At 60.1% G+C, this 56827-nt stretch carries 52 protein-coding genes and 1 pseudogene (2 of these 53 only partly in view); 23 read left to right on the top strand and 30 right to left on the bottom strand.

The genetic code is table 11. The features are described 5' to 3' along the window. From tssC to tssA, 3 genes are all read right to left on the bottom strand, one after another. Positions 1-756 carry the 5' portion of a type VI secretion system contractile sheath large subunit gene (gene tssC, locus E2F50_RS06195; RefSeq protein WP_133315137.1) on the bottom strand. Its footprint begins 726 nt before the window's first position, so 756 of the gene's 1482 nt are visible here — the first part of the coding sequence; the start codon lies at positions 754-756; its stop codon lies beyond the left edge, outside the window. Positions 757-878: 122 nt separating this feature from the next. After that, complete coding sequence (tssB, locus tag E2F50_RS06190; RefSeq protein ID WP_133315136.1) at positions 879-1418, bottom strand: type VI secretion system contractile sheath small subunit; 540 nt, start codon at positions 1416-1418, stop codon at positions 879-881. 89 nt (positions 1419-1507) lie between these two features. Further along, positions 1508-2524 (bottom strand): type VI secretion system protein TssA, encoded by a 1017-nt coding sequence (gene tssA, locus E2F50_RS06185; protein WP_245515304.1) that lies wholly within the window; start codon positions 2522-2524, stop codon positions 1508-1510. A gap of 288 nt (positions 2525-2812) precedes the next feature. Here tssA and tssH point away from each other — a divergent pair, with 288 nt between their 5' ends. The 5 genes from tssH (at position 2813) to E2F50_RS06160 (ending at position 8073) form a co-directional block, all read left to right on the top strand. Continuing rightward, positions 2813-5611, top strand: coding sequence for a type VI secretion system ATPase TssH (gene tssH, locus E2F50_RS06180; protein ID WP_202615407.1), 2799 nt, complete (start codon positions 2813-2815; stop codon positions 5609-5611). A 29-nt stretch (positions 5612-5640) separates the two neighbouring features. Beyond that, entirely contained in the window at positions 5641-6117 is a 477-nt protein-coding gene (locus E2F50_RS06175; RefSeq protein WP_133315134.1) for an Hcp family type VI secretion system effector, read from the top strand. An 83-nt stretch (positions 6118-6200) separates the two neighbouring features. Next, the gene (locus E2F50_RS06170; RefSeq protein WP_133315133.1) at positions 6201-6794 is read left to right on the top strand and encodes a hypothetical protein; all 594 of its coding nucleotides are present in this window, start codon (positions 6201-6203) and stop codon (positions 6792-6794) included. 55 nt (positions 6795-6849) lie between these two features. Then, on the top strand, positions 6850-7728 hold the full coding sequence (locus E2F50_RS06165) for an RNase A-like domain-containing protein (RefSeq protein ID WP_133315132.1): 879 nt from the start codon (positions 6850-6852) through the stop codon (positions 7726-7728). Between the two features lie 15 nt (positions 7729-7743). Further along, entirely contained in the window at positions 7744-8073 is a 330-nt protein-coding gene (locus tag E2F50_RS06160; RefSeq protein WP_133315131.1) for a contact-dependent growth inhibition system immunity protein, read from the top strand. 208 nt (positions 8074-8281) lie between these two features. Here E2F50_RS06160 and E2F50_RS06155 read toward each other — a convergent pair whose 3' ends face one another. Further along, complete coding sequence (locus E2F50_RS06155; RefSeq protein ID WP_133315130.1) at positions 8282-9208, bottom strand: LysR family transcriptional regulator; 927 nt, start codon at positions 9206-9208, stop codon at positions 8282-8284. A gap of 169 nt (positions 9209-9377) precedes the next feature. On the opposite strand from E2F50_RS06155, the gene E2F50_RS06150 reads away from it, so the two are divergent. The 3 genes from E2F50_RS06150 to E2F50_RS06140 all read left to right on the top strand — a co-directional run bounded on the left by E2F50_RS06150 (position 9378) and on the right by E2F50_RS06140 (position 11464). After that, the gene (locus tag E2F50_RS06150) at positions 9378-10070 is read left to right on the top strand and encodes a type 1 glutamine amidotransferase domain-containing protein (RefSeq protein ID WP_133315129.1); all 693 of its coding nucleotides are present in this window, start codon (positions 9378-9380) and stop codon (positions 10068-10070) included. A 96-nt stretch (positions 10071-10166) separates the two neighbouring features. Next, positions 10167-10922, top strand: coding sequence for an alpha/beta fold hydrolase (locus E2F50_RS06145; protein WP_425375359.1), 756 nt, complete (start codon positions 10167-10169; stop codon positions 10920-10922). A gap of 113 nt (positions 10923-11035) precedes the next feature. Further along, complete coding sequence (locus E2F50_RS06140; RefSeq protein ID WP_133315127.1) at positions 11036-11464, top strand: GlcG/HbpS family heme-binding protein; 429 nt, start codon at positions 11036-11038, stop codon at positions 11462-11464. Between the two features lie 49 nt (positions 11465-11513). On the opposite strand, the gene E2F50_RS06135 is transcribed toward E2F50_RS06140, so the two are convergent. From E2F50_RS06135 to E2F50_RS06125, 3 genes are read right to left on the bottom strand one after another with little or no spacing between them, the layout of a single operon-like run. After that, the gene (locus E2F50_RS06135; RefSeq protein WP_133315126.1) at positions 11514-12677 is read right to left on the bottom strand and encodes a DMT family transporter; all 1164 of its coding nucleotides are present in this window, start codon (positions 12675-12677) and stop codon (positions 11514-11516) included. 12 nt (positions 12678-12689) lie between these two features. Continuing rightward, positions 12690-13934: a type III PLP-dependent enzyme gene (locus E2F50_RS06130; RefSeq protein WP_133315125.1), complete on the bottom strand. Its 1245-nt coding sequence runs from the start codon at positions 13932-13934 to the stop codon at positions 12690-12692. 26 nt (positions 13935-13960) lie between these two features. Next, entirely contained in the window at positions 13961-16564 is a 2604-nt protein-coding gene (locus E2F50_RS06125) for a bifunctional diguanylate cyclase/phosphodiesterase (RefSeq protein WP_133315124.1), read from the bottom strand. Between the two features lie 405 nt (positions 16565-16969). Between E2F50_RS06125 and E2F50_RS06120 the strand changes: the two genes are divergently transcribed. Further along, positions 16970-17443: an Hsp20 family protein gene (locus E2F50_RS06120; protein ID WP_133315123.1), complete on the top strand. Its 474-nt coding sequence runs from the start codon at positions 16970-16972 to the stop codon at positions 17441-17443. Between the two features lie 258 nt (positions 17444-17701). Here the strand turns inward: E2F50_RS06120 and E2F50_RS23350 are convergent. Both E2F50_RS23350 and E2F50_RS06110 read right to left on the bottom strand, forming a co-directional pair. Then, positions 17702-17886, bottom strand: a pseudogene (locus E2F50_RS23350) (microcin ABC transporter ATP-binding protein); the annotation flags it as partial. A gap of 110 nt (positions 17887-17996) precedes the next feature. Continuing rightward, positions 17997-19385, bottom strand: a complete 1389-nt coding sequence (locus tag E2F50_RS06110) for an FAD/NAD(P)-binding protein (RefSeq protein WP_133315122.1) — start codon at positions 19383-19385, stop codon at positions 17997-17999. Positions 19386-19712: 327 nt separating this feature from the next. On the opposite strand from E2F50_RS06110, the gene osmF reads away from it, so the two are divergent. From osmF to E2F50_RS06085, 5 genes are all read left to right on the top strand, one after another. Continuing rightward, the gene (osmF, locus tag E2F50_RS06105; RefSeq protein ID WP_133315121.1) at positions 19713-20624 is read left to right on the top strand and encodes a glycine betaine ABC transporter substrate-binding protein OsmF; all 912 of its coding nucleotides are present in this window, start codon (positions 19713-19715) and stop codon (positions 20622-20624) included. 84 nt (positions 20625-20708) lie between these two features. Beyond that, the gene (locus E2F50_RS06100; protein ID WP_133315120.1) at positions 20709-21875 is read left to right on the top strand and encodes an ABC transporter permease; all 1167 of its coding nucleotides are present in this window, start codon (positions 20709-20711) and stop codon (positions 21873-21875) included. After that, positions 21872-22810 (top strand): ABC transporter ATP-binding protein, encoded by a 939-nt coding sequence (locus E2F50_RS06095; protein WP_133315119.1) that lies wholly within the window; start codon positions 21872-21874, stop codon positions 22808-22810. Before E2F50_RS06100 ends, E2F50_RS06095 begins: the two co-directional genes overlap by 4 nt. Then, entirely contained in the window at positions 22807-23550 is a 744-nt protein-coding gene (locus E2F50_RS06090; protein ID WP_133315118.1) for an ABC transporter permease, read from the top strand. The genes E2F50_RS06095 and E2F50_RS06090 overlap by 4 nt, the downstream gene beginning before the upstream one ends. A gap of 132 nt (positions 23551-23682) precedes the next feature. Continuing rightward, on the top strand, positions 23683-24609 hold the full coding sequence (locus E2F50_RS06085; RefSeq protein ID WP_133315117.1) for a dihydrodipicolinate synthase family protein: 927 nt from the start codon (positions 23683-23685) through the stop codon (positions 24607-24609). A gap of 137 nt (positions 24610-24746) precedes the next feature. On the opposite strand, the gene E2F50_RS06080 is transcribed toward E2F50_RS06085, so the two are convergent. From E2F50_RS06080 to E2F50_RS06045, 8 genes are read right to left on the bottom strand one after another with little or no spacing between them, the layout of a single operon-like run. Then, positions 24747-27101 (bottom strand): penicillin acylase family protein, encoded by a 2355-nt coding sequence (locus tag E2F50_RS06080; RefSeq protein ID WP_133315116.1) that lies wholly within the window; start codon positions 27099-27101, stop codon positions 24747-24749. A 24-nt stretch (positions 27102-27125) separates the two neighbouring features. Further along, positions 27126-28103 (bottom strand): ABC transporter ATP-binding protein, encoded by a 978-nt coding sequence (locus tag E2F50_RS06075; protein ID WP_133315115.1) that lies wholly within the window; start codon positions 28101-28103, stop codon positions 27126-27128. Then, the gene (locus E2F50_RS06070) at positions 28100-29098 is read right to left on the bottom strand and encodes an ABC transporter ATP-binding protein (protein WP_133315114.1); all 999 of its coding nucleotides are present in this window, start codon (positions 29096-29098) and stop codon (positions 28100-28102) included. The genes E2F50_RS06075 and E2F50_RS06070 overlap by 4 nt, the downstream gene beginning before the upstream one ends. A gap of 4 nt (positions 29099-29102) precedes the next feature. Continuing rightward, a complete protein-coding gene (locus E2F50_RS06065) occupies positions 29103-29873 on the bottom strand; it encodes an SDR family NAD(P)-dependent oxidoreductase (protein ID WP_133315113.1) in 771 nt (256 codons plus the stop codon). 11 nt (positions 29874-29884) lie between these two features. Next, positions 29885-30748: an ABC transporter permease gene (locus E2F50_RS06060; RefSeq protein ID WP_133315112.1), complete on the bottom strand. Its 864-nt coding sequence runs from the start codon at positions 30746-30748 to the stop codon at positions 29885-29887. A 10-nt stretch (positions 30749-30758) separates the two neighbouring features. Next, on the bottom strand, positions 30759-31679 hold the full coding sequence (locus E2F50_RS06055) for an ABC transporter permease (RefSeq protein WP_133315111.1): 921 nt from the start codon (positions 31677-31679) through the stop codon (positions 30759-30761). Positions 31680-31704: 25 nt separating this feature from the next. Next, on the bottom strand, positions 31705-33198 hold the full coding sequence (locus E2F50_RS06050) for an ABC transporter substrate-binding protein (protein ID WP_133315110.1): 1494 nt from the start codon (positions 33196-33198) through the stop codon (positions 31705-31707). 40 nt (positions 33199-33238) lie between these two features. Beyond that, positions 33239-34162 carry a polysaccharide deacetylase family protein gene (locus E2F50_RS06045; RefSeq protein ID WP_245515303.1) on the bottom strand — a complete coding sequence of 308 codons (924 nt, stop codon included), beginning with the start codon at positions 34160-34162 and terminating at the stop codon, positions 33239-33241. A gap of 117 nt (positions 34163-34279) precedes the next feature. Between E2F50_RS06045 and E2F50_RS06040 the strand changes: the two genes are divergently transcribed. Then, positions 34280-35071, top strand: coding sequence for an IclR family transcriptional regulator (locus E2F50_RS06040; RefSeq protein WP_245515302.1), 792 nt, complete (start codon positions 34280-34282; stop codon positions 35069-35071). A 364-nt stretch (positions 35072-35435) separates the two neighbouring features. Beyond that, complete coding sequence (locus E2F50_RS06035) at positions 35436-36425, top strand: substrate-binding domain-containing protein (RefSeq protein WP_133315107.1); 990 nt, start codon at positions 35436-35438, stop codon at positions 36423-36425. A gap of 57 nt (positions 36426-36482) precedes the next feature. Here the strand turns inward: E2F50_RS06035 and E2F50_RS06030 are convergent, their stop codons facing one another. Genes E2F50_RS06030 through E2F50_RS06010 form a run of 5 tightly spaced genes read right to left on the bottom strand, consistent with a single transcriptional unit; the run spans position 36483 to position 41546 of the window. Continuing rightward, a complete protein-coding gene (locus E2F50_RS06030; RefSeq protein WP_133315106.1) occupies positions 36483-37760 on the bottom strand; it encodes an ABC transporter substrate-binding protein in 1278 nt (425 codons plus the stop codon). 34 nt (positions 37761-37794) lie between these two features. Beyond that, positions 37795-38631, bottom strand: a complete 837-nt coding sequence (locus E2F50_RS06025) for a carbohydrate ABC transporter permease (RefSeq protein ID WP_133315105.1) — start codon at positions 38629-38631, stop codon at positions 37795-37797. Then, on the bottom strand, positions 38628-39551 hold the full coding sequence (locus E2F50_RS06020) for a carbohydrate ABC transporter permease (protein ID WP_245515324.1): 924 nt from the start codon (positions 39549-39551) through the stop codon (positions 38628-38630). The genes E2F50_RS06025 and E2F50_RS06020 overlap by 4 nt, the downstream gene beginning before the upstream one ends. Before the next feature lies 1 nt (position 39552). Next, positions 39553-40722: an ABC transporter ATP-binding protein gene (locus tag E2F50_RS06015; RefSeq protein WP_133315103.1), complete on the bottom strand. Its 1170-nt coding sequence runs from the start codon at positions 40720-40722 to the stop codon at positions 39553-39555. Next, positions 40719-41546: a metallophosphoesterase family protein gene (locus E2F50_RS06010; protein WP_133315102.1), complete on the bottom strand. Its 828-nt coding sequence runs from the start codon at positions 41544-41546 to the stop codon at positions 40719-40721. Before E2F50_RS06010 ends, E2F50_RS06015 begins: the two co-directional genes overlap by 4 nt. Before the next feature lie 302 nt (positions 41547-41848). Between E2F50_RS06010 and E2F50_RS06005 the strand changes: the two genes are divergently transcribed. Then, the gene (locus tag E2F50_RS06005) at positions 41849-42925 is read left to right on the top strand and encodes an AI-2E family transporter (protein WP_133315101.1); all 1077 of its coding nucleotides are present in this window, start codon (positions 41849-41851) and stop codon (positions 42923-42925) included. Positions 42926-43023: 98 nt separating this feature from the next. Further along, positions 43024-43197, top strand: coding sequence for a hypothetical protein (locus tag E2F50_RS23165; RefSeq protein WP_202615406.1), 174 nt, complete (start codon positions 43024-43026; stop codon positions 43195-43197). Between the two features lie 60 nt (positions 43198-43257). On the opposite strand, the gene E2F50_RS06000 is transcribed toward E2F50_RS23165, so the two are convergent. Next, positions 43258-43521 carry a hypothetical protein gene (locus tag E2F50_RS06000; RefSeq protein ID WP_133315100.1) on the bottom strand — a complete coding sequence of 88 codons (264 nt, stop codon included), beginning with the start codon at positions 43519-43521 and terminating at the stop codon, positions 43258-43260. Positions 43522-43765: 244 nt separating this feature from the next. Between E2F50_RS06000 and E2F50_RS05995 the strand changes: the two genes are divergently transcribed. Next, positions 43766-45397 carry an FAD-dependent oxidoreductase gene (locus E2F50_RS05995; RefSeq protein WP_133315099.1) on the top strand — a complete coding sequence of 544 codons (1632 nt, stop codon included), beginning with the start codon at positions 43766-43768 and terminating at the stop codon, positions 45395-45397. A gap of 23 nt (positions 45398-45420) precedes the next feature. Here E2F50_RS05995 and E2F50_RS05990 read toward each other — a convergent pair whose 3' ends face one another. From E2F50_RS05990 to E2F50_RS05975, 4 genes are all read right to left on the bottom strand, one after another. Then, complete coding sequence (locus tag E2F50_RS05990; RefSeq protein ID WP_133315098.1) at positions 45421-46434, bottom strand: acyltransferase family protein; 1014 nt, start codon at positions 46432-46434, stop codon at positions 45421-45423. A gap of 48 nt (positions 46435-46482) precedes the next feature. Further along, a complete protein-coding gene (locus E2F50_RS05985) occupies positions 46483-47757 on the bottom strand; it encodes an O-antigen ligase family protein (protein WP_133315097.1) in 1275 nt (424 codons plus the stop codon). A gap of 10 nt (positions 47758-47767) precedes the next feature. Beyond that, positions 47768-49024 carry a polysaccharide biosynthesis/export family protein gene (locus E2F50_RS05980; protein WP_133315096.1) on the bottom strand — a complete coding sequence of 419 codons (1257 nt, stop codon included), beginning with the start codon at positions 49022-49024 and terminating at the stop codon, positions 47768-47770. A gap of 95 nt (positions 49025-49119) precedes the next feature. Further along, positions 49120-49797: a sugar transferase gene (locus E2F50_RS05975; RefSeq protein ID WP_133315095.1), complete on the bottom strand. Its 678-nt coding sequence runs from the start codon at positions 49795-49797 to the stop codon at positions 49120-49122. 432 nt (positions 49798-50229) lie between these two features. Here E2F50_RS05975 and E2F50_RS23640 point away from each other — a divergent pair, with 432 nt between their 5' ends. Together E2F50_RS23640 and E2F50_RS05965 are read left to right on the top strand one after the other, a co-directional pair. Then, the gene (locus tag E2F50_RS23640; protein ID WP_245515301.1) at positions 50230-50814 is read left to right on the top strand and encodes an exopolysaccharide production repressor protein; all 585 of its coding nucleotides are present in this window, start codon (positions 50230-50232) and stop codon (positions 50812-50814) included. 84 nt (positions 50815-50898) lie between these two features. Further along, positions 50899-51900: a glycosyltransferase family 2 protein gene (locus tag E2F50_RS05965; protein ID WP_133315094.1), complete on the top strand. Its 1002-nt coding sequence runs from the start codon at positions 50899-50901 to the stop codon at positions 51898-51900. Here the strand turns inward: E2F50_RS05965 and E2F50_RS05960 are convergent. Together E2F50_RS05960 and E2F50_RS05955 are read right to left on the bottom strand one after the other, a co-directional pair. Continuing rightward, positions 51891-52832, bottom strand: a complete 942-nt coding sequence (locus E2F50_RS05960; protein ID WP_133315093.1) for a polysaccharide pyruvyl transferase family protein — start codon at positions 52830-52832, stop codon at positions 51891-51893. The two genes, E2F50_RS05965 and E2F50_RS05960, sit on opposite strands and share 10 nt — an antisense overlap. 46 nt (positions 52833-52878) lie before the next feature. Beyond that, on the bottom strand, positions 52879-53883 hold the full coding sequence (locus tag E2F50_RS05955) for a glycosyltransferase family 2 protein (protein ID WP_133315092.1): 1005 nt from the start codon (positions 53881-53883) through the stop codon (positions 52879-52881). A 112-nt stretch (positions 53884-53995) separates the two neighbouring features. Here E2F50_RS05955 and E2F50_RS05950 point away from each other — a divergent pair, with 112 nt between their 5' ends. Further along, positions 53996-55474 (top strand): lipopolysaccharide biosynthesis protein, encoded by a 1479-nt coding sequence (locus E2F50_RS05950; protein WP_133315091.1) that lies wholly within the window; start codon positions 53996-53998, stop codon positions 55472-55474. 90 nt (positions 55475-55564) lie between these two features. Here the strand turns inward: E2F50_RS05950 and E2F50_RS05945 are convergent, their stop codons facing one another. After that, positions 55565-55828, bottom strand: coding sequence for a hypothetical protein (locus E2F50_RS05945; protein ID WP_161974009.1), 264 nt, complete (start codon positions 55826-55828; stop codon positions 55565-55567). A 13-nt stretch (positions 55829-55841) separates the two neighbouring features. On the opposite strand from E2F50_RS05945, the gene E2F50_RS05940 reads away from it, so the two are divergent. Continuing rightward, positions 55842-56827, top strand: partial view of an acyltransferase family protein gene (locus E2F50_RS05940; protein ID WP_161974006.1) — the 5' portion only. The gene runs 163 nt beyond the window's last position; the window shows 986 of its 1149 coding nt (coding positions 1-986); the start codon lies at positions 55842-55844; its stop codon lies beyond the right edge, outside the window.

Raw genomic sequence — 56827 nt, 5'->3', positions numbered from 1 at the left:
GCTGGTCTGCGGGCCATAGGGCATGCGTGCAAGAACGCGTGGCATGGCAAGCGTTACAAAGCGGGAATCGTCACTTTCGCGCAGGCTGCGCCATTTGGCATATTCTACCGTCTCGAAGATCTTTTCGAGATCACGGGGCTTGGCTAATTCGCGGTAGTCCTCGAAGCCGAACATGCGCGGGCTGGCCGCCGAGATGAAGGGTGCAAAGGCGGCCGCTGCGATCGACGATACGCCTTGCAGTAGCTGCACGTCGTCAAAGGAATTGTCGAACTCGTAATCGCCGATCAGGGCGCCCATCGGCTCGCCGCCCGGCGTGCCGAATTCGTCTTCATACACGGATTTGAACAGCCGCGACTGGTCGAATTCCACAGCCTTCGCCAAGTCCTTGCTGACTTCGCGCTTGGAGGCGTTGAGCACGCGGATCTTCAGATTGACGCTCGTCTCCGAGTTCTTGACAAGATATTGCAGCCCGCGCCAAGTGCCTTCCAACTTCACGAATTCCGGCGCCTGCATGATCGCCGCGAGCTGCTGCGAAATCGTCTTGTCGAGTTCGGCAATCGCGTTGTTGAGGGTGATCGTCAGGTTGCGATCATAGGTGACGGTGCCCTTGAGGGCTTGGTCGGTCAGAGTTCGTAGGAGGTCCTGGGCACGGTTCGGCTCAGTCTGCCGGGTCGCTGCGACCACCTTGGACAGAAGGTCCTGATCCTGTGCAAAATCGACGTTTTCCTTCGCCTGCAATTGGGTATCAGCGCTCATGGGTCAATCCTTCTTACGGAGCTGCGGCCCTTGTGGTCAGAGACATCACGGTAGGCACTGCTTCTAGAACATATCGAGGGCAGAACTTTTTGAGCGCGCAAAGAGCCGCGCGCCGGCGGCATTCAGCTGACGGAGTCCTGCTTGCCCTCCGGGGAGTTGCCGTTCAGTGACTTTCCGCCAAGCTGGGCAACGAGCTGCGAAAGGTCGGCCTTGTTTTGCAGGATGTCCTCCAGCAGCCGCTCCAGCTCTTCAGAGCGATCCGCCTTGCTCATCAGGTCACGCAATTCGTTGCGCGCATCGAGCAGTGCTTTCAGTGCAGGAACCTGGTTAACGACGGAGCCCGGTTCGAAATCGTCCATGCTTTCGAATTTCAGCGAAACCGGAAGCTCGGTGCCATCATCTTTCAGCGTGTTCTTCACGGACAAATTGAGGCCCGGCGTCATCCGGCGCATCACGTCATCGAAATTGTCGCGGTCGATCTGGACGAACTTCCGCTCGCCGAAGGGCTTGAGCGGCTGCGTCGGATTGCCGGAAAAATCGCCGAGCACCCCGACCACGAAGGGCAGTTCCTTGACCACCATAGCGCCTTCGGTTTCCACCTCATACTTGATGTGGACGCGCGGCTTACGGACCCTTTCCAGTTTCTCGTGCACACTTGCCATCGAATTCTCCTTCGTGCCATCGGCAGATCAAGGGTTGAAATTGTTGCAAATCGCTGGCGGGCAAGGCCCCCGTGCAATATAATTTTGTGTCAGCTCCCGCGATCCTCCGTCGCGGGTTGGATGCCTGCGGCTGTCAGGACTGCGTGGCGCACCGCCTGTTCCGGCAGAAGTTCCGCCAGCAGTTCCGAGAAATCCATCCGGCCGCGCCGCACAAGCGTATCTATGGACATGGCGATCGGCGAATGGGGTTCGTTGCGGCGGAAATAACGGGCCACCGTCGTCAGGATTTCAAAGGCCTGATCGCGGGAGCGAATAGCGTCGACCGTCAGAGACCGGACCGGCGCCACCTCGTCATTGCGTTCGCCTGTCTCGGCTGGATGAGGTTCTGATCGCTCGACAGCTGCCGGAGAGGCGGGAGCGGCGGTTTCGGCCTCTATTCCAGCAAGTACGCGGATTGCAGCCGCAGCCTCCTGCAATGCATTGCGTGTGTTGGAACTGGGAGGAGCCTGGTCGCCGCAGCGTTGGTCGAGTAAATCCACCAAGCGATCGTATGCCTGCATGCACTGCGTCAGCACGGCCAGGTGATCTGCCATGGCCGCGACTCCGACCTCTGTCGCTGCCTGCTGCAGTTCCTCACGTCGCTCCGCTTGACCCGGCCGTTGACCGAGCTGAAAATCCCAGAGCGAAAACTGCGCGAATTTTCCGCCAGGGATCAATGAAGTCAAACGGATCGGCTGAATGATCGTGCCTTCGCCGCCGATACCGTTAAGCCCTGCCAGGGGGGCGAAACGCTCTTCAAAATCGTCATCGCCGATAGAGTGAATAGAATCGAAATAGTTGTCCAAAAGCGACACCGTGGCCTCGTAGACATCCCTTAGGCCTTCGAAGCCGCGCAGCCGAAGCTGGGCTTCCGCAAGCCAGGCCAATACTTCGATGTCTTTGCTTTCGGAAGAAAGTATCTGCAATCCAAGATTGTTAACATCCTGCCATGCTGGTGAAACGCCAATGGTTTCACCCGGATCTATTCCGCGCTCTGCGGTCCGGGCAGCGTTTCTGGCATCCTTAATTCTATAATATATTGCGCGAGCGGAAGTATTGGTCCGCACGTTTTCTCCGCATGGATCGTTTTGATCAAGTGGAGCGGCAATCTGGAGGACGTTCACGCGAAAAATATCTCCAAAAACCAAAGCTTAGTCACTCTGAAGGACATTTTGGGCAGGCTATATTGGCTTGTCAACCTCTGCTGGCTCACGACAGATTTGTGACATCGCTCGACTGAACTAATTTTGAAAATAGCGCATCTTGCCGGCTGGACAAGCCTGAGTGACCGCTCTAGTTGTTGCCTGGCATCTCGAAAGAACACTGAACTTCCTCAAAAAGGCAGGCCTTGATAGATGTCCAATATAGATCTCAACCGTCTGATCAGAACGCTTGAGCCCAATCTGCGTGTCGGTCTTGAGACAGGCGCATCAATAGCTGCGCGCCATCGGCATCCGGTTGTGGAAGTCGCTCACTGGCTGCGGGCGCTGCTCGACCTTCCAGATTGTAGTCGTTCCCTAGAAGAACTGAATGTGTCGGCGCAGGCCCTGCGCGCCGAGCTTGATGTAGCAATCGCTGATATGTCGAGCCAAGACGGCGGCGCACTGACGCTTTCCCAAAACCTTTTGACTCTGGCGCGCGAAGCTTGGCTGGTCGCCTCCCTGCAATGCGGTCGCGACAGCGTTGCTTTGGCCGATCTGCTTGTTGCACTCACCAGCGAAGCGAGTTTGCGCGTCGTTGCACGCGGCATTGCTCCGTCTCTGCGTGGCCTCGACAAGACTTCGCTGGATCGTATGTTGCAGGCCGCGGGCACCGCGTCGCTGGAGCCATCAAAGCCGACCTTGGGGTCGTCGGGTTCCTCGGCGGCCGACAATGAATTCCTGCGCCTCTACACGCGCGACATGACGGCGGATGCCCGTGAAGGCCGCATTGATCCGGTCATTGGAAGAGACGTCGAGCTAAGGCAGGTCGTCGACATCCTCATGCGCCGGCGGCAGAACAACCCGATCCTGGTCGGCGAGGCCGGTGTCGGCAAGACGGCCGTGGCCGAGGCTTTTGCGCTTGAGATCGTCGCCGGTAATGTGCCGGACCGCCTCAAGGATGTAAGGCTGCTGCTGCTTGACCTTAGCCTGCTGCAGGCGGGAGCGGGTGTGAAGGGCGAGTTCGAGCGACGGCTGCATGGCGTGGTCGATGCGGTCAAAGGCTCGCCCGATCCGGTGATCCTATTTATCGACGAGGCGCATGGCCTGATCGGTGCCGGGGGCCAGGCGGGGCAGGGCGATGCGGCCAATATCCTGAAGCCTGCCCTGGCGCGCGGCGAACTGCGCACCATCGCTGCGACGACCTGGAGCGAATACAAGCGCTTCATTGAGAAAGACGCCGCCCTGACACGCCGGTTTCAAACGGTGCTGGTGGGCGAACCCGACGAGGCGACCGCCATCCGCATGCTGCGCGGCGTCGCGGAAAACCTCAAAAAACATCACCAGGTGCGAATCCGCGACGAAGCCATTGTTGCCGCGGTGCGACTGTCGGCACGCTATATGCCGGCGCGACAATTGCCCGACAAGGCGATCAGCTTGATCGATACGGCTGCCGCTGCGGTTGCACTTTCGCGCCAGACAGTACCGGAAGCGCTGAAGCAGTTGACGACCGAGAAGGACCTGCTCGAGCAGGAGGCTGCTTGGTTGAAGAACGAGCCTGAAACAGCGCAAACGCTGGAACGGCTTGCTGTAATCGCGGATGAGCAGGCGGCCATCGCGGTCGAGATTGAGGCGGTGCAGTCGAAGCTCGACGAAGAGATGCGGCTGGCGCGCGAGGCCGATCGGCTTGAGGCGGTGTTCAGCCAGGACGGCCATGTGACGTCCCTCGATGTCAGCGGCGGCGAGGCTGACGGCGGCGAGGTCAGTGCCAATGTTGCGCCTTTCCCGGCGCACGCCATGACACCGGAAAGTGCCAGGGCCGCACTTTCGGCAACCGAGCTGAGCCTCTCGGCGGTGGCGGGCGAAAAGCCGCTGGTACCGCGGGTCGTGGACAAGGACGTGGTTGCCGCCGTGGTGGCGCGCTGGACTGGCATCCCGGTTGGCAAATTGTTGTCCGATCAGGTCGAGACGGTAAAGTCGCTCGACGCGCGGCTGAAGGAAAAGGTGCTTGGGCAGGATGCTGCAATCGCGCGTATTGCGTCCGCGATGCGCGCCGCTCGTGCCGGGCTTTCGGACCCGCGCCGGCCGCCGGCGGTCTTCCTGCTGGTCGGTATGTCCGGTACCGGCAAGACCGAAACAGCGCTTTCCCTGGCCGACATGCTCTACGGCGGCCCCCAACATCTGACAACGATCAACATGTCGGAGTTCAAGGAAGAGCATAAGATTTCCATGCTTCTCGGTTCGCCGCCCGGCTATGTCGGCTATGGTGAAGGCGGCGTCTTGACCGAGGCCGTGCGCCGCCGGCCCTATGGGGTTCTGCTGCTTGACGAGGTCGACAAGGCTCATCCCGGTGTTCAGGAGATATTCTACCAGGTCTTCGACAAGGGCGTGTTGCGCGACGGCGAAGGCCGCGACATCGATTTCAAGAACACCACGATTTTCATGACCGCCAATACGGGGTCCGAGCTTCTTGCAAGCCTTGCTGCCGATCCTGACACCATGCCGGAGGGCGAGGCGCTGGAAGCTTTGCTGCTGCCCGAACTGCAGAAACATTTCAAACCGGCATTTCTCGGACGCACCACCATCCTGCCTTTCATGCCGCTTGGAACCGAAAGCCTTGCCGGCATCGTCGACATCCAGATCGACCGCATACGGCAGCGGATCCTTGCCGCTTACGGAACTGCGCTCTCGCTCTCGTCGCAGGCGCGCGAAGCCCTGGTCGGGCGTGCCAAGACGAGCGAATTGGGCGCCCGGGCGATCGAGATCATGATCGGCCGCGACCTTCTTCCTGTTCTATCGACCTTCTTCCTCGACGCAGTCGCGGAAGGCTGCAAGGTCGCAAACATAGTGATAGAGTTCGAGGATCACGCCTTTGGTATTCGTGCCGAAGATGCCGGGGTCCCACCGCAATTCGTTTCGCCGGAGGATAACCGGGAGGCGGATGAAAATCCCCGAGACGCAAGCGCCTTCGGGGAGACGGAAGACGAAAGGCAAATTGGCCTTAGACGCAACTAGGCAAAACCCGATCACAGGAGAGCTTACGCATGCCGATTTATCTGCAGATCGATGGTATCCAGGGTGACGCGACGCATGAGCAGCATCGCAAGTGGATGGATATCGAAGCCATTCATTGGAATGTTTCCCGCAACATGAACACGTCCGCTGGTTCCGCAGCGAACCGTGAAGCTTCCGAGCCGACGATTTCGGAAGTCATCCTCACCAAGGTCAGCGATTCGTCGTCGACCAAGCTTTTCCAGGAAGCGTGCTCCGGCCGCACCGGCAAACGCACCGTCATCCATCTGGTGACGACTGGCAATCCGGGCGAGACCTACATCGAATACACCCTCACGAATACGCTGATTGCCAGCTATTCGATCGATTCTAACGGCGATCGCCCGATCGAGACGATCAAGCTCAACTTCACCAAGCTGGAAGTGAAGTACACACCGTTCGACGAAAATCAGTCGCCGCAGTCGCCGATGATTGCGTCCTACGACCTTGCCACGACCAAGGCGGCGTAAGCGACCTCTTCATAGGAGGCGCCGGATTCGTCCGGCGCCTCCTCCCATGCGTGAGGTGGTTCTGGCTTTGGAGGAGATTGTCGATGAGCAATCCAGACATCGGTAAGATAGCACTGACAGATTATAATTTGATCATCGAGGAGGTTTTCGACGAAAGCATTTTCGGCATGGTCGCCCCGAGCCAGAAGATTGGTGGCGTCAAGGTGATCGGTACCAGTCACCTGCAGGTCATCCGGCGAGTTTATACGCTGACCACCGGTGAGGACGTCTATTTCAAGGGCCGTAAGATACAGGGCATGCCCGGTGCAAGGGAATTTCTGTCAGAGTTCCTGGAGCCCGGCAAGCAGATCACCACCAAGCCGAACGGCAAGGTCGGCGTGCTCAACCGTTATGTCGGTAAGAAGAACATTTTCTCCGCGAAGGCATTGGAGCACTACAAGAAATCCGTGACGCTGCCGTTTCTGCGCATTTATGGCGAGGATCCGGCGCCCACCCGCCTCCTTCACGGCAATCCAGCGGTCACCTTCCTGCAAAAGACCGGCGAACGTCCGATCGCCGCAGCCTATTTCAACAGCCGCACGAACCGGTTGGATTTCCTCCACTACTTCGACCGTCGCACGCTGCTCGACAATTTCGCCAAACGGTTTTCGCAGGCTTCCTTGGCCGCAACAGGCTGAGGATCGCCGGCAGGAAAGGCAACCGCCATCCCCAAGGATCTGGGGTGAAACGAAGATGGTAGCAACGGCAGCAGGTCTTTCCCCCCGCGGCGAAGGCGACGAGCATCAGGAAGGTCTGCGGATCGCTCTTTCGGCAACGCAATTGGCGGCCGTCCTGGAGAACGAGACGCTTGAGCCGGGAGCGACGCTCGGCAACCGGTTGATCGGCGGACTGAGGCTGCTCGGCTGCGGTGCGGAACTCCTCGGTGCGGGCGCCTTGCTTGCGGCGCCGGAGCCGACCATGGTGACCAAGGCCGGCGGTGTGGCGCTCGGCGCCCATGGGGTGGATCAATGCATTGCCGGAGGCCGTCAGGTCTGGACCGGCCGCGACGTGCGCTCTTTCACCGATCGTGGCGCCAGTGCGCTTGCCCAGAGTCTGGGTGCGTCGCCGGGCACGGCCCGGAATGTCGGGCTGGCGGCAGAGATCCTCGTGCCGGTCGGCGGCGCGGTGCTCGCCAATGCCGTCAGGACCGGAGCGATCCGCGGCGGCCGTATTGTTCTCATGCGTCATGAGGCGGTGGATCAGGCGTCGCGCGCCGGCGGCCATACGATTGCCAGGCATGTGGGGCGAACCGAGGCGGAACTGCGTGCCCGTATCGCCGCAACCGCGGCTTCCCGCCGGCCGCCGTCGATGATTTCCACCTTCGACGACCTTGCCGCGGCCGAGCGTGCCATCACCCGCGGGCTGCAGATCCACAAGGCGGCGATTCAATCCTGGGCGCGGTCCGGCGCAAGCAACAATCTGGTGCTCGATTATGCGGTCGGGCGGGAGGTTGGGTTCGGTATCGCCCGTGCTTCGGGCCAGGCGTCGCGGTTGAGCAAGATCAAGATCGTGTTGAAGAAAGAGACCTATAACGGCATGCCGCATTACATCCTGACCTCCTATCCGATCTAAGGCGACCAGTCTGACATGAACCAGGACTTCTATTTCCTCGGACAGATGATCGGCGGCTACCTGCACCAGGACATGGATCTCGAGGCGGACAGCGTTCCCGAGGCGATTTCCATCTTTGCCGGCAAGGCCGATGCGGCGACGCTCGAAGGCGTGCAGGTCGACATGAAGACCTTCCTGGAGCGCTACCACAATCAGGCGGAAGAGGAATTCGCCAAGCGCTTCGGACATGATTTCGTGCCGGGCGAAATCGGGCAATCGGTCGGTCAATTCTTCGCCATGGTGACCACGATCCTCGACAACCCGGCCAGCTATTCAAGCTATCTGGACGAGAGCAATACAGTTTGAGCGAACGATGATGAAGACAGGCGTCAGACCTCGAATTTGAAGCCATGAACGATATGTCGACCGCTGCCGATTTCATCCGGGCAGCCGCATCCAAATGCGACCGGTTCCTTTGAACCAACTAACGACAATCAACCGGCCATTGCTTCACCGCCAGCGATTAGTGCAGCCGATAGAAGTAACCGCGCCCGGTCGACGTTGGCGAAAAATGTTATCGCGGGTTCGTGTTGTTCTTTTCTTCCAGCAGATCTTTAGCCACTTCGACGATCAGGGCGCGTAGCCATCGATGGGCGGGGTCATGGCGATAGCGCACATGCCATGCCATCTCGACCGGGAAGGTCCCAAGGTCGACCGGTGCCGACAGGACCTTCAGCCGCGGGTCTTCCGCCAGCCGCCTGCAGATCAGCCTCGGCAGGGTGGCGCAGTAATCGGTGACGGATATCATTTCCGGTACCGCCAGAAAATGCGTCACCGAAACAGCGACCTCGCGCTTCAGCCCCCGCTGCCCCAGCGCCTGGAAGAGGCCGGCCCGCATGCGACCGGGCGGCAGGACATTGACATGCTTCAGCCGCTCGTACTGCTCCGTTGAAAAACTGTCCTGAACGTCGGGATGATCCCGGCGCACGACGCAGGCGAGCCCGTCGTCCATCAGATGCTGCACCACCAGATTGTCCGGCGGATCGACCATGCGGCCGATCACCATGTCGGTTGCGCCGGACATGGCGCCGGTTTCTACAAGATCGTTGCCGAAGGGGGTAAGACGAAGCTTGATGCCATCGGCCCGTTCGCGCAGGCGGGCCACCACGGCCGGCATCAGTACGAATTCCACATAGCTGTTCGGCGCGATGGTAAAGAGCCGTGTCGTGCTTGCCGGATCGAATTCCTGCTGGCCGCGGATCACGTCGTCAATGCCGGCCAGTGCGGTGCTAATGGCCGGTGCCAATTCCTCCGCCATCTGGGTCGGCTTCATGCCGTAGCGCTCGCGGATGAAGAGCGGATCCTTCAACGTGTCGCGCAGCCTGGCCAACGCGTTGGAAAGCGCAGGCTGTGTCATCCCGAGGCGCTCGGCAGCCCGGGTGACGTTGCGCTCCTCCATCAGCGTGACAAAGACCGGCAGCAGGTTCAGATCATATTTCATCGAGATATATTGCAGGTCGTATATCTTAAATCAAAGAAATAAATTTCCGAAATGTTGCGAGGCGGGGCATGATCAGGGTGTCGAAAGGGCAGCGGTCACACGGATCGCCCGGACGGCGGAAACAGCGGCAGCCAAGGGCTCGCCGCAGAAGCTTGAAAGGCTCAAGACAATGAAGATCCTCATGGTACTCACCTCGCATGATGAATTGGGCAATACGGGCCGCAAGACCGGCTTTTGGCTCGAAGAATTCGCCGCTCCTTATTATGCTTTTCTGGAGGCTGGTGCCGATATCACCGTCGCATCGCCGAAGGGCGGCCAGCCGCCGCTCGATCCGAAGAGCGACGAGCCGAGCTTCCAGACCGATCAGACCCGCCGCTTCCACACAGATCCAGCCGCTCAGCAGGTCTTGGGCGCGACCGTCCGTCTCGACTCCGTCTCGGCCGAAGACTTCGATGCTGTCTTCTATCCGGGTGGCCATGGCCCGCTCTGGGATCTCGCAGAAGACAAGAACTCGATCACCCTGATCGAAAGTCTTTACCAGGCTGGCAAGCCGGTCGCCTTCGTCTGCCACGCGCCGGGGGTCCTGCGTCATGTGAAAGACGCCGACGGCAAGCCGCTGGTTCAGGGAAGACAAGTGACAGGATTCAAGAACACGGAAGAAGACGGCGTAGGCTTGACCAATGTCGTGCCTTTCCTGGTCGAGGACATGCTGAAGCAGAACGGAGGTGTCTATTCCAGCGGCGATGACTGGACCTCCTATGCCGTGCAGGACGGACGGCTTATCACCGGCCAGAACCCTGGTTCATCGGTCGAGACGGCTGGTATCCTACTGGCCACTCTGCAGGCAGCCAAGGCCGCCTGACCGCAGCCTTGAGTTTATTCGCAAAATACGGAGGCGGCAGCGATGCTCGCTGCGCCTTCGAGGGTCCGCCAACATATCAATTCGAGGGTTATTCCCGTGTCGTCAATCTTGAAATCATTTGCAGTCGCCGTTGTTTTAGCCTTCGCAGCATTACCGGCGGCGGCCGTCGCCGGTAAGGTCAACAACGTGGTCCTGGTCCACGGCGCCTTTGCCGACGGTTCGGGCTGGAATGCCGTCGCGGGCCTGCTGACCGAGAAGGGGTACAAGGTCAGCATCGTGCAGGAACCGGAGACCAGTCTTGAGGACGATGTCCAGGCGACGCAGCGTGTCCTCGACCAGCAGGATGGTCCCGTCGTCCTGGTCGGCCATAGCTACGGCGGCCAGATCATCACCGTTGCCGGCAGCGATCCCAAGGTGAAGTCATTGGTTTATGTCGCAGCCCTGGTGCCGGACATCGGCGACAGCCTTTTGTCGCTGGTAAAGACGATGCCGCTGCCGAACGAGGACATAAAGTCCACCAAAGACGGCTATCTCTACCTGGACCCGGCCAGGTTCGCGATCGATTTCGCCGCGGATCTGCCGAAGCAGACTGCGGCCTTCATGGCGAGCTCGCAGGTCTTCGTGTCGGAAAAGGCCTTTTCCGCCCCGGCCAGCAAGGCTGCCTGGCATGACAAGCCGTCGTTTGCGATCGTCGCCACCCAAGACAAGGCGCTCAACCCGGATCTCGAACGATGGATGTACAAGCGCGTCGGCGTCGACGTGACCGAGATCGCCGCCAGCCACGCGGTCTACATGTCGAAGCCGCAGGCGGTTGTCGACGTCATTGAAAAGGCGGCACAGGCTGTCCGTTAACGGCAACCCAAAGGTCCGGCGGATCGCTCTGCCGGACCTCGGTTGATGCCGAACCTTAACACCCTCTTGCCTCTCTGCCGCAAGAGGTCGTCACCAGCACGATGGACTGAAACATGCCCTATTCATTCACAAGTCTCAGCCTTGCAGATGCGCGGTCAGCTCTCGATGCCGGTCTCGCCGTAGCTGAGGCGCTCGGCGTTCCCTGTTCCATCGCCATCGTCGAAGCCAGCGGGCAGCTGATCGGCTTCGCCAGGCCGGACAAGGCCATGCTAGGTTCGGCCGAACTTGCGATCAACAAGGCGTTCACCGCCGCGATCTTCCAGAATTCGACAGAGGCAATCGGAAGGTTGGCCACTCCTGGAGCCGAGCTTTACGGCATACAGAACAGTCATGCAGGGAGGGTGGTGATATTCGGCGGCGGCATTCCAATCCTCATCGGCGGGAAAGTGGTCGGTGCGATTGGTGTCAGCGGCGGCACGGTGGCGCAGGACATCGAGATCGCCAATGCTGCGCAGGCCAACTTGCCGTCGGTCAGACTTTAGCGCGATTCGAGGAATGATCAGCCGCCAAATCCTTGGCTGCTATCGGCCGCTAGGTGGAAAGCAGCAGATCCTGGATCTTTGACGGCAGAAGCACTGGCTCGTGCAACTCGTCGGCTATCTGCAGAACCAGCCGGAAGGCCTGGAGAAGTTCCGGCATTTCCCGGTCATGTTTGCCCGGCTCATAGTCGCCGCCGACTTCGACAAGCCTTTCAACGATCCTGTTGGTGACTTCGCTGAGGTCCGTCTCGGTTTGGATGGAGCTTACCTGCGCCAGCCAGCCATCCCCACCGCTACCGGCTGGGAAAGCGACTAAGGAGGGTGGCTGGCTCTTCTTCCAAAGGCTCGCGCTGGCGATGATTGCGCCGGTGATCACAAGCAACCCGCACCAGAGAAGCGAGAGGGTAAGGGCTGCGCCTGTGAAGACGGCGACGATCACCGCGCCGATGAAGGGTTCCACGTAGGAGAAGGCGCCAAGCGCCTGTATGTCTCCCTTTTTGAGGCCGAAATCCCAGAAATAGATGGCAAGGCCCATCGGGAAGAAACCTAGTCCGGCAATGGCGAGCCATTCTGACGTTTGCGGCGCCACCCAGGTTTCCAGAAGGAGGTGCGCCGCAAAGGCGGTGAAGGCCGAGACACCGTAGAACATGCCCAGTGCGCTGGAGGGCACGTCGGGCAACAAGCGCGTCACGACGGAATAAAGACCCCAAAGCCCTGCGGCGACGCCGATCAATGCGAGATAGTAGAATGAGGAGCCGCCATTGCCGCCTTCGCTGCCGGTGTCGATCAGCAGCATGACGCCGAAGAAGCCGAGCAGGGCGCCTACAACATGCCACCATCGAAGCCGTTCACCCGGCAGAAAGGCCGAACCGAGCACGATCATCAAGGGCGTTGTCGATTGCAGCAACGCGGCGGCGGCGGGCGGCGCTTGCTGCGTCGCGTAGTAGATGCAGCTGTGATAGCCGACGAGAGATACAACTGTCAGGACCCAGACCCGGAGCGGCTGCCGAAAGGCTTCCAGCGGGTGGGCGCCGGTGAAAAGCCAGACCGCAGGCGACATGGACGCAGCAAACAGAAAAGCCAGCGCCACCGTTTGAAGCGGCGGGATCGATGTCGTCAGAGTGACGAGCATGGTTTCCGTCGCCCACAGGACCACGCCGGCCGCGCCGATCAAAGAGGCAAAGAGTCTGCCGGCTGGTCTTAAATGTCTCGACATGGAGCGGCTCGTCTATTCGCCGAGACACACGATCTTGTCGGTAAAGAAGCCGTTGAACTGCGTGCGCATGGAAAGGCTGTAAGCACCCATCATGCCGATCTCGATCCAGTCGCCTTCCTTCACATCGTCTGGGAGGGTAATTGGCGCGCCAAGCACGTCATTAGAATCGCAGGTGGGGCCATAGACCTTGAAGCTTGCCAAGGGCGCGGCAGGCCGCGAATGGCTACGGACCAGCCTGATCGGACGTGTTTCCTTTGGATGCGTCAGTTCCTGCAGCGTGCCGAATACGCCGTCATTGATGTAGAGCGTTCTATCCTTGCGGACCACGACCTGAACGATCGTCGTGCCTGCTTCCGCCACCAGGGCGCGGCCCGGCTCGCAGAGAATGATGCAGCCTGGCGGCAGGTCGAGACTGCGTTTGGCATGGACAATCTGTCCGAAATAATGCTCCACGCCCTGAACCCGGTCGCCGGGATAGGGAGCAGGGAAACCACCGCCGACGTTCAGAACGCTGAGCTGGACGCCCGCAGTGCGTGCGACCTTTCCTGCCAGGGTTACGGCAGCCGAGAAGGCCTCCGGCGCAAGGCATTGGGAGCCGACATGGAAGGAAATGCCCGCCTTTGCGCCGCGCTGATGAATCATCTTGAGCATCCTGGCCGCATCGGCCGGCTGGGCACCGAATTTCGTAGACAGGACATATCGAGCGTCTGCCGGCTTGGTTGCCAGTCTGACCGCAACGATGAGATCGCTGTCGAAATTGGCCTCCTGGAAGATCTTCTCGATCTCTTCTTCGCAATCGGCTGTGTAGAAGCGGATGCCGTGATCGAAGGACGCGGTGCGGATTGCCGGGCGCGACTTGGCAGGATTGTTGAAGAACTGGCCTGCTGCCATACCGAAGACATTGTGAATGAGGCGCACCTCTTCCAGCGAGGCAACATCAAAATCTGTGATTCCGGCCTTGAACAACGTCTCCAGAACCAGCGGATGCGGATTGCATTTCACCGCATAGAGGGGGCGGCCCGGAAATGTGCTGAAGCGCTTGGCTGCTTCACGGATCTTGGCCGGCGCCAGGCAGAAGACCGGTTCTGTCGGGCGCAGCTGAGAGATGACCGAATCGACGCTTTCATATACCGGCAGCCCCGGGTTTAAAGGCCGGCTGCGATCTAGCTGCGGCAATGCCCATTCCAGCTGCTGCCTGAGTTTCTGCGGCTCGTTGGCCGCATCAAGATCAATGCGAAGTGCACTTTGAGCGCTCATGTTTCTTCCCTGCATTTTATGATTTCTTAGGCCGCGACATCCGCGGTCATCTCGTATCCACGATCATTCCAGTCGCAGATGAACCTGGTCAGTTCCTCGGCGGCGACGGGCCGGCTAAAGAAATAGCCTTGCAATTGGTCGCAGCCTTCGGCCTTTAGGAAAGTGGCTTGCTCAGCTGTTTCGACACCCTCGGCTGTCGTTACCATGTTGAGGCTCTGGCCGAGGCTGATGACGGATTTGACGATTGCGCCTGACTTGTCCTTGTCGCTCATGCCGCCGATGAACGACTTGTCGATCTTGATCTTGTCGAACGGGAACGAATTAAGGTAGCCGAGGGAGGAATAGCCGGTTCCAAAATCGTCCATGGCGATCTTCACGCCGAGTTCCTTGAGCGCCGTCAAGGTTGCAAGCGCGGAGCTGACATCGTTGATCAGCACGCTCTCGGTGATTTCCAGCTCCAGGCGCTCAGGCTGCAGGCCGGTGCGACGCAGCACGTCCTTGACCACTTCGACAAGCTCGCGGTTTCGAAACTGGATCGGCGACAGATTGACGGCCACGCGCAGGTCCGGCCATTCGAGCGCCTGGCGGCATGCGGTCTCCAGAACCCATTCACCGATTGCAACAATAAGGTTCGTTTCCTCCGCCAGCGGAATGAAGTCTATGGGGGACACGATACCGCGCGTCGGATGGCGCCAGCGGATCAGCGCTTCCACGGCCGCGACCTTCTTGGTGCTGATATCGATAAGGGGCTGGTAATGCAGCTCCAGCTGGTTCTTGAGCATGGCCTGGCGCAGGTCGTGCTCTAACGATTTGCGTTCCTGGAGCTCCAGATCCATCTGGGCCTCAAAAATGCGGTAGGTGGCGCGGCCGGCCTGCTTGGCGCGGTAGAGCGCGATATCTGCATTCTTCAGTAGCCGCTCCGGATCGTTGTCGCTTCCTTCGCAAACGGCGATGCCGAGGCTCACGCCGACATGAAGCTCCTGCTCTTCGATCTCGAACGGAGCTCTGACGACGTCGATCAGCCTGCGGCAAAGCTGCTCCGATTCCAGCGGCTGATTGATGCCCACCTGGATAATCGCGAACTCGTCACCACCTAGGCGCGCCACGGTGTCAGTGGATCGGACGCATCCGAGCAGGCGCTGCGACAGCTGCCTGAGCAGGACGTCGCCTGCGCCATGCCCGAGCGTGTCGTTAACTTCCTTGAAATGATCGAGGTCAAGGCAGATCACCGATACCCGTGACAGGTTGCCGTCATTGCTGGTCAGCGCAGCGTTCAGCCGCTCGCGAAACAGCACGCGATTGGGGAGGCCGGTCAGGGCATCATGAAGGGCCAGATGGCTCGCCCGCGCCTGCGCTTCGACTTCCTCGGTAATATCCGTGGCCGTTCCACGGAAGCCGACAAACACGCCGCTTGCATTATAGCTCGGCCGCCCAGCCAAGCGGCAGACACGCGTCGCGCCAGATGCGTCCTTGTAGAGGCATCGCAGATCGCGGAACGCATGCCGTTCTGCGGTCTCCTGTAGCAGCCTCGTCCAGCCGTCATTACCGCTATCGCTCTGGAAAAATTGTGAAAGTGCTTTGCCAAGCACATTGGCGGCCGCTATCCCGGTCACCTCCGAAAAACGTGTCGACAGGAACATCATCTGCAGGCGCGGATCGCATTCCCAGATCCAGTCGGAGGAAGCCTCGGCGACATCTTTGAACCGCGCTTCGCTTTCTTGAAGGGTCTGGGCATAGGCCTCAACGGTTTTGGCAGACGCTTCGAGCGCCTGCGTCGACCGCTGGATGTTGCGAACCACAAGCACGGAAAATGCGCCAAGAATGATGACCGCGATGGCCAGCGGCGGCGCAAGCAACGGGAGAAGTTTATAGCCCGGCGTGGCTGGGGTCCAGGTAATGGCGCCCAGAGGTCTGCCATCGGAAGAGGTAAGATGAACGGAGGCTGCCGCGCCGGCGGGCTCAACCGTATCGAATCTCAAATTGGAAAGAAGATACTCCTCGCCCATCCTGCCGAGGAAGGACTGATTGAGCCTCTTGGCGAAAACGAGAGTGGAAAGCGAGTCTCCTGCGACGCTCGTCCGGTCGACGGATGGCGGAAGAATAGCCGTTGCGGCGACGATAAGGACGTTGTCGCCGGACTTCAGCATTCCGGTTACTGGTTCCGTTTGGTTGCGGGACTTTGCAAGTAACTCTTTCAGGCCGGATGGAATTTCGGAAAATGCATCCATGTCCTGCGGAGCGCCCTCGATGACGGCGTAAACGGTTTTGCCCGAAGGATTGATGGCAAATGCCATCTCGTAGCCCAGACCCTCAAATATATTCGCGCCGATATTGCCGTCAGTGGCTGCCCAATCCGTATCCACCTTGAGGTGGAGATTGTTGTAAGCATCCTCCCAGACGGCGTAGTCCTTCAGGTTGCGCGCGACCTCGCGGGTTTTGACGGTGAGGGCGGTCTGCGCAAGCTTGGTCGAAGCTTCTACTTCGAGCTTGTTCTGCCTGTCAGCGCTGACAAAAAGGAAGCCTAAGACGACAACGATCGCGACGATGAGGATACCGGCCATCGGCACGACGATACGCCTTGTGAACCTCTCGCCCGAAATCGGACGACTGAAGACCTGCGGGGAAAACATTCAATTGCCTTTCAACAGGATTGTGGAAGGCAAGATGATCACTACTCCGAAATATTGGGTTAACTTGATATAGGCCAAGTATTTACACTTAAGAAATTGTTCAGCTCCAGTAGAGTCATCTAAATAAGCATCGGGGCTTCTTCCAATGCGACGTGCGCTGCTGATGGTTGCAGTCGCTACTTTCCGTCTAGACCTCGCTGAAAGAAATGACTGCTGGGCTGGCAAATTGCGCATGCCAAACCCGCAAGCCAGAACACGCACAAAAAAATCTTTTGCGGCAGTCTTGAAGCCGAAAAACGCACAACCCAAATCGATTGCACCGGCAGCCTTGAGGAGGTGCCGGTTGTCGGGGGCGCCGGTTTCCGAGGCGTCCTCATCCCATGTTGCTTTACGGAGGATATGGCTATGAGAACTGAATTCGACTTTGCCCCGCTTTACCGGTCCAGCATCGGCTTTGACCGTGTCTTCAATCTTCTCAACAACGCGCAGCGCCTGCACGCGATCGATAATTGGCCGCCCTATGACATCGTTAAGACGGGCGAAGACGACTATCGCATCACCATGGCAGTCGCGGGCTTCGCCGAAGGCGAACTCGACGTGACGCAGGAGCGGAACGTGCTTGTGGTAAAGGGCGGCCGCGCCGACAAGCAGGAAGGCGAATACCTGCACCGCGGCATCGGGTCGCAATCGTTTGAACGGCGCTTCGAGTTGGCGGACCATGTGAAGGTCGAGACGGCAAAGCTGGCGAACGGCCTGCTGTCGATCGCCTTGCGGCGAGAAATCCCCGAAGCGATGAAGCCGCGTCAGATCGCCATCAGCAGCGGTTTGTCTGACCAAACCGCTCCGCTTCAGATCGAAGCGGAAAAGCAGGTCGCCTGATTCTTCGGTCAGTGGAGACAGCGATGAAGATGCGTACGAAGCCTTTCGTCGTTGAGATCAGACGAAGCCGAAAGGTCAGACGCAATGGCCAGAAGCTGGCGTCCTGGTTGAATGCCTCGAGGCGGCGTTTTAACCTGTCGGCAAAAGCCGGCACATTGCGACTGCCCATCGAGGGCTTGGGTTGAAAAGCAAAGGCGCGGCATTGCCGCGCCTTTCAAATTTTTGGAGCTCTACAGCCCCAAAGTCGCTGCTACCGTCAACGTTGATGGCAGCGCCGATCAGAGCCTTGATATAGGCAGCGCGCGGCGTGTCAAAAAAATCGTTTCGGTCTCGCCTTCTTCAACGATGCGGCCATTCTTCATGACGATCACATAGTCGGACATCGCCCGGACCACGGAAAATTCCGGGCTGATGAAGATGTAGGACAGCGTGTGATGATCGCGTCGCTTTGGATGAGCAGCAGAAGCTCGCGGGGATTTGAGCCGACAGGAACTCGCTCCCGCTGCCGGCCAGTCCGCATGAGGTGCATCTAAATGCGCGCCAATAGGGTTGATTAACGCTGATCGCTTAATGACGCGGCTTTATTTTCCAGGTTCAGAGCAACAAGCTCCGCCACTTGTTTGGCTTGGTTGCGGATGTCCGGCACTGCGGTGATTTCCCAGAATTGCCCAGCTGTCAGCGCACCGACGGCGTGAAGTCCGGGTTGTATCTGGCCCTGTGGGCCGACAACGCGTGAAAAGGGGTCGACAGAGATACCCAGCCCCAGTTCGTCCATGGCGATCATCGATTGTCGCTGCATCTCCTGCAACAGGGGAGAATGCGAGATGCCTGCTCGCTCCATGCCCGTACAGTTGACGATCCAGTCGACGTTCATATGCGCCTGCGCCTGGGTTCCGCGTGGCCGGTAGGCGACTTGGAACCGATCCTCTTTCTGCTCGATGCCACCAATGAAGCCGGCGTGAACGGCGACTGTGCCGTTTTCCAGAAGATGCTGGAACTGCGAAAACACTTGGGGCGATATCCGGTGCCGATGGACATTCCACCACGCCAGTGCATGGCGCAGGAAGCGCGACCTCTGCTCCTGGTTGAGTTCCTTCCAAAGCGCCTGGGTACGGGGTCGCAAGCCATCCATGAGAGCCCGCCAAGGCGCGCCTGCACGCACCTGAGCCCTGAAGGCCCCCAGTAGGGTACTGAGCTGGCGTGTCCCTTCCGGCAGTATCGGTTCAACTGCAGTGGCGTGATGGGACAGGTGGGAATGCGGCACCAGCCCCCGCCGCGACAGGACATGGATGCGTCCCCTGTGGCCTCGGGCGCGCAGAGAAAGAACCTGGTCGATCATCGTCAAGCCAGATCCGAAGATGCAGATCTCGTCGCTTGGCCGAACCTTTGACAGCCAGCCGAGCCGCCAGGGATTCTGCACGACATGGTCTTGCAGGGACGTGTCGAGATTTCTGGGCTTGATGGGCATTTCGGCACTGCCGAGGCCAAGGCAGAGGACGACATTTCTTGCCTGCAGCTCCTGGCCGCTATCCAGTTCGAACTGCAGGCCGTCTCTGTTGCGGTGGATGCAGGTGGTGGCCTTGGCCCTGATAAAGTCCACATTGGCGCGCCGCTCGCGCTGGCGAAGCAGACCCGCAAGCGTGTCACGCAGATAAAGCCCGTAATCCCCTCGCGAAGCGAAGTTATCCGCCGAGCCGCCTTTGCCTTTACTGCGCAGCCATTCCACGAAATCGTCCGGCTGATCGGCAAATACACTCATGCGCGCGGCCGGTACATTCAGGCGGTGGAGGTGAAATTCGGTTCGATATGCAGTTCCTCTCCCAAAGCTTGGATCATCGCCGATAACGGCGATCGAGGTGGATGGCGGCAAGAGGCGCAGCAGGTTCACGGTCAGCGCAATTGCTGAAAAACCCGAACCTACGACAGCAACGTCATGAACCAAATGGATGCTCCTTTGCGATCGACGGAAAGATTGCGCTTTGCGTGCCGAGGTCAAGGTCAGCTTACGATAGTCCATCCATCAGCGGCAACGAGACATTCGGTTCTAAGATCGCCAGCGGCAGTAGATTAAGATGCTGTTGAAGGTGATGGCAATATCCACCTCCTCCCGGCACGAATGGCAGCTGAAACATTTCCGACTTAGGTTACTTTGCAAAGATTTCAGCCTCGCCTGCCGAAGGTGCTGCTCTACATAATATAGCCTGTCGTCCGAACGAACGGGCGGACATTGGTCGAGCGAGTGCCTGTTGGCGATCCGGAGGAAGTTCACATGTCATTGAAGAAGAAGCTTTTGGCCGTCGCCGTGGCGCTCGGTGTGTCTGCCGGCATGGCTCATGCGCAGGTGGTGGTGTCTTCCAAGATCGACACCGAAGGCGGCGTGCTTGGAAACATCATCCTGTCGGTCCTGAAGGCCAACAAGATCGACGCCACCGACCGTCTCCAGCTCGGGGCGACACCGGTGGTGCGCAAAGCGCTTGCAGCAGGCGAGATCGACATCTATCCCGAATATACCGGCAACGGCGCCTTCTTCTTTGAAAAGGGCGATGATCCGGCCTGGAAGGATCCGTCCAAAGCCTATGAGGCGGTCAAGAAACTCGATTACGATGCCAACAAGATCGTATGGCTGACGCCGTCGCCGGCCAACAATACCTGGGCCATTGCTGTGCGCAAGGACATTGCTGATGCGAACAAGCTGACGACGTTGACGGATTTCGGTAAATTTGTTTCCGGTGGTGGCAAGATCGTTCTTGCGGCTTCGTCCGAATTCGTCAATTCGGCAGCCGCATTGCCAGCCTTCCAGACCACCTACGGCTTCAAGCTGAAGCCCGACCAGCTCATCACCCTGTCCGGCGGCGACACTGCCGCAACCATCGCAGCCGCTGCCAACCAGACCAATGGCGCGAACACGGCCATGGTCTACGGCACGGACGGTGGAATTGCGCCCTCCGGACTTGTGGTTCTTGAAGACGACAAGGGTGTACAGCCGGTTTACCAGCCGGCACCGATCATCCGCGAAGAGGTTCTGAAGAAGGATCCGACGATCGAAAGCCTGCTGAAGCCCGTCTTCGAAAAGCTCGACCTCGTGACGCTGCAGGATTTGAACGGACGTGTTCAGGTCGGCGGCGAGCCGGCCAAGGCGGTTGCCGAGGATTTCCTCAAGAAGAACGGCTTCTTGAAGTAAACCGGGAAACAGGCAGTTCATGTCAGTATCGGCCGGGCGCATGGCCGCCCGGCTTTTCTATTGCTTCTGGTGCAGGGAGGCGGCGTGCGGATCCGGTTTGACAAGCTTGGCGTGGCCATTACGCTGATTGCTGCCTATGGCACGCTTGGCTCTGGCTTTGCCGTGCTGAAGCCGAACCGCATCGTTCAGGGACAAGTAAAGTCGATCTTGGAGTGCTTCCCGGCCTGGGCGGGAGCGGCCCTGATAGTGCTCATGCTCCTTACTGTGTTCGTCGCTCTTTTCCGAACGCCGCCCTGGCTAAAGCTGGGCGCCGCCGCGAGCGCCCTGGCGACGCTCGCCGTCGCCATTGGACTTGCCGCAGATTTCCTGACGCCGGCGGGCAATAGCTACGCGCGCGTTTCGCCGGCGTCGGGTTTCTGGATCCTGCTTTTTGCCTTTGCGTTGCTGGCTGCAGATGCAATCACGCGGTTGAAGCCTGCGCCGTGGATGCGGGTGCTGTTCCTGTTTATCGCCGCCGCCGGCATCGCCCTGATTTTTCTATCGGGCATCTGGAGCGGCCTTTCGATCATGAAGGAATATGCCGGCCGCGCCGATGTCTTCTGGGCTGAAGCGGGCAAGCATGTGATGCTGGCCTTAGGATCGCTCGTGGCCGCCACAGTTGTCGGCCTGCCGCTCGGCGTTCTTTGCCATCGGGTCGCACCCTTGCGCGCCAGCGTTCTCAATATCCTCAACCTGATCCAGACGATCCCGTCGATCGCCTTGTTCGGCATCCTCATCGCGCCACTTGCCTGGATCGCGGCGACCGTGCCGGGCGCTGCGGCGATCGGCATCCGCGGCATCGGTGTAGCGCCCGCTTTCGTAGCGCTCTTCCTTTATTCACTGCTGCCGATCGTCGCCAATACCGTGGTCGGCCTCGCCGGCGTGCCGCGTGAGGCCAATGAGGCGGCTCGCGGTACCGGCATGACCGACATGCAGCGCCTATTCCAGATCGAGTTCCCGCTGGCCCTGCCGGTCATCCTCACCGGCATTCGCATCGTGCTGGTCCAGAATATCGGGCTTGCCACCATTGCGGCGCTGATCGGTGGCGGCGGGTTCGGGGTCTTCGTTTTTCAGGGGATCGGCCAGACGGCCATGGATCTCGTGCTTCTGGGCGCAGTCCCGACGGTGGCGTTGGCATTTGCCGCTGCGGTGCTTCTCGACGCGCTGATCCAGGCGAATTCACGCATATCCAACGGAGCCGGATCGGCATGATCGAGATCGAGGGCATCACCAAGCGCTATGACGACACGACGGTTGTGGACGGCGTTTCCATGGTGATCGAACCGCGGACCGTGACGGTGGTAGTCGGCACCTCCGGATCCGGCAAGACGACGCTGATGAGAATGATCAACCGGCTGGTCGAGCCGACCTTCGGGACGATCCGCATCGACGGAGAAGACAACCGCTCGATGCCCGCTCATGAACTGCGCCGCCGGATCGGCTACGCCATTCAGGGACATGGTCTCTTTCCCCATCGCACCGTGGCACAGAATATTGCCACCGTCCCGGGCCTGCTCGGCTGGGGCAAATCCCGGACAGCGGCCAAGGTGGAGGAATTGCTGGCGCTCTTCCAGCTGGACCCTGCGACATTCGCCGATCGATATCCGCATGAGCTTTCCGGCGGTCAGCAACAACGGGTCGGCGTGGCGCGGGCCCTGGCCGCCGAGCCGAATATATTGTTGATGGACGAGCCGTTCGGGGCACTGGATCCGATTATTCGTGCAAAGGCGCAGGACGATCTTTTGGCGATCCAGAAGCACTTCAACACGACCATCGTTCTCGTGACCCATGACATGAACGAGGCCTTCCATCTGGCGAACAAGATTGCCGTCATGGACAAGGGTAGTGTGCTGCAATACGGGCCGCCCGCCGAACTCGTGCGGGCGCCGGCCAATACCTTCGTCGAAACCCTGATCGGCGAAACCGAGCGACCGTTCCGCTTGCTGTCGACCGGCACCGCGTGCGCCGCGGCAGAACCAGGAGAGGCGGAAGGTGAACCAATCCGGGAAGACCTGAGCCAGCAGGAGGTGCTTGCGGAGCTTCTTTGGAGTGGACGAAGGGCGGCTCCGGTTGTTTCGGCCGGTGGTGCGCCGATGGGACGCGTGACGCTTGAGGCGCTGGTGAAGCGCGCTTCGAGGCTGCAATGAAAGCATGGCTCCCGACATTCCTGCGCGCGCTCCTGTGCCTCGTGCTGATCGCCTTCCTCCTGGCGCCTCAGGTTTTCGAGCCGCTGCTCAAGCCCCTCGTGCAGCCGAATGCACCGGCGATCTACAATCAGGGCAGCCTGATCGATCTGACGCTGCTGCATTTGAGGACCGTGTTCATCGCCACCGTTCTTGCAACACTGGTCGCGATACTGCTGGCCATCATGGTCACACGGCCGTTCGGCGCGGAATTCCTTCCTCTGTCCCGCAGCCTGGTCAATATCGGCCAGACCTTCCCGCCGGTTGCCGTTCTGGCACTGGCAGTTCCGGCGGTCGGCTTCGGTGAAAAGCCGACGCTGATCGCGCTTTTTCTTTACGGCCTGCTGCCGATCTTCGAAAACACGCTGACCGCCCTGACCAACCTGCCGCGGTCGGTGATGGAGGCTGCACGCGGCACCGGCATGACCGATTTCCAGCGTCTCCTGCAAGTCGAACTGCCGCTCTCCCTGCCGGTCATCGTCGGCGGCATTCGGCTGTCCGTCGTCATCAGCCTGGCCACTGCCACCATAGGTTCGACGGTTGCCGCAAAGACGCTCGGGGAAGTCATCATTGCCGGGCTGCAGTCGAACAATCTGGCATTCATCCTGCAGGGCGGGCTGATCGTCGGCGCTCTCGCCGTACTGATCTATGATGCGCTCACGGCGGTGGAAGCCCTGCTCAGCCGCCGGACAGGACGGGCGTGAGCGACTGTGGGTGGCTTGTGGGAGAGAACTGCAGATTTCAGATCTTGACCTCGATCCCCTGCTGCAAAAGGCGACGAGATCGGTTAATGACGCATGGCGCGCGCGCATAAGCCAATGTTCAGGGGATAGAGAATGACGTTCGGGGTTCAGTCCAAAGGTGTTTACGCCATCGCAACGACGCCTTTTTTCGAAAACGGATCGATAGACTTCGACTCGGTTGATCGCCTGACGGATTTTTATCAGGACAGCGGCTGCACGGGCATTACCATTCTCGGCATCATGGGAGAGGCTCCCAAGCTCGAGCCGGAAGAAAGCCGGGCGATCATCAAGCGGGTCGTATCACGCGCCAAGGTGCCGGTGATCGTCGGTGTCTCTGCTCCCGGCTTCGCAGCAATGAAATCGCTTGCGCGTTCGTCCATGGAGATTGGCGCGGCCGGCGTGATGATCGCGCCGACGCCGGCATTGAGGACGGACGACCAGATCGTCAACTATTTTGCCCAGGCGGTGGAAGCAGTGGGCGAAGACGTGCCTTGGGTCCTGCAGGATTATCCGCTGACGCTCAATGTCGTGATGTCACCGGGCGTTGTCGCCAAGATCATCAGCAACCACCCGTCCTGCCTGATGCTGAAGCATGAGGATTGGCCGGGCCTCGAAAAGATTTCCAGGCTGCGGGCCATGCAGAAGGCCGGCGAGCTTCGGCCCTTCTCGATCCTCTGCGGCAATGGCGGCATGTTCCTTGACTTCGAACCGGAACGGGGCGCCGATGGTGCGATGACCGGTTACGGCTTCCCAGACATGCTCAGCGAATTGATCGACCTTTTCGCACAAGGCAAACGGGACGAGGCCCATGACCTTTTCGACGCTCATCTGCCTCTGATCCGATATGAGCAACAGCTGGGCATCGGCCTGGCGATCCGCAAATACGTGCTGAAGCGTCGCGGCGTCATCGCCTCGGATGCACAGCGAAAGCCGGCCCAGATGCTTTCGGCAGCAGCCAGGGCGGAGGTGGATTACCTGCTCGCCCGCCTCGCCAAGCGTGATCCACGCGCGGCCGTCTGACCGGCTCTTATGGGTGGTACCAGCGGTTTTTTCTTATCAGACCGCCGGTCCATGCATTCGCGACGCATGTTGATGTGTGGAGTAGAGGGCGAGGCTTGAAGATTGCCGCGACCCTGCTCCCGTAGTCGGGCTACCGATCAGGCCGGCAGAAGCATGATCCGGTGGAGGGCTTGCTTGTCGATCGCCGCGTCGCTGAAGAGCAAGGGAACATATTCCCCCTTCGACCAAGCTTCGGCGAGATCGGCGTAATGCCGCGAGCGCGGATCGCCGGACTGGCCTGGCGCGTTGATGCAGACGCTGTTGTCCCAGTCGCCGACATCCATGACGAGGCGCACGGAGGCGCCGGCGTTGACGCCGAAGTCGCTCATCCGGTAGCCCGCATGCATGGGGGTCGACCGGCTGCCGCCCATCGGGAGCGGTCCGACATCCCACTGACCGTCCTTGTCGGACTGCAGGCGGCTCATTGCATGCTCGAACAAGGCGCGGTGCAGCTTGCCCCACTGCCAAAGGCCGGGCTCACGGCCGAGCCGGTCCCGGCAATCCTCAAAGCCGGTCGAGAAGGTGGAAAGCAGCATCGCGTCCCGCTCTGCTGGATCCCAATGGTCGCCCGGCTCGCTCAGCAGCGCCAGCATGCGGTCGACATCGCCTGGCAGCAGCAATTGCCGCACCGTCGCGTTGGGTGCGAAGCGTGCCAGCAGGGCCGGGCGGAGATGTTTCATCCACCACACCTCGGAGAGTGCTGCCGCGGCGCTGACAGCGTCCAGGCGACAATCCCAATTTTCAAGCAGAGCCAGCCCCTGGGACTGCATGTCGTCAAGCGGATGGCGAGCTGCGACTTCTCGCAACAGGCTGCACAGCGTGGCGGCCGGGCGGGAATAGGTATCCGTCTGAAGCGCCATCGAAGCCTGCAGCGTATGGGCCGGATCCGCCGCAAGCACGGACTTGATCCTTTGGGCGCGGCTGACTTCCGCCCATTCATGGCCGATCGACGGTGATTGTTTGTCACGGTCGGCCGGCAGGTTCATTTCATTGGCGGAGGCGACGAAGCCTTCGGGCGGATTGGTGCTGCGGGGCAATTGGTCGGCCGGCAGGAAGCCGTTCCATTCATGGGAGCCGTGGCCCGGCACCGGCAGCAGGCCTTCCCAGTTGTGCCGGATCGGTGTGAAACCGGCTGTGAACCAGCCGATATCGCCGTTCACGTCTGCAGTCACGTGGTTGACCGACGGGGTCCCCCAGGCGCCAAGGGTTTCGGCAAACGCCGTCACCGAGCCGCTGCGCATATAGGAAAGGCTACCGAGATAAGCGGCCGAACCCGGCGACAGCCACACGGAGCGCATGGCGATGACCTGCCGCTTGTCGCGGTTCTCGTGCAGGACCGGGCCGTGGCGCGTGAAGCAGAGGGTCAGCCTCTGCTCGTCGAAACCCCGGACTTCAAATGCTTCTTCCAGCCGGGTGATCGCTTCCCAGCCGTCGCCGTAGCGGTAGACATTGGGATCGCCCTCTTTCGTCTCGTAGACATAGATGTCTTCCTGGTCGGCGCCGAAGATCGTCAGGCCGAAGGAGAGCCTGTCATTATGACCGAGCGAAATACCCGGCGCGGTGGGCTCGCCGGTGCCGATGGCATTGAAGCCGGGCGCCTGGAGATGCACCAGATAGCGCAGAGACGGTACAGCATGGGCGCGGTGCGGGTCGCTGGCGAGGATCGGTCGGCCGCTTTGCGTGCGTGAGCCGTGCACGGCCCAATTGTTTGATCCCTCTTCCGTGACGCGCTGGACGATGTCGCCGAGATCCGTCACCTCCGTCCATTTCCAGATGTCATCAAGGGTAGCGGCAAGGCGTTCCGTTTCGAAGGTCACGGGAGCGGTCGCAAGCTTGAAGAGACGGGTCGCGGCAAGCGGGATATCGGCCAGCGAAATGCCTTCGGCGGGCTTGGGGTCGACTGGCGGATCGAGCTCGAAGCGCAGGAGGTCCGTCTTGGCGTCGGCAAGCGTCATGATATTGGCGCGCAGGATTTCCGACAGGCCGTTGCGGGTCAGGGCATGGCTGCGGATCCGCACCACATCCGCAGCCTGCCAGCGCCCCGGGCTGGTGCCGAAGATCGCAAATTCGGGCGGCAGCCGTTCCGGCTGAGCCTCACAGAGACCGATATAGGCGTTGATCCCGGCGACGAAGGCGGTGCAGATTTCCTGCGTATCCGGCGCGTAGGAAACCCATTCTGGCGCCATGTCGCCGCGGTAGAGGAAGTGGCGCGCCGCGTGGTCCTGCGCCAGATAACCGGGACCGAAATCCGCAGCCAGCAGGCCGAGGCCGCGCTTTCGCCAAAGGTCGAGCTGCCATAGCCGATCCCGTGCGGCATTGAAGCCCTGCACAAAAAACAGATCCTTTTCGCTCTCCGCCTTGATATGCGGGATGCCCCAGCGGTCGACCCGGATCGTCGCCGCAGCATCCAGTCCGCTCAGCCTGAGAGTCTCAGTGGTCGGCGCGTCGGTCATGGCATTCTCTTCGGGTAATAGTGGCTACGCGTGATGGCAGGCGACAAGAGCGCCGTCCGGACGCGGCGTCAGCTCGGGCCGAACTTCGGAGCAGATCTCCGTCGCCAGCGGACAGCGGGTATGGAAAGGGCAGCCGGATGGCATATTGGCAGGGCTCGGCAACTCGCCGTGAAGAATGATGCGCTCCTTGGAACGCTGGATCATCGGATCCGCTTCCGGCACGGCCGACATCAGCGCACGCGTATAGGGATGTTTCGGACTGGAAAAGAACGTGTCGCGGTCGGCCATCTCGACGAACCGCCCAAGATACATGACGACGACCCGGTCGCAGATATGCCGCACGACGCCGAGATCGTGGCTGACGAAGAGATAGGATACGCCCATGCGCTTCTGCAAGGCGACCAGCAGATTGAGGACCTGGGCCCGCACCGACACGTCCAGCGCAGAAACAGGCTCGTCACAGATAACGAGATCGGGCTCTAGCGCCAGGGCGCGGGCGATCACCACGCGTTGCCGCTGCCCACCCGAAAACTGGTGCGGATAACGATCTGCGTGCTCCGGTCGCAGCCCAACCTGTTGCAGGAGCATGGCGACCCGTTCCGTCAAGGCCTTGCCCTTGGCGATGCGACGAACGATCAGCGGTTCGGCAATCGTTGCGCCGATGGTGGAGCGGGGATCTAGGGAAAGGGCGGGATCCTGAAAAATCATCTGCACCTTGCGGCGGATGTCGTTCAGTTTCCGGCGATCCGCCCCGACGACCTCCTCGCCGCCAATCCTGACGCTGCCGGAATTGGGCGGCTGCAGACCAACGATCGTGTTCGACAAGGTAGACTTGCCGCAGCCGGATTCCCCCACGAGCGCGACCGTTTCGCCACGGCCGATATCGAGGTTGACGCCGTTGACGGCCTTCACCACCGGTCCAGCCTTGCCCAGCAGGCCGCCGCGGCCACCGAAGTGTACCGTGACGTCGCGGATTTCCAGAACATTGTTGGTATCGCTCATGCCGCGACCTCGCAGATCTCGACCATACGGTCGATATGCCAACAGGCGGAGCGATGCCCCCCGCCGCAATCGAAGAGCGGCGGCTGCTCGCGCCGACACTTGTCGGTGACCAGCGGACAGCGATCGGCGAAACGACAGCCGACGCCGAACTCGTTCGGGGTCGGCACCGTCCCCTCAATGGTCGCCAGGTCCGCCTTTGGCGCGTCTTCGAGCTTTGGCACGCTGGCAAGCAGCAGTGCGGTATAGGGATGTTTCGGCGCCTGAAACAAAGCGTGCACGGGAGCGATTTCGGCAATACGTCCGGCATACATGACCGCCACGTCGTCGGCGATGTCGGCGACCACGCCCATGTCGTGGGTGATCAGCACGATCGCCGTGCCGCGATCGGCAACCAGCTTTTTCATGAGATCGAGAATCTGAGCCTGGATGGTCACGTCGAGCGCAGTGGTCGGCTCGTCGGCGACCAGCACGCGGGGGCCGCAGATCAGTGCGATCGAGATCATGATGCGCTGGCACATGCCGCCCGAAAGCTCGAAAGGATACTGATGCAGGCGCCGGTCTGGATCGGCAATGCCGACATCGACCAGCATCTGCCGCGCCTGTTCATAGGCTTGCGCTCTGGAGGCGCCGTGGTGGGCACGGTAGGCTTCCACGATCTGCGCGCCGACCGTCGTCAGCGGATCGAGCGATGCGGTCGGTTCCTGGAAGATGATCGAAATGTCTTTGCCGCGCGCCTTGCGGAACTGCCGCTCGGTCATGGCTGCTAGATCCTCGCCCTGCAGCAGGATGCGGCCGGCCGTGCGTCTTGCGGCTGGAGGAAGCAGACCGAGCATGGCATAGGAGGTCAGAGACTTGCCGCAGCCCGATTCCCCGACCAGGGCCATGACCTTGCCGGGCGCCACGGAAAAGGAAACATCGTCCACGACATTCGCGCCGCCGATATCGATGGTCAGGCTATCGACGGACAACAACGGATCGGTTACTTGCATTTCCATTCGGTCAGCCTCGTTCGGGGCGCTTGTAGTTGCCGATCGAATTGCCGCCATCGACCGAAAGAACGGCGCCGGTAACGAAGGCAGCCTTATCGGAGCAGAGATAGGCGATTGCCGCCGGTGCGTCCTCTGGCCCGCTGGAGCGGCCAAGCGGGATGTTCTTCAGCATATTGGAAACGTAGTCGTCGGAAAGTTCGCTCACTTCGCTGCCTGGCGCAAAGCCCGGCTCTACGACGTTGACGCGGATACCGTATTCGGCAAGCTCCATGGCAAAGCCCTTGGACAGCCGTTCGATCGCGGTCTTCGAGGTGCAATAGGGTACGCCGTTCTGGGTCATCTTGCGGGCCGCGCCAGAGGAAATGTTGACGATCGAGCCCTTTTTACCATCTGCAATCATCAGCTTGGCCATCTCGCGGGTCAGCACGAAGGGTGCGCGCAGGTTGACGTCGAAGACACGGTCCCAGTCCGAAAACTCCATCTCGAGCAAGCTGAAGCGAGTATAGATGCCGGCATTGTTGATCAGGATGTCCGGCGCCTGCCATTCGCGTTTCACGAGATCGACGAGTTCCAGCATGGAAGCGTCGTTCGTCAGTTCGGTCGCGTGCAGCAGCACTTTCGATGGGTCGAGGGCAAGCTCCGAGACGGCCTTTTCCAAGCCGTCCATGCGCACATCGCTCAAGCAAAGGCGGGCACCTTCGCGGGCGAAATAGGCCGCGATCCAGCGGCCGAAAATGCCGGCGGCTCCGGTTATGACGATGGTCTTGTTTTCAAATTCCATGGCTAAATACCTCAACGCGAACGGGAACGTGGGTCGAGCTGATCACGCAACCAGTCGCCAAGCACGTTGACGGAAAAGACGAGCAGGAAGAGACAGGCGCCGGGAAAGGCGACGATCCACCAGGCGCGTTCCAGATACTGGCGTCCGACGCTCATGATCGACCCCCAGCTGGCGGCCGGCGGCTGGATGCCGAGCCCGAGAAAGGACAAGCCTGCTTCCATCAGGATCATCAGGCCGAATTCGGCAGTCGTGACGATCAGCACGGGGCCTGCAATGTTCGGCAGAATGTGGTGAAACAGAATGCGCGCGGCACCGGCGCCGGCCAGTTCCGAAGCCTTGATGAAAGGCAGGTTCGCCACCTGCAGCGTTTGCGCGTAGGCAACGCGGGTATAACGCGGCCAGCGGGTGAGGCCGAGCACCAGAACGAGCTTGAGGAAGCCGGGACCAAGGACGGCGACGGTAAGCACTGCCAGCAGAATGGCTGGAATCGACATCATAATATCGACAAGCCGCATGATGATCACTTCGATCTTGCCCCGGAACCATCCGGCCACCATTCCAAGCGTCACGCCGAGCAGCGTCGATACGACGACAGAAAGGATCGCAACAGAAAGCGACACGCCGGCGCCGTAAAGCGTGCGCGACAGAAGATCACGGCCCAGATCGTCAGTGCCGAGCCAATAGGTGATGCCGCGCAATTCGAAGCCCGGCGGCTTGAGGCGGGCGAGCAGGTTCTGCTTGGCCGGATCCGCAGGTGCTATCCACGGCGCCAGGATCGCCAGGAGAACGATTACCAGCAGAAGGGTCGAGACGACGATCACCGACAAGGGCACGCGGCGGATGCGCTGACGGATGGCAAAGGTCGCTGTGTTCATCAAGACCTCCTTAGCGCGCCATGCGGATGCGTGGATCGACAATGGCGTAGACCAGATCCGCAAGCACGCTGGTCATCACGTAAACAAAGGAAATCAGCAGCACGATTACCTGGACGACCAGGAAGTCGCGCGATTGGATCGATTGGATGGCCAGCTGGCCGATGCCGGGCCAGGCAAACACGGTTTCGACGATCACCGCCCCCGCGAGCAGATTGCCGATCTCGAGGGCGGCGATCGTAATCACCGGAATGGCGGCGTTCCTCAGCACATGCCGGAAGACGACGGCGCTCAAGGAAAGGCCCCTGGCGCGACCGGCCCGGACATAGTCTTTGCCAAGCTCGTCGATTATGGAAATCCGCGTCATGCGCGCAAAGGTGGACATGGAAAGCGCACCAAGCGCGATGGAAGGCATGATCAGGGAAACGAAGTCGCCGGATCCGGACGTCGGCAGCCAGCGCAGGGTCACCCCAAAGACGAAAATCAGCACGATGCCGGAAAGAAAGGTCGGGACGCTCTGGCCGGTTACCACGATTGCCGTCAGCAACCTTTCCAGCCAGCCGCCGCGCCGGGTGGCCATGACAATGCCGGCCGGAATGCCCATGCCGATCGCGACAAGCAAAGCCCCGGAGGCCAGCATGACTGTATAGGGGACACGGGAGGCAACGATATCGGCCGCAGGCACCCGCTGAACTACGGAAATGCCGAAGTCGAAATGCGCCAGGCCCCGAAGATAGTCCAGGTATTGCACCCAGATCGGCCGGTCGAAGCCCAGCTGTTGGCGAAGCTGGGCGATCATTTCGGCCGATGCATCCTGCGGCACCAGCAGCAGGGTCGGATCGCCCGAAAGATGCATGACGACGAAGACGATGGTGAGCACGCCGAAGATCGCAATGATCGCCTGTATCAATCGTTCCGCAGCGTATCTCACCATGTCGCTTGCCTATCCTCTCGCTGGCTTACTGCTGCCAGCTCATGTCGGTGACGAACATTGCTTCATTGGCGGTCGGCTGCCATTTCAGCTTCTTGTTCGCCCCATAGACGGCGTAGGCCTGATAAAGACCGAGACCTGGAACGTCCTCACGCAGAATTTCATAGGCCTGTTCGTAGAGCTTCAGCCGCTCGTCCTGATCGAGGATAATGCGCGCCTTATCGACAAGAGCGTCGTATTTCCCGTTGGAATATTTCGCCCAGATGCTGCCGGTGCGAAAAAGCGGGAAGATGATGCCATCGGCATCCTGGCAGGCGCAGGACCAGGCGCCAAAGGCAAGGCCTCCGGCATTGGCCGGATCGCCTTGGCGGCGCTTCAGGAAGGTCGCCTGATCGCTTGACGAGATCTCGACATTCAGTCCGACGTCGTTGACCATCTGCTGAATGGCTTCGATCGTCGCACGGCTATAGGCCGGAGAGGTCAAGAATTCGACCTTGGCGCCTTCGGCTCCGGCCGCCTTGATCAGCTCCTTCGCCTTTTCTGGATCGTAGGCATAGCCCTGTACCTTTTCCGTATAGCCGAAGACCGGCTTGGCTCCCACCACGTTGACCGGCGCGCCGTAGCCTTCCAGAAGCGCCTCGACCAGGGCCTTGCTGTCGATCGCATAGGCAATTGCCTGGCGGACGCGAACGTCCTTGGTGGCGCCCGCCTGGGCGTTGAGGAAGAGGTAGCCGACGCGCTCCGTCGGCACCGACAGGATCTGCGAATTGCTGTCGCCCTTGACGCTCTCGGCCTGGTCCGGCGGAACGTCGCGAATGAGATCGGCCTTACCCGTCTTGAGGTCGGCAATGCGGGTGGATACGTCGGGGACGGAACGGAAAACCACATGCTGGAAAGGCGGCTTGACGCGCCAGTAGCCGGAATAGGCTTCGAGCTCGCTTTGCACGCCCTTTTGCCAATTGACCAGCTTATATGGTCCGGAGCCGAGCGGCTTTAGGTTGAATTCCTGGTCCCCGACCTTCTCGACATAGGCCTTGGGCACGATCGACAGCTTAACGAGCTGGGCGAGCAGCGCCGGGTAGGGCGACTTGGTCGTCATCTTGACAATTGTCGGGCTAGTCGCTTCGGCCTTGGCGATCTGGTCGAACTGCGACAGCTGCGGGCTCTTCAGCTTCGGGTCGATAATCCGGTTGATGGAAAAGGCAACGTCCTCCGCCGTCAGCTTGCTGCCATCCTGGAAGGTGACGCCTTCACGGATCTGGAACTCGATGGTCTTGTCGTCCAGGTATTTCCACGAGCTCGCGATCTGCGGCACGATCTCGCCCTTAACGTCACGCGTCAGCAGGTTGTCGAAGATGTTGCGGTAGATCGAATAGCTGTCGGTATTCCACTGCAGATGCGGATCGAGCGTTGCCGCATCGCCCGGCAGATCGATCGTCAGCGTGTCTTTCGTCTGAGCAAGCGCGGTTGATGCGTTGAGCATAACCAGCGCCGCGGCGATGGATATAAATCTGGCAGACATGATGTACCCTCCTTGTTGTTTCAGCTGCGTCAAATCTTGATCACCCGGCATTGCCGGTGCGAGAAAGCCCGGATTGCTCAACGCAATATTGCGCAAGCTCCGCATGGGTGGTGAACCAGACGTCGCCCTTCGATTGCGCCAGCCGGATGATTTCTTCCAGAACGAAGATGCGCGAACGGTGGCCGATATGGTGCGGATGCATGGTGACCTGGAAAAGCCCACCTTCCTCGTAAGCCAGCTCCAGCTCCCGTTTGAAAATATCGAGAACCATGACGGGTCCCCCATAAGGGCGAGCGCCCGTCATGCGGTCCATGGCTACATAAGGCGCGTCGTCGCGGATCCATTCCACCGGAATTTCGACGATCCCGGTCGGCAGCCCGTCCTCCAGAAGCTCATAAGGCTCGTCGTCGGCCATCAGCGACGAGTCGTAGAGTAAACCCATCTCGCGGGCGATCTTCAGCGTGAAAGGGCTGAAATCCCAGGATGCGGTTCGCATTCCGACGGGGCGGATGCCGGACAGCCGTTCCAGCGTATCAGCCGCCCGCAGCGCCAGATCGCGCTCGGTTTCCTCGTCAAGGCGCGAGTTGAATTCGTGGATCCAGCTGTGCATGCCCAGTTCATGCCCAGACGAGACGACTGCCTTGACCTCGTCTCGGTTGATCATCGCCGAAACGGCCGGCATGAAGAAGGATGCAGGGACAGCGTATTTCTCGAGAAGACGTAGAATGCGTGGCGCGCCGACGCGGGCTCCGTACTGCCCTTGGCTCATCTTGCCGAATGAAACTCCGCCATTGCGCAGTTCCATCGTCTCGTGATCCGCATCAAAAGACAAGGCAACTGCCATGCGTGCGCCGTTCTTCCAGGTGTTGGGCTTGAGGGAACGCCCTGCGCGCACCTTCTGAACCTTCTGTTCCCAGATATTATCTGGCCATGTCCAGGGTTCGGAGACATCGTTTTGCGTCATCGTCGCCTTCATGAGATCTTTTGTCCTCTTGCCACTGTGGAAAAACAGTGGCTGCTTTCTAGGCAGAAACGTTAGGAGCCGATCCGATGACCAGCAATGGGGGTTTTGTTCACATACATGAACTCTGAGATCAAAAGCGCCGGTCGAATTCTTGATCTGCTGGAATATCTGGCGGTGCAGCGGGAAGCGGTATCGCTGGCGCAGATCACTGGTGACCTGGCGCTCCCGAAAAGCAGTACTCACGGCCTAGTGCAGACACTCGTTTCCCGTGGGCATGTGGTGCGCGACAATGCCGGCCGTTACATGCTTGTTGAGGCAAGCCGGCATGGCTTTCCGTTCCGCCGGCACGAGGAGCCCTTGGTGGTCACCGCCACGCCCTTCATGGAGAAGCTGCGTGAGGAAACCGGCGAAACCATTCTCCTCGCCACGATGACCGCCCATTGCGACATCAGAAGGCTCGCAAAATGCGTCAGCCATCATGGTGTTCGCTATGACGTGAACCTGGATGCAGCCATAGCCGCCTATTGCACGGCCACGGGACGTGTTCTCTTGGCGCATGCTTCCAAGGACGCCCTGGATCATTACTTCGCGCGGGTACAGCTCTTGTCCTACACGCGCTACACGATAACGGACATCCACAAAATCCACGACCTGCTCGGGCGGGTCCGTCGCGACGGTTACGCGATCAACGACCAGGAATTTGTGACGGGATCGACCGGCGTAGCCGCTCCGGTCTTCGAGGCGAGCGGAGCCGTTGTCGCTGCGCTTAATCTCGGTGCGCCGACGACCCGTTATGTTCAGCGTCGAGAGGCTCTGCTTCTTGCGGTGCGGAGCGCAGCCGACGGTCTCAGCCGGGCGCTCGGTTATCGCCGCTCCGGAGCTTCTTCGGCTCCGGGCTCTTTTAGGTAGCTCAGGACGGTATGATCGCTGACAAGCCTGGCGGAATCTGAGTTGGCCTCGTCGTGATCGAAGGTGCTGGCGATCCGTGTTCGCGGCGCGTCGACCGCAACATGCCAGAAGGCTCTAGATGGGATGGGAGCGAACGGATTTTTCGGTGGGCCTTCCAGATCCGCAAGATCCCGCATCCTTCACCGTTGTCGATGGCGACCACCTTCATGGCAGGGCTCGCTTGGGCTGAGGTCGCAGCAGCGCTTCTTTTCGCGATGGGACTTGAGGATGCGGCCTCTCAATTGTTGACATAGATCCGCAAAGGCTTCACGCGAGAAGCTCATCTCCTGAAGCGGCTGCTCCAGCGGCGAAAAGGATCTGTCCCATGGCTACCCTGCAGCAGGTCGCATCGAGAGCCGGATGCTCATTGGCGACGGCAAGCCGCGTGCTCAACCGCAACGGCCCGGTCAGCGACATCATGGTCCGCAAGGTGCGCCGCGCGGCAGCGGAGCTCGGCTATCGTCCGGCTTCCACCGTCGCCGGCAAGGGAGGGCGACGTCCCGTAATCGGCGTCCTTATTCCGAGCATCACCAACCCCGTCTTCTCGTCCTCTTTATCCAGCATCGAAAACAGAATGCTGGTTGCAGGCCATGGGGTTCTCATCGCCCAGTCTCATTATGACCCGGCGCGCGAGGCCGATGCCGTGGCGGCTTTGTTGAACGATCGGCCGACCGGGCTTATCCTCACCCTTTGCGATGCTTCGGCCAGCCGCCTGCTTTCACCGTCGCTTCCCCCGACCGTCCTCCTCAACAATATGCCGACCTCCTCGTTTCCAGCCGCCGTGACAGTCAACAATCATCGTGCCGGGCGTGAGCTGACGGAACTGCTGCTTGGGCTCGGCCATCGTCGCATCCTCTTCGTATCGGGAACGTTTTCCGCCTCCGACCGCGCCCGGGCCCGACACGAGGGGTATCGGCTGGCAATGATCGAGTATGATTTGGACCCGCTCGACGCGGTTCAGGTGCCCTTTGTCGGCGGCTACGATCAGCTTGATCTCAGTGCGGCACTCACTGCCTTTTCACCGAGTGCGATCATTGCGTCGAACGATCTTCTGGCTTTTGGCGTCATCGGGGCGCTGAGGCGCGAGGGGCTTGCCGTGCCGCGCGATATCTCGGTTGCCGGCTTCGACGGGATCGCCATCGGCAGGTTGATGGATCCGCCGCTGACGACGATTGAAATGCCGGATGCCAGCATGGGCGCGACAGCGGCCTCGCTGCTGCTTGACATGGCCGAGAATGCGGCGCCTGTCCGGCATCTTGAGGTTGCCCATGTGCTGCGCCGGGGCGGCACGGTGCGCGACATTACCGGCACCTGATACGCCGACCGCCGCCTCCAGAGGAAGCGGCGGCATGATGGCGGGTGTTCAGCGAAATCAGCTGCGCGGCAGCAGGCGCTTCACTTCGTTTGCGGCGTCGTCCAGAGCTTCCTTCGGTGTGGCCGACTGGTCGACGACGCGCGAAGTGTTGTCGACGATGGTCTGCGTCACGCGGACGCCGTTGCCGCCCGGGAAGGCATACCAGGGGATCATGCGCGGCATCTGCTTGAGGCCGGCCTGGAACAGCGGGTTCTGCTTGTAGAAGTCGCCAAGATAGTCAGGCGACTTGGCAGCCAGTTCGTTGTTCGGCACATAGCCGGTGCCGGGAACCACGACCGAGGCGCCGTAGGGGCCGGCTGCGAATTTTGCGAACTTCCAGGCGGCATCCTGTTTGGCAGTGTCGCGCGCCAGGATGACGACCGCATTGCCACCGGTCGGCAGCTTGCCGTTGACCGGGTCTAGCAGCGGGATTTCGGCCGTGCGCAGGTCGAACTTGCCGCCGACATTCTTGATCGTGTTGCGAAGCGCGCCGGTGGTCTGGAAGGCAAAGCCGACCTTGCCCGCGACAAAGGCCTGTTCACCGGCTGCCTTGGTGAAGACCGGCATGCCGGCTTCCTTGACCATGCGATCGACAACGGCCATGGCCTTCTGGCCTTCGGGACCGTTGAAGGTGACCTTGCTTTCGTCTTCGGAAAGCATTGTGCCGCCGGCGCCGAACAGCAGCGCGGAGAACATCCAGTCGTCGCCCTGCCAGCGGAAGTCGATGGAATCGGCACCGTTGCCGAGCGCCTTGATCTTGGCGCCGAGTGCAATCACTTCGTCCCAGGTCTTTGGCGGAACGTCAGGATTGCCGCCGGCCGCCTTCACCAGGTCGGCGTTATAGTACATGATCGGGTTGGACGTTGCGAAGGCGAGGCCGACCTGCGTGCCATTGACCTGGGCCAGCTTCAGGATGTTGTCCGAAAAGCCGAGCTTGCCCATATCGCCTTCCTTGGCGATGAAAGGGGCGAGATCGACCGGGATGTCGCGCTCGTTGACCATGCGCAGGCGGTTGAGGCCGATAAAGGTCAGGTCCGGCATTTCTGCCGTACCTGCCTGGCGCATGATGGTCTGGATGCCTTCCTCATAGTTTGCGGAAGGGTTTGCAAACTGGATCTTGATGTCCGGGTTTTCTTCCATGAACTTCTTGGAGATCGTGTCCATCACGTCCTTAAAGAAGCCCGGCATCGGATAATGCACGGTCAATGTCGTTTCCGCATGGGCCGGAAGCGACACCGACATCAAGGCCGAGGTGGCGACCGCCGCGGCGGCAATAAGTTTGCTGAAATGCTTCATAAGCATGGCTCCTGGACGTGGTGGTTGATGCCGGTCAGCCTTTGAGACCGGTCATGGTGATGCCCTCGACGAAGCGTTTCTGGGCGAACAGAAAAGCGAGGACGAGGGGAAGGGTGATGATCAGGGTGGCGGCCATCAGCGCGCCGTAGTCATCTCCGGCCTCTGCGGCGCGGAAGTACAAAAGTCCGAGTGGTGGCGTCGCATAGGCCTGGTTGGAAACGACGATCAGCGGCCAGTAGAGGTCGTTCCAGTGCGCAACGACCGAGAAGATGGCGAAGGCCGTGATGGCCGGCCAGGCATTCGGAACGATGACCCGCCCGATGATGCCGATTTCCGACATGCCGTCCAGTCGGGCGGCATGGATGAGGTCGTCGGGCATGGCACGGAAGAACTGCAGGAAAAGGAAGATGCCAAAAACCGAAATGCTGAACGGTGCCACCAGTGCAAAAAAGCTGTTCAGCGCCGACATACGGTCGAAGGCGACGTAGAGCGGCAGCGCGGTAGCGTGGATCGGCACCAGCAGGCCGAGCATGACGAGCACGATCATGGCCTGCGCGCCGCGGAATTTGAGCTTGGCCATGGCATAGGCGCAAGGGATGGCGATCGTGACCTGGATTGCGAGGATGAGGCCGCAGACAACGATGCCGTTGAAAAGCAGCCGACCCATCGACACGCGCGACAGCGCCTTGGCGAAATTCTGCAGGTAGAACCATTGCTGCGGGATGAGCGACAGCGACGAGGTGAAGATGTCGCTTTGTGCCTTGCCGGCGGTCGAGATCATGAAGATGTACGGTGCCAGGAAGGCGAGTGCACCAACGCTCAGGACAGAAAGCCGGATGATACGGGCGAGGGAGATGGATTGGTTGTTCATGTGTAATGCACCTGCCGGTCCTGGAGACGGTACTGGAGGAACATCAGGACGATGAGAATGGCGAGGAAGATGACGGTCATAGCGGAGGCGTAGCCGACCCGCAGATAAACGAAGCCTTCCTTGTAGATGGTGAAGAGAAGCACCTCGGAGGCCTTGTTGGGGCCGCCTTCAGTCAGCGTCTTCACCGTCTCGAACACCTTGACCGAACTGATGATGCTGATCGTGGTGACGAAGAGCGTTGTCGGCCCGAGCATTGGCCAGGTCACCAGTCGGAAGCGGTCATAAGCGGCGCGGGCTCCGTCCACTTCAGCGGCCGCATAAAGCTCCCGGGGAATGGCTGTGAGGCCGGCCAGAAACAGGACGAGATTGAAGCCGACGGACTGCCAGATGCCGATGATCGATAGGCTATAGAGGACGGTGCCCGCCGAGCCCAGCCAATTCGGTCCGGGAATACCTGCAAGCGCGAGCATGGCGTTGATCGGTCCGATCGTCGGATGGAACAGGTACTGCCAGACGGTTGCCATGGCCACGAGCAGCGAGGCGACCGGAAGGAAGTAGGCTGTCCTAAAGAAGGAGCGGCCGATATTTTCCGCTTCGATCAGCATGGCAAGGCCAAGAGCCATGAGGATCGAGATCGGCGTGACGATCGCGGTATAGACGGCAGTGTTCCACAGAGACTGACGGAAGGTGCGATCCGTGAAAAGCTCGATGTAATTGTCGAGGCCGACGAATTTGAAGCCGGCATAGCCCAGTTCGAAATCGGTAAAGCCGAGCCCGATCACCGCCACCACCGGCAGAAGAATAAACAGGAAGACCAGTACGATGGCCGGAAGCGAGAGCAGCCAGGCGCTGCGGGCTTCCGCGGCGAGCGGTGCCGAACGCGGGGCCGGGAGGGCGATCGTCTGCGGAACTGCGGCCATGTCAGCCATGCACCGCCTCCCGGACCGCGCCTGTGGTCAGGGGAAAGGACGGCATGCGCTGTCCATCGGCGGCAAACACGAAGAGATGTTCTGCTGCAACCTGCAGCCGGACCGGCATGCCGGACACCAGTCCCGCGCCTTCAGCCGGAGAAATCTTGGCGATCATGGTGTCGCCGATCGCATCCAGCCGGGCATAGACGATGATTTCGGAGCCGAGGAATTCGAGGCGCTCGATGCGGGCCGGCAGGCCGGTATCGCCATGGCGGGTAACACCGACGAATTCCGGTCGGATGCCGACCGTTACCGGCGCACGGGGCTCGACAGTGCGATCGGACAAGCCGCAGCGGGCGTCCCCCAATGCCACCGTACCGTCCGCCTCCACCTGCGAGGCAACGAGGTTGATGCGCGGCTGGCCGATGAACCGCGCCACCTCGATATGCTGCGGGTCGTCGTAGATAACCTGCGGCGGGGCAAGCTGAAGGAGATCGCCAGCAATCATCACCGCGACCCGGTCCGCCATGGACAGCGCTTCGGCCTGGTCGTGGGTCACGTAAAGCGTCGGCACACCGGCGCGCCGATGCAGCTCGACGATCTCACCGCGAGCATGGACGCGCAGATTGGCATCGAGGTTGGAAAGTGGCTCGTCCATCAGAAAGATCGAGGGACGGCGGACCATGGCGCGACCGAGCGCGACGCGCTGCCGCTGCCCGCCCGAAATCTGGCCGGGCTTGCGGTCCATGAGGTGATCGATCTTCAACGAGACCGCCATCTCCTTGACCTCCCGCTTGATCTCGGCCACCGCTTTGCGCTGTCCCGGCATGACCGACCCGATCAAAGGCAGGCGCTGGCTGCGGGTCAGCTTGCGCATGACGAGCGGAACGGCGATGTTCTGCGCGGCCGTCAAATGCGGATAAAGCGCGTAAGACTGGAAGACCATGGCAATGTTGCGGTCTGCCGCCGGCAACTGTGCGATGTCGCGATCACCGATGCGGATTTCGCCGCTATCGGCGCTTTCAAGCCCGGCCAGGATGCGCAGCAGGGTGCTCTTGCCGCAGCCCGAGGGGCCGACGAGGGCGATGAATTCGTTGGGTGCGGCATCCAGGCTGACGCCCTTGAGGATCTGGTTGTCGCCAAAGGATTTGCGGATGTCGCGGAGGGACAGCGCGCTCATTCGGCGGCTTCCTTCTTGGCGGGCTTCGGGTAGACTTCATGGATGACGTCATCGATGTAATAGGCCGTCATACCTGGCACGGCGACGATCTCGCTTCTCACTTCATCGTCGAAGTGGTGGACCACGGCGCCGATCAGGCGCTCGCCCGGCATTTCCCGTTCCAGCTTGTCGATGATGAAGGCTGCCGAGGGCCCCCAGACAAGAGACGTGTTTTCGAGGCGTCCCTGCCAGGCCCAGTGGAGATGGCCGCTGGCGAACAAGGCGACATCATGGGAAGCGATCAGGTCGTAGAGATGCTTGCGCTGGTTTGGACGCACGCCCCAATAACCGGTGTCGCCTTCATGAGGGTCGTCGACGAAGAGGGGCTTATGCGCAAACAACGCCAGCCGGCGCCCATTGCGCGCTTCGAATGCGGTCCGCAGCCATTCGAATTGCGCCTCCTCTTCGTCGTCCTCGTGGCCGAGAAGCAGCGAATTGATGCCGACGAACCGCCAGCCGTTCGCATCTTCGACGAAGCGATCTTCGCCAGCCAGCTGCCGCCAGCGCTGCAGGCGCTCGGCATTGACCGGCTGGTCAGAACCCGGAAGATGGCCGACGTCGTGATTGCCCGGCACGATCAGCATAGGGGCCGTTGCCTGGCGCATCAGATCCATCGAGAAGGTGATGTCGTGGTCCTTGTCGGCGCCGTCGACGGTGAGGTCGCCGGTGTGGATGATGAGGTCAGCCTTCTGAGCCTCGATCCAGTTGAGCAGCGGCGCCCAATTGCCGTTGAAATGCGGCTTCTCCGGGCTGAAATGGGTATCGGTGATCTGGATGATCTTCACTGGGCCGCTCTCCGCTCTCTTGATCGGCGCCTGCTTTCACAGCGCGCCTGTCGAGCCTCCTTAGAGCCGTCCCATGTCAGGGCCATAACAGCCCTTTCCACCTTTCTTCCATTTCTGTCACATTATTGAAAAACGCCACTCAGGCGACGCGCCAAAGTACAGCCGGCAAGCCCGCCTTGGGTCCTGATGACTTCCATCCTTCACATCAATTGGCTATGGAACCAGTGTCTCTGCCGCCACTCCCCGGCAGGCGCGGTACATTCGCGAAGGCAAGCGGAGCGGCAAAGGGTAGGGAGAAGCGGATGTCTGTCCACCGGGTCGGGTTCTACGTGCTTCTGGTTCTGGTGACCGTCGCCTTCATGGCCGTCATCCTGCCGTTCTATTCCGCCATACTCTGGGCCGTCGTTCTGGCGATCATCTTCTTTCGGCTCCACGCGCGGCTGGAAACCTGGCTTGGAGGCAGGCAGAATATTGCTGCGGCCCTTTCCGTCCTGATCTGCCTCTGCCTCGTCATCATCCCGGGCCTGTTCATCCTGCGCTCGCTGGTGCAACAGGGCAATAATCTTTATCAGCGCGTCCAAAGCGGCGAGATCGATTTTCCCCGCCTTCTGCAGCAGTTCCAGGATGCCTTGCCAGCCTTCATCCAGGACCGGCTCAGAGAACTGGAGCTGAATGGCTTCGGCGAACTGTGGAACAGCATCTCCTCCGGTGTCATGCAGGGCGGCGGCTTCTTTGCCAGCCATGCCCTGAGCTTCGGACAGAACACGCTGCAGTTCTTTATCGCCTTCGGCATCATGCTTTATCTGCTGTTCTTCATGTTCCGGGACGGGCGAAGCCTGGCGCGCAACGTCAGACGCGCCGTTCCCCTCAGCGATGCACATACCAGCCGCTTTGCCGTCAAATTCACATCGGTCGTGCGCGCTACCGTGCGCGGCAATGTCATCATCGCCGTCATACAAGGCACCATTGGCGGCCTGACATTCTGGGCACTCGGCGTTCCGGCGCCGCTGCTGTGGGGTGTTCTGATGAGTTTTCTGTCGCTCCTGCCGGCCATTGGTTCCGCCATGGTCTGGGTGCCGACAGCCATTTATCTTGCGGTCACCGGCTCTTGGATACAGGCGCTCATCCTGACCGCGGTCGGCGTGCTCGTCATCGGTCTGGTCGACAATCTGTTGCGACCGCCGTTGGTCGGCAAGGAAACCAAGCTTCCGGACTATGTAGTTCTGCTTTCGACGATCGGAGGTATATCCCTTATCGGCATCAACGGTTTCGTCATAGGCCTCTTGATCGCGGCGCTGTTCATTGCCGCCTGGACGATCTTCACCGAGGAGCACAGCGGCTCATCACCTCTCTTCAAGATCGACGGTGACCAGCGCTAGTTCCGGCTCGTAGCTATAGGATGAGGGCGTCGGACCTGGCTGCACCGGAACCAATAGGGAGGCCGTCAGTTCACGTAAGAGACTTGGAAGGAGACACGATGGCACAAGATCCGTTCGAACCCATCCCCAATCCCGTTCCCGGCGTGCCGCCTGCGCCGCCCGTGCCGCCGATCGATGAGCCGGAGCCGGACCGCCTGCCTGACGAAGGCCCCAATCCCAATCCCGACGAGAACAATGAGCCGCCGCTTTATGCGCGTGGCCGTCTTCTCTAGCGAAGGTCGCAGAAGTTGATTTCATGCTTCACGGCTCCCGTGAGGCGGAGGCCGTGAAGATCAGGCCAGAGCCGAACCCGCCATGCTTTCTGCATGAATAACAACCGGAATGCGCTCGCGGTGCATCTCCAGGAAATGCCGGATGTTTCCGCCACATGCATCCTGCAATTGACCGAGATCATAACCATCCGCCAATGCGTCATGGCTTAGCTGCGCAGTCAAATGATCTGCATCGGCGGCAGGTTCGGAAGCCGCATAAAGTGCGAGCCTCCTGATCGTCGCTTCAGACAGCCAGTCCTCAAGCCAATCATCAATGATCTGCATGGTGCTTGTCCTGCCGGGAGGTTGGAGCTTTTCGGTCACGTCTCGCGGCCAATAATACGGCTGAAGGCCAAAGGTTCCGTTGTCTGAGATGACGAAGCGGTGCCGTGATTTGGTCCGCTAGCCGACGGATGGCCAAGCACACCGGTGACACCTCATAAAGTGGTTGACGCGGGCCGCTTAAGCCATTCTAGTTCTCCAGGGGGAATTCCGTGTGACTATCATATTTTAGGTATTTCCAAGGTCCATGATATTTCCAGATGGCCAGACCTACTCCGCCGACAGCGACGTATGCATCGTGGGAGCCGGGCCTGTTGGACTGGCGCTGGCGCTGAAGCTCGAGGCGCTGGGCCTGACCGTTACTGTGCTCGAGCGCGGCAGCGGCGAGGCTTCGGTGGCGGATCAACCTGGGGACATCCAGTTCGAAAATTCGCATCACGCCTTGTCTCAGGCCGTGTCGCGTCCAGGCATCGGCGGTGCCTCCGCGCTTTGGGGAGGGCGGTGCGTCCCCTTCGACGATCTCGATTTCGAGCCACGCGAGCATGTGGCCCATTCCGGCTGGCCGATTTCGCATAATGAGGTCCGCCGCTATTATCCGGAAGCGCTCGAATTCCTCACTTGCAATACCGACGAAGTACCGACAGCAACCATTGGGCAGCACGATCCTGCCGTCGTCGCGGACGCCGTCGAACGCTGGAGCAAGCACCCGGCGCTCGGGCCCTATTATGCCGAGCGGCTGGCGAAGTCGAAAAACATCCGGATTCTCACCTCCGCATCTGTCGCCGAGATTATTCTCGACGAGGCGCGGAACCAGGTGAAGAGCCTGAAGGTCATGCATAATGGCCGAGAGATCGAGGTTGCGGGAAAGGTATTCATCCTCGCAGGCGGCGGTCTGGAAAACGCCCGGCTTCTGCTTGCCTTGCAGCAGAACCACCCGGACATGGCAAAATCTTTCGGCGCTTCCCTCGGGCGCTTCTATCAAGGCCATCTCACCGGCTATATCGCCGTACTGAAATTCCTTGATCCAAAGGCGGCTCGCGCGCTTTCCTTCCGAACCGATGCGAAGGGATACAGCTACCGGCAGCGTCTGCAGATCGCGCCCGATGTCCAGACCGAGCGGAAGCTGTTGAACACGGTCTTCTGGATCGACGCGCTCTCGATTGCAGATCCTGCGCATGGTTCCGGCGCTCTATCACTTTGCTACATGTTTCTGGCCGCCTCACGCCTTTACCGACTGGTGTCGAAGGGGCTGGCACCGACCGCAAGAGGCCTCGGCAATATCGACAAGGCGCAGCATTGGCGAAATATCCGTGACGACACCGGCTGGCCTGCCGACCTGCTTCAGGCGGTGAAGAACCTGTTCGAGAGACGCTCGCCGGCGCATCAGACGCTTTTCAATCCCAAGGGACGCTACCTGCTGCGCTACCACGCCGAGCAGGTGCCGAACCCCGAAAGCCGCGTTTCGCTGACGCCGCAAACGCAGCAGGGGCATGTGCAGGCTCTATCCGTGGATTACCGTGTCGTGGACCAGGACATCGAATCGGTGCTGAATTCGCATCAACTGCTCGACGACTGGTTGCGCGGAAACAAGATCGGCTATCTGGAATATCTTCACCAGCCGGTGCGGCGGCGGCAGGCCGTGGTCGACCAGGCATTCGACGGCTATCACCAGATCGGCCTTTCCAGAATGGCTGATGATCCTGCCGAAGGGCCAGTCGACAAGAACTGCAGGCTCCATGGCCTTTCCAACCTTTACCTCGGAGGCAGCGGCGTTTTCCCGACCGGCGGACACGCCAATCCGACGCTTCCGGCAGTTGCCCTGGCGCTCAGGCTGGCGGAGCATGTTCGAGACGAGTTCAAGGCAGCGTCGGCCGCTTGAAGCGCGGTTTCGGCCTCGTCCGCCTACCGTGCCGGTTTGCGGATCCGGAAGCGCCACAATGCCGACCGCTGCCCTTTGAGCAGGAACTGCATCGGCCTTTCGAAACTTTCATAGGCGAGAATGCCGGCCAGTACACCTGCAACAATGCCGGTGGAAAGAAGCAGCGGCGTGGGAATCCCAAGAACGGCGCCTGCCTTGAGTGCGATGGAAATCGCGAATGTATGCCAAAGGTAGATGGAGTAAGAGGCATCACCCAGATAGGTCAGCATCGGCAGATTTGGCAGCCTGCCTCTGGTCTCGACAGACAATGCGCCGATCACCAGCATCACGGCCAGCGGTCCGCATGACCATGCGTCGAATTCCAGCTTCAGGGCCTGTATGGCCGAAAATCCGGCAACAGCCGTGACCGCCAGCATTATGCCCACTGAGGCAGGCGGCAGACTGCCATGGCGCCAAAGTTTTGCAATGGCGGCGCCGGCCACGAATTCCAGAATGACGGGTGCAGTGTAGAAGGCGATGATCGGGTTTTCGGGCTGCAGCAGGAGCCCGGCAAGAACAAGCAGGCCGAAGACGGCGGCGAGCGCCACAAGGCGCAGTCTGGCTCCGGCAAGAAGCGTGATTGCGAAGACGGCGTAAAAGAAGATTTCGTAATTCAGCGTCCAGCCCTGCACCAGTACCGGCCAGGTCTGGCCATTGCTCGGCGAGGGGAGCGGTATGAACAGGAAGGACGCGATCGTATGGCCGAGGCCGATGTGCAGGTTCGGGAATAGCCCGACGAGCGCCCCGACAATCATAAGTATTGTCGCTGCCCAGTAGGACGGAGCGATCCGCAAAAGGCGGTTGCGCAGGAAGCTTGACGGCCGCATCGGGCGACTGTTGCTCATAGCCATCATGATGAAGCCGCTGACCACGAAGAAGACGTCGACGCCGGCTGCGCCGATGGTGAAATGCACTCCGCTTCGCTCGCCCGCATGGAAGATGACCACGGCAAGCGCTGCAAGGGCTCGCAGATACTGGATCGAAAAGAGTGTCGGCATCATCTGCATCCTTCGCCACGGGGCGGTTGGTGCCGTCGGCGGCAGCCGTCAGCGCATCTGGAGACCCGTCTGGCCGGCTATCATCATGCCGCGGGGCTGTGGGCGCTCCGCATAGGCAAGACCAGTCGCAAGCCTGCCGGCTGCGAAATAGAACAGGAATGACCCGACCTGATAAGGGTTGATGATGTCGATCTCGACGAAGGATCGGATCAGCAGCAGGCTCATGATCCCGAACAGGACCAATGATTCCGGCGTCGAGGCCTGAGTCAGCACCCGCCTGAGATGACCGACAAGTGTCGTCAGAAGAGTGAAGACGAGCAGGAATGTACCCGCCACTCCGGTCTCGACCATGGTCTCGATATAGGTGTTGTGGAAGTGGAAGCCGCTTCGTCCGGTGATGAAGAAATCCTGCCAGAGCCGCTCAGCATCGGCAAAGCCCACAACCCAGAAACCCTGGTAGCCCATGCCAAAGTACGGAGACCGGGCGGCGGCAGCAATGCCCTGCTGCCACAGATAGGTTCGGCCTGTCAGGGTGGAATCCTTGCCGAAGATGCCGAGTATGGCATCCATGGCGCCGACCTGCAGCGCCGCGGTCGCCGCGACCACGCCAAGGATCAGGCCACCGGAAAAGAAGATGCGCCTGTGGCCGGGCGAAAAGAACATGAAGCCCTGCATGCCGATGCAGAGCGCCACCACGCCGACCGTGGTGATGACGGATGTGGCGGATTGGGAGGCGGCCAGGCAGTAAGCCGACAGCAGTGCTACAACGCCGGTGATCGGCAACCACAGGCCGCGCAAACGGAAGACGGTGACGGCCGTGTAGCAGAAGAAAACCCCGAGCGAGGCAAAGAAACCCAGCTGGTTCTTGGACGAAAAGGCGCCGACGAAACCGAAGGTGCCATCCATGGAGTCGAATAAATAGTTCCCAAACAGCAGCGAATAGACCAGCACCAGGCCGACGCCGAGAACGGCACCCTTAATGAGCGTTTGCAGGGTCATGGTCCGCACCGCGATCAGCGCGCAGGCGACATGCGTCAGGTACTGGATCGCGGTCCGGAGCGAGACGCCGAAGGCCGGAGACCAGAAGGCTGACACGAAACAGAACAGTGCAAAGCTGAAAATCCAAATATACTTGGAATACCTGCCAAGTGCCTGACGATAGTCGACGAGGACCAGCAAGAACCAAAGGCCGTAATAGGCAAGGATCGAAATCTGGCCGAATTTGCTCGAATAAGCGAAGACAAAAAAGGAAAGCGCAACGGCCAGCATGCCATAGGGCTGGTTCCGCCTGGAATCCACCAAGGATGATTTGGCTATCCTCATCCGCTTCTCCTTACTGCATGAGCAGTTCGGAAGTCACCTTCACCACATCGCCTGGCCGAAGCGTCGTGTTTTCATCCACCGCAACTTCCTTGGCCCCCTGTCCCTCATCGCGCACAACCGTATATTTGATTGTTGCCGACTTGCTGTTCGGGTCGAATTTCAGGGCCTCGGCGGATTGAGCAAGGGCTTCCGACATCAGCTGCCGGCTTGTCGTCAACTGCAGGCCGAGTTTTTCCAGTTCGGCTTCCGTATCCTGAAGCTCCTTAGCACGCTGCGCTTCCCAATCGTTGCGCAGGTTGATCTCGTCCTGATTGGCCTTGCTGATATCCTGTTTGGCCTGAAGCGAATTGGTGTCGATATCGAGCAGGCTCGTCTCGATGCTCGCCGTTCTTTCTTCCATGCTGATGAGCCGGTTATTCGTGGTGATACCCTGTTCGGTCAGGCGGGACAGCTTGTCGCGCGTTTCGGAAGCGATCTGCAACTGGCGCTTTTGGGTTTCCGTCTTCTGCGCCAGAGACTGCACCTCGCTTTCGAGAAGCGATCTGAGATCGGCCAGAGCCTTCAACTGCAGCTCATAGCGGTCCCGTCGCGATCGCATCAGCGCGGCTTCACTAGCGATCAACTGCGGCGCATTGGGTGCGTCCTTCAACTCCGGCGGAACCGCGAGATCCTTAGCGCCGGCCACTTCCGCCATCAGGCGGGCACGGCGGGCCAGAAGCCGGCTGCGCTCAGAACCATAGACAGCGGAGTCGCCTTGGGCATTGATGAAATCGCGGGCGAAGCGCTGGCCGGCTTCGGAGCGCTTCAGGCCCCCTGCCAGGCTGACGGCTTTCAGAACGGTGAGGCTCGGCGAGTAGGGATATTCGCCGGGATTGTCCACATCGCCGGCCAGGAAGACCGGCCGAAACTGTGCCACTTCGACCGAAGCCGACGGCAGGTTGCGGAGCGCGAACTTGCTGCGAAGCTCTTCACCTATGGCGTTGGCCACTTCTCCTGGGGTTTTGCCGGCCGCCGAAAGATCGCCGATAAAGGGAAGGGAAAGTGCGCCGGATGGTCCGACAGTGTACTCTCCTCCCACCGCATCCCAGTTGCGGACGCTGCCGTCCGCAGGCTGCCATTCGGCAACGCGAATGCGCAGTTTGTCCATGACGCCCAGCCTGTAACCGCCGTCCTGCGCACTGGAGGTGGCGGTCAAACCTAGCAAGAACGCTCCTGCGACAAGATAAAGGGCAGGGGAGCGTCCCGCAAAAGCGGTCGGTTTCCGCATAGATATGTCCTCAATCGCTGAAGGCGCGGTTGTGAGGCGCGCGCCTTGTCGATGCTTATGATGTTGAGAGGGCCGAAGACGGCCAAGACAATGAGTTAGTAGCTGCCGCGAGCGAGGCAGACGGCAGGTATTGTCTTGAGAATAATAGCAATATCCTGAACGAGCGACCAGTTCTGAACATACTGGGTATCGAAGGCAATGCGCGTCTCATAGGACACATCGTTGCGGCCGCTGATCTGCCAGAGGCCGGTCAAGCCCGGACGGGTGCGCAGGTAGTATACGGCGAAGCTGTCGTAGACTTTCAGCTCGTCGTCGACCACCGGGCGTGGTCCAACCACGCTCATTTCGCCGCGCAGGATGTTGATCAGCTGCGGGAGTTCGTCCAGGCTGAGCTTGCGCAGCACAGTTCCGATCGCAGTGACACGCGGATCGGACTTGAGCTTCCGGGTCAACCGCCATTCTTCGGCCGCCTCCGGATTGTCCCTCAGGTAGTTGCGCAGAAGCATGTCGCCATCGACAGCCATGGTGCGGAACTTCAGGCACTTGAAGGTGCGGCCATTATGGCCGATGCGGGTATGCCCATAGAAGGCCGGCCCGTTGTCGGAATATTTCACCAGCGCCATGATCATCAGAAAAATAGGGCTGAAGAGGATCAGGGCGCAAACTGCGGCAGTGATGTCGAAGCTGCGTTTGGCCAATCCGCCGATTGGCAGTGTCATGGCCTGGTCCAAGTTTCCAAACGGCGAACCTGCCGAACGTGTCGCTGACTTCATAGAGAAAGCTCCATTTAGGTTTTGCGATAGTCGGTGCCCCTTGAGGCGCGTCATTTCCCACTAATCTGACAATAAGTCTGTGTTCGTAGTTTGATGCCAGCCATTTTTTTTGGATGAGGTAGCTTGGTGCCGTCCAGGGTTGAGGCTGCGGCTAAGAGTCCGGGTCGAGAGGGTGCGAATCGATTAGTATGAGCAGCTGCGAATACTGTCCCGGCCCGGTAGAGTTCCTCTATAGCCTAATATTAAACCTTAACACGGCTGTTGAAGTGGCCGCTTTCGGGGCTTGGTCTGGAGCTAAGCTTGGCACGGCTTCTTGCTGCGACCGACCAAAGTATCTTCTGGCTAAGACCAAAGCCCTGCGTCTGTTGCGTCGCAATACAATGTTGCACTGCACAAGCGCTAAAAGCCGGTGGGTCATCTTTGTAATAAAAGTTGATCGATTTTCTCGGCGGCGCCCCTCCGAATCTGCCTTGGCAGAGCCGTTCTTGCGATTTCGTGGCTGAAATGTGGCAGAACCATGCTAAGCTTTTGCGGTATTCTCGTAAGGAGGGGTTTAGCCTGTTCCTGATTTTCCCGCCGGAACCGGAAAACCCTTACGATTGTTTCACCATGAGCCGGGTAAACACGGAGAACTTGCATACTTTCCTTCCGGCTCATATAGTGTTGGTGGGAGAGGAGCCCATCAATCACGCACTGAACAAGCTAAAGGTGTTCGGGAGGAAGATCATGTACGCGCCGCGCGTTTTCGTCAGCATGCTAGCAGTTCTCATTGTATTCGCTGTGTCTACGTATTCGATGAGCGGGTCGCTGCTGTCCGCGCTTATACAGACGCTGATCTGTGCGGTGATCATCCAGACCGGTTATTTCATCGGTGTTGTTTATCTCGTGCATCGGGAAAAGCTTCAAACGCAACGGAATACACCGTCTGACTTGCTGCTGCGGATGAACCCGGGCCAGAGCAAGGGCGCCGAGCTGCACGGAACGACGGCCACCAATTTTCCCGCTCGCGACGCCTGAGGCCAGCAATCTTTTGACTCGGCTTCACATGAGGGCCATGTTCCTGCGTTCATAATCTTGAACAGGTGAACGATGGAGAACCCGATGGCCGAAGCTGCTGTTCAAACCATTTGCGTTATCATTGCAGCAAAAAACGCTGCAGATACAATCGGTAAAGCCATCCGCTCAGCTTTGGTCGAAAGCCTCGTCAGTGAGGTCGTGGTCGTTGATGACGGCTCAACCGACGGTACCGCGCATGCCGCAGGGCAGGCGGATGACGGGACCGACCGGCTCAAGGTGATTTCCTTTCCGCACAACCAGGGACCCTCGGCGGCCCGGAATGCAGCCATAGCCGCTTCGCAGGCGCCGCTCATCGCCATACTCGACGCCGACGACTTCTTCTTTCCCGGACGGTTCGAGCCGATGCTGGCCGAAAGCGATTGGGACATGCTGGCCGATAACATCGCCTTCATCTATGACCCTGCTTCGGCACTTCAGCCGGAACGTTTCGAGGCCCGCGCCCGCAGCATATCGCTGGTCGAGTTCGTGGAAGGCAATATTTCGCAGCGCGGCAAGCCGCGGGGGGAGATCGGCTTCCTGAAGCCGGTCATGCGGCGCGCCTTCCTGGATACTCACATTATCCGCTATGACGAAGGCTTACGCCTTGGCGAAGATTATGATCTCTATGTCAGGGCTTTGGCCAAAGGGGCTCGCTACAAGGTGATCGAGCATTGCGGCTATGGCGCCGTGGTGCGTCATGATTCGCTCAGCAGCAGGCATCGCACGAACGACCTGCGGTCGCTTTACGAAGCCGATGATGCCATTCTGGCGGACCCGCAGCTTCCGGAACCGACCCGGTCGATTATCACGAGGCACCGCGATCATATTCGCGAGCGCTACGAGCACCGGGCGTTTCTGGACATAAAGGCGCAGTCCGGCAGCTTGGCCGCACTGCGCTATCTGCTGACGAAACCGCGCTACCTTGCCGCCGTCTCTAAGGCAATTTTCCATGACAAGCTCGAGGCTGCCCGGCAGAAACCCGCTCCGGCGGCAGCCCCGCCAACCATGCGCTATCTGCTTCCGGGTGAACCGGCCGGTCAGAAATAGTCGCGGCGGACTTCGTCCAACACGGCCCGGAACCGCTGCTTGCTTTCTTCCAGCTTGCCTTGCGGGCTCAGCTGCGGCTCCGCGCGGCTGGCCTGCCAGAGGGCGAGTATCGATGGAGCGGCCAGAACCTGTTTGGCCATTCCGCGCAGTCCTGCCTGCGGCGGCGCCTTGCGGGTCATCGTATCGCCGGCTTCGCTCGCCGGCGCGCTTGAGCCGCCCCCGTGCTGCCCCTCGAAGCTGAAGCCCCAAAAGCGGGCCTTCTTGGCCACCGCTTCGGCGCGGGTCGAGACGGGCACGTAACGCGGCGTGTAGGTCGCCCCGACCGAAGCGGCCCAGTCGTTCCACTTGAAGTTGTTGATGGCCCGTGAGGTGCTGACGGCAATCCATGGCACGCGGAAGGCATCGGCGAGTATGGCGCCGTGCATGGATTCGGCAACGATCAGTTCAGACTGAGCGATATGGCGGATCACCGCCTTGGCTTCCCCGCGTGGATCGAGATAGGTCAGCCCGGCAGGCTCGCAGACCGAAGCCCACATCCCGAACTCGGCCGATTCCCAGTGAGGAATGAAGGTCTTCTTGTGGATCTTCGGCAGTCCCTTGAACTCGGGCATGTCGGCGATCAAGACGGCAGGATCGGTCGCCGCCTTATCGCGAGGCAGGCCGAGCTTTTCCGCTGTCAAGGGACCGCGCACGCAACGCACGTCCCAGTCGGGCTTGGTGATGTCGGGGGGAGAGCCGTAGCCATAGCCGCTGCCGATCACCAGCTTCTTCTGGTCCGCAGGCAGCAGGACTGGGTTCAGTACCGTGCCGACGCCGACGAGCAGGACGTCCGGATGCACGTCCCGAAAACCGGGGAGAAGAAAGTCCCAAAGCCAGAGATTGAGATCGTCGCCGAAATTGCCGTGATGGGATTCCCAGTAATAGGGCTTCATGCGGGCCTCCATGGGGAGTTGAAAGGGTGGAAATGCCGTGAATGTCTCAGGTCACGCTGTGGCCGGATTTTCCATCACCAGATGTGTCAGCACCAGATTTGCCGGAGCCGAACTTGCTGGTGCCGAGCTGCAGCGCAGCCCGCAGCAGTGCCGGATCGCGCATGACCCACCGCGCCAAAAGGCCGAAATCAGGGCTTTCGCGACGTCTCACTCTTCCTGCCTGGCTCCATAATGCCTGGCGGCGGGCGGTGTTCTTGTAGGAGGCGATGGATGCGACGTCGTCCGGGCGACTGCGGAACCGCTGTTCGAGCGTATCGAGCGCCACCCAGGTGTTGAACTGCTGGCGCAGGAATTGCGGAGAGCGGTTGTCGATGCTGTGGAAGATGTTGATGCCCATGCCGCGCGCCGCACCCGCCTCGTCGCAGAGCACAGTCCGTTTCGATTTGAGGATGCAGTCACAGAAGAACAGCACGTCTTCGGCCGCTAGCCGCAGGGCCGGGTCGAACCGCACCGTCTCGAAGACGGGACGGGCGATGACCATGCAGGTGAGGTGCAGGAAGCTCCAGTTCTTCAGCATGACGCTTGCAAGGTCGGGCATTTCGATGACAAGCGGATGTTCCGACAGGCGCACCCCGCCTTCCAGTTGTGCCATCCCGAAATGATAATAGAATTCCTCGCTCGCCTGCATGGAAGCCCAATAGCATTCCGCATCGAAGCGGCTCATGCTGTCGAAAGCGTTCTTCAGATGATCGGGAAGCCAGGTATCGTCCGAATCGAGCAGCGCCACAAAACGTGTATCAGCCGGGACATTGTCGAGGCCGGTATTGCGGGCGCCTCCTGGTCCGCCGTTCGGTTGGCGGATAACGGTGATGCGTGATTGCCAGGCCGGATCGATGGTTTCAAACTCTGTTGCTGCCGGCAGAGGTGACTCGTCGTCGACGATAATGATATTGAAGTCTTGATAGGTCTGCTCAAAAATCGATTTCAGCGCCCGGCGCAAGATGCCGGGCTCTTTTTGGAAAAATGGGATAACAACCGTGAACGTCGCCATGTTTTCGCCCCTGCTTTTTCGAAGAATTGCATACCGCTGACATGTGTCAGGCTTCGGGTGTAGCGGCAGTTGGCTGCCTTGATTTCAATAACTCCATTACAGGATCAGATTTATGGCTCCAACCCAAGGCGTGAAAACGATCACGACAAATGTCGGCTGGAGCGTGTTATCAAAGACTGCCACATTCGGGCTGAAATTTGTCACTGTTCCTATTCTGGCAAGACTGCTGACGCCGGAAGATTTTGGATCGGTAGCAGTCGCGCTGACTGTCGTCCAGTTCCTGGCGATGATTGGTGGGGCAGGGCTCACCTCCGCGCTCATCGTCGAGCGCGAGGGCGACATGGATACCGTGCACACGGTTTTCTGGTCCAATCTTGCCATGGCCTGTGCCATGTCGCTGGTGCTTTTCTTCGGCGCGACGGAGCTTGCAATCCTTATGGGCGCGCCGAATAGTGCCGATCTCTTGCGCATCATGGCGCTTCTCATTCCGCTGCAGCTAACCGCCGATGTGGCCTATTCGCTGTTGGCACGCGAGATGAATTTCAGCAAAGATGCCCTCCTGAGCACGGTTTCTGAGGCCACAGCGGCCCTTCTTGCGCTGGGTCTGGCTTTTCTCGGCTTTGGCGTCTGGGCGCTGGTCTTCCAGCTTTTCTCCTCAGCGCTCATCCGGCTCGTCGGTCTCTTTGCCATCACTCGCTACATGCCGAAGCTGGTCCTCAGGCCGGCAAAGATCATCCCTTTGCTGCGCTATTCCTCGGGACTGATGGGCTCCGAAATGGCCAATTTCGTCACTTTCCAGGCGCCGATGGTGGTTATTGCGCGCATGCTGGGCCTAAGCGATGCGGGCGCCTATTCGGCTGCAAACCGGTTTGCGAGCATTCCCAACCAGGTGGTGCTTTCGGCCGTCATGGGCGTTCTGTTTCCGGCCTTCAGCCTGATGGGCGACGACCGCAAGCGCCGCGCCGATGCGCTGATGTTCAGTACCCAGGTGATGACGGTGGTTCTGGCGCCGGCCATGTTCGGCCTCTGGGCGATCGCCGAGCCGGCCATGCTCGTGCTGTTCGGTCCGCAATGGGCCTATGCTTGGCCGGTTCTCGGCCTGCTTGCGCTGTCAAAGGCGATCATCACCCCGTGCAGCACGTTCATCCCCTATCTGAAGGGCACCGGACATAGCCGCGTGCTGTTCTGGTCAGCGGTGCTTCGCGCCATCGCAACCACGGCCGCAATCGGTGGAGCCGCCTATTACGGAACTCTGGTCGATGCGATGACGGCATTGTGCATCGTCAATGCCATTACGCTCGTCGGTTATTCCTGGGCCGTCTTCCGCGTCGACAACATCCCTTTTCTGTGGGGCCTGCTCACCAGCAGCCGCTCGATGATCACCTCCTTCGTCATGGCCGTCGGCGTGCGCGCCTTCCTGCACGTCTTTGCCGAACGGTTAACGAACCCTTACCTCGAGCTTTTGGCCGGCGGCGCGGTCGGCGCCGTCCTTTACGCCATTCTGTTCCTGTTGACGGAAAGGGCCCTGCTTCGAAAACTCTGGGGCATGGTCCGGCGTCGGCGTGGCGTTCCGGCGATCGAAGGATCGTAAACCTAAATCCGCCCCGGATCTGCCCAACTCTCGCCACATTTGGATTGCCGCCGTCTCCTCAAGCGGTATCAGAGGGGGGAAGCTGAGCCATCAAACAGAAAAATTCATTGCCCATTCGTTCTGCTGCAGTGCAGCATAGAACATGTGTCTCAACCCCTGAAAACCGGCTTCCATCAGCTTCGTTGAAAATAAAACCCGGTTCGGCCAGCTGGTATCATGGTGCCACTGCAAGTTTTCGCTCACGAAATTTTGCTGCGTCGCCACATTTTGCGCCAAACTTCGCGTGATCCTTTTGGCGACTGCGGGCTCAAGTCTGCTCTGATGAAAACGGCGGTGACGGGAGGCACTGCTCAAAGGGGTGACTCGTTTGACTGTTGATCAGAACATTTCCTCCCGTATCAATTTGATGCGAATTCTGCTGATCTCGGGCATTGTTTTTGTCCATGTGCCGAGCGATCCGGCGACCAGTCCGTTTCTCGGTCTGAACGGCCTGTTCGACTGGCTTCGGGTATTTCTCGGGGACAGCCTGTTTCGCATCGGCGTTCCCTGCCTCAGTGCCATATCAGGCTATCTGCTGTTCCAGCGCGGCTGGGACAAGTTCGACTACATCAAGACACTTCGCTCCAAGGCAAGAACCGTTCTCCTTCCATTTCTTCTCTGGAACTGCGGCCTCCTGGCTTTCGTTCTGCTCCTTCAGAAAGTGGAGATCGGCAACGGCTATTTTCCTGATCTGTGGCATGCATCGGCTCGGGAGTTTCTGACCTATGCCTTTGCGACGGAAGGACTGCCGGTCAACATCCCGCTCTACTTTCTGCGCGACCTGATCGCCTGCATCATTCTGTCACCGATCCTTGCCTTCCTGGTGCGCCGCCTGCCGGTGCTGACCCTGATCGTGCTCTTCGTCGTCGCCGTGCTGCCGGATGTTACGCTCGGGATTGTTCTTAAAAAGTCGATCCTCTTCAGCTTCACCTTCGGCATCTTTATCGCGCTCAACCAAGTGGAGCTGAAACGCTTCGATCGTTTCGCGGTCGCCGGCACGCTTGCCATGCTGGCCGCCGCCTTTCTGCTGTCGATCGGGCTTTATGCTTCGGGCCCGAACTTCCCCTGGGCTTTGGATCTGGCCCGCAACGCACTGTCGATCATCGGCGCAGGCGGTTTCTGGCTGATGTCGGCTCTGGTCATCCGCAGCCGCCTCGGGCAACGATTGGCCGCCACCGGCAGCCTCAGCTTCTGGATCTTCTGCGCTCACTATCCGCTACTGGTGATGATGTGGATGGTCTGGAACCGCGTAGCTGGCGATGCGCTCTACCCGCTCTTTTACCTGCTTGCGATCGTCATCAGCTTTGTCGTGCT

The sequence above is a fragment of the Rhizobium deserti genome (assembly GCF_004358025.1).
Lineage (GTDB): Bacteria > Pseudomonadota > Alphaproteobacteria > Rhizobiales > Rhizobiaceae > Neorhizobium > Neorhizobium deserti.
The sequence above is the reverse complement of the archived record's forward strand: the minus strand, read 5'-3'. Positions and strand labels throughout refer to the sequence as shown.

Excerpts from the sequence above, each read along its gene's own strand:
- tssB (WP_133315136.1), bottom strand. The coding sequence starts at position 1,418 with ATGGCAAGTGTGCACGAGAAACTGGAAAGGGTCCGTAAGCCGCGCGTC.
- tssH (WP_202615407.1), top strand. The coding sequence starts at position 2,813 with ATGTCCAATATAGATCTCAACCGTCTGATCAGAACGCTTGAGCCCAAT.
- E2F50_RS06175 (WP_133315134.1), top strand. The coding sequence starts at position 5,641 with ATGCCGATTTATCTGCAGATCGATGGTATCCAGGGTGACGCGACGCAT.
- E2F50_RS06170 (WP_133315133.1), top strand. The coding sequence starts at position 6,201 with ATGAGCAATCCAGACATCGGTAAGATAGCACTGACAGATTATAATTTG.
- E2F50_RS06165 (WP_133315132.1), top strand. The coding sequence starts at position 6,850 with ATGGTAGCAACGGCAGCAGGTCTTTCCCCCCGCGGCGAAGGCGACGAG.
- E2F50_RS06160 (WP_133315131.1), top strand. The coding sequence starts at position 7,744 with ATGAACCAGGACTTCTATTTCCTCGGACAGATGATCGGCGGCTACCTG.
- E2F50_RS06155 (WP_133315130.1), bottom strand. The coding sequence starts at position 9,208 with ATGAAATATGATCTGAACCTGCTGCCGGTCTTTGTCACGCTGATGGAG.
- E2F50_RS06150 (WP_133315129.1), top strand. The coding sequence starts at position 9,378 with ATGAAGATCCTCATGGTACTCACCTCGCATGATGAATTGGGCAATACG.
- E2F50_RS06140 (WP_133315127.1), top strand. The coding sequence starts at position 11,036 with ATGCCCTATTCATTCACAAGTCTCAGCCTTGCAGATGCGCGGTCAGCT.
- E2F50_RS06135 (WP_133315126.1), bottom strand. The coding sequence starts at position 12,677 with ATGTCGAGACATTTAAGACCAGCCGGCAGACTCTTTGCCTCTTTGATC.
- E2F50_RS06130 (WP_133315125.1), bottom strand. The coding sequence starts at position 13,934 with ATGAGCGCTCAAAGTGCACTTCGCATTGATCTTGATGCGGCCAACGAG.
- E2F50_RS06125 (WP_133315124.1), bottom strand. The coding sequence starts at position 16,564 with ATGTTTTCCCCGCAGGTCTTCAGTCGTCCGATTTCGGGCGAGAGGTTC.
- E2F50_RS06120 (WP_133315123.1), top strand. The coding sequence starts at position 16,970 with ATGAGAACTGAATTCGACTTTGCCCCGCTTTACCGGTCCAGCATCGGC.
- osmF (WP_133315121.1), top strand. The coding sequence starts at position 19,713 with ATGTCATTGAAGAAGAAGCTTTTGGCCGTCGCCGTGGCGCTCGGTGTG.
- E2F50_RS06095 (WP_133315119.1), top strand. The coding sequence starts at position 21,872 with ATGATCGAGATCGAGGGCATCACCAAGCGCTATGACGACACGACGGTT.
- E2F50_RS06090 (WP_133315118.1), top strand. The coding sequence starts at position 22,807 with ATGAAAGCATGGCTCCCGACATTCCTGCGCGCGCTCCTGTGCCTCGTG.
- E2F50_RS06085 (WP_133315117.1), top strand. The coding sequence starts at position 23,683 with ATGACGTTCGGGGTTCAGTCCAAAGGTGTTTACGCCATCGCAACGACG.
- E2F50_RS06080 (WP_133315116.1), bottom strand. The coding sequence starts at position 27,101 with ATGACCGACGCGCCGACCACTGAGACTCTCAGGCTGAGCGGACTGGAT.
- E2F50_RS06075 (WP_133315115.1), bottom strand. The coding sequence starts at position 28,103 with ATGAGCGATACCAACAATGTTCTGGAAATCCGCGACGTCACGGTACAC.
- E2F50_RS06070 (WP_133315114.1), bottom strand. The coding sequence starts at position 29,098 with ATGGAAATGCAAGTAACCGATCCGTTGTTGTCCGTCGATAGCCTGACC.
- E2F50_RS06065 (WP_133315113.1), bottom strand. The coding sequence starts at position 29,873 with ATGGAATTTGAAAACAAGACCATCGTCATAACCGGAGCCGCCGGCATT.
- E2F50_RS06060 (WP_133315112.1), bottom strand. The coding sequence starts at position 30,748 with ATGAACACAGCGACCTTTGCCATCCGTCAGCGCATCCGCCGCGTGCCC.
- E2F50_RS06055 (WP_133315111.1), bottom strand. The coding sequence starts at position 31,679 with ATGGTGAGATACGCTGCGGAACGATTGATACAGGCGATCATTGCGATC.
- E2F50_RS06050 (WP_133315110.1), bottom strand. The coding sequence starts at position 33,198 with ATGTCTGCCAGATTTATATCCATCGCCGCGGCGCTGGTTATGCTCAAC.
- E2F50_RS06045 (WP_245515303.1), bottom strand. The coding sequence starts at position 34,162 with ATGACGCAAAACGATGTCTCCGAACCCTGGACATGGCCAGATAATATC.
- E2F50_RS06040 (WP_245515302.1), top strand. The coding sequence starts at position 34,280 with ATGAACTCTGAGATCAAAAGCGCCGGTCGAATTCTTGATCTGCTGGAA.
- E2F50_RS06035 (WP_133315107.1), top strand. The coding sequence starts at position 35,436 with ATGGCTACCCTGCAGCAGGTCGCATCGAGAGCCGGATGCTCATTGGCG.
- E2F50_RS06030 (WP_133315106.1), bottom strand. The coding sequence starts at position 37,760 with ATGAAGCATTTCAGCAAACTTATTGCCGCCGCGGCGGTCGCCACCTCG.
- E2F50_RS06025 (WP_133315105.1), bottom strand. The coding sequence starts at position 38,631 with ATGAACAACCAATCCATCTCCCTCGCCCGTATCATCCGGCTTTCTGTC.
- E2F50_RS06020 (WP_245515324.1), bottom strand. The coding sequence starts at position 39,551 with ATGGCCGCAGTTCCGCAGACGATCGCCCTCCCGGCCCCGCGTTCGGCA.
- E2F50_RS06015 (WP_133315103.1), bottom strand. The coding sequence starts at position 40,722 with ATGAGCGCGCTGTCCCTCCGCGACATCCGCAAATCCTTTGGCGACAAC.
- E2F50_RS06005 (WP_133315101.1), top strand. The coding sequence starts at position 41,849 with ATGTCTGTCCACCGGGTCGGGTTCTACGTGCTTCTGGTTCTGGTGACC.
- E2F50_RS23165 (WP_202615406.1), top strand. The coding sequence starts at position 43,024 with ATGGCACAAGATCCGTTCGAACCCATCCCCAATCCCGTTCCCGGCGTG.
- E2F50_RS06000 (WP_133315100.1), bottom strand. The coding sequence starts at position 43,521 with ATGCAGATCATTGATGATTGGCTTGAGGACTGGCTGTCTGAAGCGACG.
- E2F50_RS05995 (WP_133315099.1), top strand. The coding sequence starts at position 43,766 with ATGATATTTCCAGATGGCCAGACCTACTCCGCCGACAGCGACGTATGC.
- E2F50_RS05990 (WP_133315098.1), bottom strand. The coding sequence starts at position 46,434 with ATGCCGACACTCTTTTCGATCCAGTATCTGCGAGCCCTTGCAGCGCTT.
- E2F50_RS05985 (WP_133315097.1), bottom strand. The coding sequence starts at position 47,757 with ATGAGGATAGCCAAATCATCCTTGGTGGATTCCAGGCGGAACCAGCCC.
- E2F50_RS05980 (WP_133315096.1), bottom strand. The coding sequence starts at position 49,024 with ATGCGGAAACCGACCGCTTTTGCGGGACGCTCCCCTGCCCTTTATCTT.
- E2F50_RS05975 (WP_133315095.1), bottom strand. The coding sequence starts at position 49,797 with ATGAAGTCAGCGACACGTTCGGCAGGTTCGCCGTTTGGAAACTTGGAC.
- E2F50_RS05965 (WP_133315094.1), top strand. The coding sequence starts at position 50,899 with ATGGCCGAAGCTGCTGTTCAAACCATTTGCGTTATCATTGCAGCAAAA.
- E2F50_RS05960 (WP_133315093.1), bottom strand. The coding sequence starts at position 52,832 with ATGAAGCCCTATTACTGGGAATCCCATCACGGCAATTTCGGCGACGAT.
- E2F50_RS05955 (WP_133315092.1), bottom strand. The coding sequence starts at position 53,883 with ATGGCGACGTTCACGGTTGTTATCCCATTTTTCCAAAAAGAGCCCGGC.
- E2F50_RS05950 (WP_133315091.1), top strand. The coding sequence starts at position 53,996 with ATGGCTCCAACCCAAGGCGTGAAAACGATCACGACAAATGTCGGCTGG.